The sequence below is a fragment of the Pseudomonas sp. LjRoot277 genome, assembly GCF_964253845.1.
Classification (GTDB): domain Bacteria; phylum Pseudomonadota; class Gammaproteobacteria; order Pseudomonadales; family Pseudomonadaceae; genus Aquipseudomonas.
Genome location: NZ_CAXURI020000001.1, coordinates 5,208,295 through 5,265,965, shown reverse-complemented (window position 1 = coordinate 5,265,965; position 57,671 = coordinate 5,208,295). Strand labels below are relative to the sequence as shown.

At 57.7% G+C, this 57,671-nt stretch carries 38 protein-coding genes, 1 tRNA gene and 1 pseudogene (2 of these 40 only partly in view); 16 read left to right on the top strand and 24 right to left on the bottom strand.

Features of this window, described 5'->3' with window-relative positions; translation table 11 throughout:
- Positions 1 to 139 carry the start of an Arc family DNA-binding protein gene (locus ACSQ87_RS24675; RefSeq protein WP_003178899.1) on the bottom strand. 188 nt of this gene lie to the left of the window's left edge, so only the first 139 of its 327 coding nucleotides appear in the window; it begins with the start codon at positions 137 to 139; its stop codon lies off the left edge, out of view.
- Positions 140 to 525: 386 nt separating this feature from the next.
- Here ACSQ87_RS24675 and phnN point away from each other — a divergent pair, with 386 nt between their 5' ends.
- A complete protein-coding gene (gene phnN / locus ACSQ87_RS24670) occupies positions 526 to 1,098 on the top strand; it encodes a phosphonate metabolism protein/1,5-bisphosphokinase (PRPP-forming) PhnN (protein WP_223432469.1) in 573 nt (190 codons plus the stop codon).
- Here the strand turns inward: phnN and ACSQ87_RS24665 are convergent.
- Together ACSQ87_RS24665 and ACSQ87_RS24660 are read right to left on the bottom strand one after the other, a co-directional pair.
- On the bottom strand, positions 1,073 to 1,252 hold the full coding sequence (locus ACSQ87_RS24665) for a PA3371 family protein (RefSeq protein ID WP_223432468.1): 180 nt from the start codon (positions 1,250 to 1,252) through the stop codon (positions 1,073 to 1,075). The genes phnN and ACSQ87_RS24665 overlap by 26 nt on opposite strands.
- Before the next feature lie 22 nt (positions 1,253 to 1,274).
- Positions 1,275 to 1,508 (bottom strand): hypothetical protein, encoded by a 234-nt coding sequence (locus ACSQ87_RS24660; RefSeq protein WP_436274574.1) that lies wholly within the window; start codon positions 1,506 to 1,508, stop codon positions 1,275 to 1,277.
- A 292-nt stretch (positions 1,509 to 1,800) separates the two neighbouring features.
- On the opposite strand from ACSQ87_RS24660, the gene ACSQ87_RS24655 reads away from it, so the two are divergent.
- Positions 1,801 to 1,877, top strand: a tRNA-Arg gene (locus tag ACSQ87_RS24655).
- Positions 1,878 to 2,490: 613 nt separating this feature from the next.
- Here ACSQ87_RS24655 and ACSQ87_RS24650 read toward each other — a convergent pair.
- The 4 genes from ACSQ87_RS24650 to ACSQ87_RS24635 form a co-directional block, all read right to left on the bottom strand.
- Positions 2,491 to 3,564, bottom strand: coding sequence for a hypothetical protein (locus ACSQ87_RS24650; RefSeq protein WP_436274573.1), 1,074 nt, complete (start codon positions 3,562 to 3,564; stop codon positions 2,491 to 2,493).
- 1,233 nt (positions 3,565 to 4,797) lie between these two features.
- Positions 4,798 to 6,678 (bottom strand): potassium transporter Kup, encoded by a 1,881-nt coding sequence (locus ACSQ87_RS24645; RefSeq protein ID WP_436274572.1) that lies wholly within the window; start codon positions 6,676 to 6,678, stop codon positions 4,798 to 4,800.
- A gap of 10 nt (positions 6,679 to 6,688) precedes the next feature.
- Entirely contained in the window at positions 6,689 to 7,381 is a 693-nt protein-coding gene (gene kdpE, locus ACSQ87_RS24640; protein ID WP_436274571.1) for a two-component system response regulator KdpE, read from the bottom strand.
- On the bottom strand, positions 7,378 to 8,913 hold the full coding sequence (locus tag ACSQ87_RS24635) for a DUF4118 domain-containing protein (protein ID WP_436274570.1): 1,536 nt from the start codon (positions 8,911 to 8,913) through the stop codon (positions 7,378 to 7,380). The genes kdpE and ACSQ87_RS24635 overlap by 4 nt, the downstream gene beginning before the upstream one ends.
- Before the next feature lie 865 nt (positions 8,914 to 9,778).
- Here ACSQ87_RS24635 and ACSQ87_RS24630 point away from each other — a divergent pair.
- Entirely contained in the window at positions 9,779 to 10,930 is a 1,152-nt protein-coding gene (locus ACSQ87_RS24630; protein ID WP_436274569.1) for a polymorphic toxin type 44 domain-containing protein, read from the top strand.
- Positions 10,931 to 11,549: 619 nt separating this feature from the next.
- Here the strand turns inward: ACSQ87_RS24630 and ACSQ87_RS24625 are convergent.
- The 6 genes from ACSQ87_RS24625 to ACSQ87_RS24600 all read right to left on the bottom strand — a co-directional run bounded on the left by ACSQ87_RS24625 (position 11,550) and on the right by ACSQ87_RS24600 (position 16,761).
- Positions 11,550 to 11,735: a hypothetical protein gene (locus ACSQ87_RS24625; protein WP_436274568.1), complete on the bottom strand. Its 186-nt coding sequence runs from the start codon at positions 11,733 to 11,735 to the stop codon at positions 11,550 to 11,552.
- Between the two features lie 65 nt (positions 11,736 to 11,800).
- The gene (locus ACSQ87_RS24620; protein ID WP_436274567.1) at positions 11,801 to 12,643 is read right to left on the bottom strand and encodes a chromosome segregation protein SMC; all 843 of its coding nucleotides are present in this window, start codon (positions 12,641 to 12,643) and stop codon (positions 11,801 to 11,803) included.
- A 93-nt stretch (positions 12,644 to 12,736) separates the two neighbouring features.
- Positions 12,737 to 15,643 carry a DUF927 domain-containing protein gene (locus ACSQ87_RS24615; RefSeq protein WP_436274566.1) on the bottom strand — a complete coding sequence of 969 codons (2,907 nt, stop codon included), beginning with the start codon at positions 15,641 to 15,643 and terminating at the stop codon, positions 12,737 to 12,739.
- Entirely contained in the window at positions 15,640 to 15,912 is a 273-nt protein-coding gene (locus ACSQ87_RS24610) for a DUF3077 domain-containing protein (protein ID WP_414913948.1), read from the bottom strand. The genes ACSQ87_RS24615 and ACSQ87_RS24610 overlap by 4 nt, the downstream gene beginning before the upstream one ends.
- A complete protein-coding gene (locus tag ACSQ87_RS24605; RefSeq protein WP_436274565.1) occupies positions 15,909 to 16,193 on the bottom strand; it encodes a hypothetical protein in 285 nt (94 codons plus the stop codon). The genes ACSQ87_RS24610 and ACSQ87_RS24605 overlap by 4 nt, the downstream gene beginning before the upstream one ends.
- 367 nt (positions 16,194 to 16,560) lie before the next feature.
- Entirely contained in the window at positions 16,561 to 16,761 is a 201-nt protein-coding gene (locus ACSQ87_RS24600) for a helix-turn-helix domain-containing protein (protein WP_095191750.1), read from the bottom strand.
- Between the two features lie 149 nt (positions 16,762 to 16,910).
- Here ACSQ87_RS24600 and ACSQ87_RS24595 point away from each other — a divergent pair, with 149 nt between their 5' ends.
- Complete coding sequence (locus ACSQ87_RS24595) at positions 16,911 to 17,600, top strand: hypothetical protein (RefSeq protein WP_436274564.1); 690 nt, start codon at positions 16,911 to 16,913, stop codon at positions 17,598 to 17,600.
- On the opposite strand, the gene ACSQ87_RS24590 is transcribed toward ACSQ87_RS24595, so the two are convergent.
- The 4 genes and pseudogenes from ACSQ87_RS24590 to ACSQ87_RS24575 form a co-directional block, all read right to left on the bottom strand.
- The gene (locus ACSQ87_RS24590; RefSeq protein WP_436274563.1) at positions 17,592 to 18,803 is read right to left on the bottom strand and encodes a phage integrase; all 1,212 of its coding nucleotides are present in this window, start codon (positions 18,801 to 18,803) and stop codon (positions 17,592 to 17,594) included. The two genes, ACSQ87_RS24595 and ACSQ87_RS24590, sit on opposite strands and share 9 nt — an antisense overlap.
- Before the next feature lie 256 nt (positions 18,804 to 19,059).
- Entirely contained in the window at positions 19,060 to 27,816 is an 8,757-nt protein-coding gene (locus ACSQ87_RS24585; protein ID WP_436274562.1) for a VCBS domain-containing protein, read from the bottom strand.
- A 598-nt stretch (positions 27,817 to 28,414) separates the two neighbouring features.
- A pseudogene (locus ACSQ87_RS24580) lies at positions 28,415 to 28,583 on the bottom strand (chemotaxis protein CheB); the annotation flags it as partial.
- A 300-nt stretch (positions 28,584 to 28,883) separates the two neighbouring features.
- Positions 28,884 to 30,248 carry a lysozyme inhibitor LprI family protein gene (locus ACSQ87_RS24575; protein ID WP_436274561.1) on the bottom strand — a complete coding sequence of 455 codons (1,365 nt, stop codon included), beginning with the start codon at positions 30,246 to 30,248 and terminating at the stop codon, positions 28,884 to 28,886.
- A 215-nt stretch (positions 30,249 to 30,463) separates the two neighbouring features.
- Here ACSQ87_RS24575 and ACSQ87_RS24570 point away from each other — a divergent pair, with 215 nt between their 5' ends.
- The gene (locus tag ACSQ87_RS24570) at positions 30,464 to 31,003 is read left to right on the top strand and encodes a hypothetical protein (RefSeq protein ID WP_150657154.1); all 540 of its coding nucleotides are present in this window, start codon (positions 30,464 to 30,466) and stop codon (positions 31,001 to 31,003) included.
- Positions 31,004 to 31,010: 7 nt separating this feature from the next.
- Here ACSQ87_RS24570 and ACSQ87_RS24565 read toward each other — a convergent pair whose 3' ends face one another.
- On the bottom strand, positions 31,011 to 35,147 hold the full coding sequence (locus ACSQ87_RS24565) for a CheR family methyltransferase (protein ID WP_436274560.1): 4,137 nt from the start codon (positions 35,145 to 35,147) through the stop codon (positions 31,011 to 31,013).
- Positions 35,148 to 35,406: 259 nt separating this feature from the next.
- Complete coding sequence (locus ACSQ87_RS24560) at positions 35,407 to 40,428, bottom strand: beta strand repeat-containing protein (protein ID WP_436274559.1); 5,022 nt, start codon at positions 40,426 to 40,428, stop codon at positions 35,407 to 35,409.
- A 381-nt stretch (positions 40,429 to 40,809) separates the two neighbouring features.
- Between ACSQ87_RS24560 and ACSQ87_RS24555 the strand changes: the two genes are divergently transcribed.
- The 4 genes from ACSQ87_RS24555 (at position 40,810) to ACSQ87_RS24540 (ending at position 45,989) form a co-directional block, all read left to right on the top strand.
- Entirely contained in the window at positions 40,810 to 42,414 is a 1,605-nt protein-coding gene (locus ACSQ87_RS24555) for a response regulator (protein ID WP_436274558.1), read from the top strand.
- Positions 42,411 to 43,103: a sensor histidine kinase gene (locus ACSQ87_RS24550; protein ID WP_223432461.1), complete on the top strand. Its 693-nt coding sequence runs from the start codon at positions 42,411 to 42,413 to the stop codon at positions 43,101 to 43,103. Before ACSQ87_RS24555 ends, ACSQ87_RS24550 begins: the two co-directional genes overlap by 4 nt.
- Before the next feature lie 202 nt (positions 43,104 to 43,305).
- Positions 43,306 to 44,547, top strand: coding sequence for a glutamine synthetase family protein (locus ACSQ87_RS24545; protein ID WP_191623582.1), 1,242 nt, complete (start codon positions 43,306 to 43,308; stop codon positions 44,545 to 44,547).
- A gap of 71 nt (positions 44,548 to 44,618) precedes the next feature.
- Entirely contained in the window at positions 44,619 to 45,989 is a 1,371-nt protein-coding gene (locus ACSQ87_RS24540; protein ID WP_436274557.1) for an MFS transporter, read from the top strand.
- Between the two features lie 71 nt (positions 45,990 to 46,060).
- Here the strand turns inward: ACSQ87_RS24540 and ACSQ87_RS24535 are convergent, their stop codons facing one another.
- The 4 genes from ACSQ87_RS24535 to flgA all read right to left on the bottom strand — a co-directional run bounded on the left by ACSQ87_RS24535 (position 46,061) and on the right by flgA (position 48,654).
- Positions 46,061 to 46,807 carry a flagellar brake protein gene (locus ACSQ87_RS24535; protein WP_223432459.1) on the bottom strand — a complete coding sequence of 249 codons (747 nt, stop codon included), beginning with the start codon at positions 46,805 to 46,807 and terminating at the stop codon, positions 46,061 to 46,063.
- A 92-nt stretch (positions 46,808 to 46,899) separates the two neighbouring features.
- The gene (locus tag ACSQ87_RS24530) at positions 46,900 to 47,367 is read right to left on the bottom strand and encodes a flagella synthesis protein FlgN (protein ID WP_111451683.1); all 468 of its coding nucleotides are present in this window, start codon (positions 47,365 to 47,367) and stop codon (positions 46,900 to 46,902) included.
- A gap of 48 nt (positions 47,368 to 47,415) precedes the next feature.
- A complete protein-coding gene (flgM, locus tag ACSQ87_RS24525) occupies positions 47,416 to 47,742 on the bottom strand; it encodes a flagellar biosynthesis anti-sigma factor FlgM (protein ID WP_008147951.1) in 327 nt (108 codons plus the stop codon).
- A gap of 150 nt (positions 47,743 to 47,892) precedes the next feature.
- Positions 47,893 to 48,654, bottom strand: a complete 762-nt coding sequence (flgA, locus tag ACSQ87_RS24520; protein ID WP_223432458.1) for a flagellar basal body P-ring formation chaperone FlgA — start codon at positions 48,652 to 48,654, stop codon at positions 47,893 to 47,895.
- Positions 48,655 to 48,736: 82 nt separating this feature from the next.
- Here flgA and ACSQ87_RS24515 point away from each other — a divergent pair, with 82 nt between their 5' ends.
- The 6 genes from ACSQ87_RS24515 to flgE all read left to right on the top strand — a co-directional run bounded on the left by ACSQ87_RS24515 (position 48,737) and on the right by flgE (position 53,740).
- Complete coding sequence (locus tag ACSQ87_RS24515; protein ID WP_008147956.1) at positions 48,737 to 49,669, top strand: chemotaxis protein CheV; 933 nt, start codon at positions 48,737 to 48,739, stop codon at positions 49,667 to 49,669.
- A gap of 46 nt (positions 49,670 to 49,715) precedes the next feature.
- Positions 49,716 to 50,543: a protein-glutamate O-methyltransferase CheR gene (gene cheR, locus ACSQ87_RS24510; protein WP_008147958.1), complete on the top strand. Its 828-nt coding sequence runs from the start codon at positions 49,716 to 49,718 to the stop codon at positions 50,541 to 50,543.
- Positions 50,544 to 50,799: 256 nt separating this feature from the next.
- On the top strand, positions 50,800 to 51,207 hold the full coding sequence (flgB, locus tag ACSQ87_RS24505) for a flagellar basal body rod protein FlgB (protein ID WP_007980125.1): 408 nt from the start codon (positions 50,800 to 50,802) through the stop codon (positions 51,205 to 51,207).
- Between the two features lie 3 nt (positions 51,208 to 51,210).
- Positions 51,211 to 51,654, top strand: a complete 444-nt coding sequence (flgC, locus tag ACSQ87_RS24500; RefSeq protein ID WP_007937507.1) for a flagellar basal body rod protein FlgC — start codon at positions 51,211 to 51,213, stop codon at positions 51,652 to 51,654.
- A 15-nt stretch (positions 51,655 to 51,669) separates the two neighbouring features.
- Positions 51,670 to 52,392, top strand: coding sequence for a flagellar hook assembly protein FlgD (gene flgD / locus ACSQ87_RS24495; protein WP_436274556.1), 723 nt, complete (start codon positions 51,670 to 51,672; stop codon positions 52,390 to 52,392).
- Between the two features lie 31 nt (positions 52,393 to 52,423).
- On the top strand, positions 52,424 to 53,740 hold the full coding sequence (gene flgE, locus ACSQ87_RS24490) for a flagellar hook protein FlgE (RefSeq protein WP_150657144.1): 1,317 nt from the start codon (positions 52,424 to 52,426) through the stop codon (positions 53,738 to 53,740).
- 244 nt (positions 53,741 to 53,984) lie between these two features.
- Here the strand turns inward: flgE and ACSQ87_RS24485 are convergent, their stop codons facing one another.
- Positions 53,985 to 56,879 carry a ribonucleoside-diphosphate reductase subunit alpha gene (locus ACSQ87_RS24485; protein ID WP_134103925.1) on the bottom strand — a complete coding sequence of 965 codons (2,895 nt, stop codon included), beginning with the start codon at positions 56,877 to 56,879 and terminating at the stop codon, positions 53,985 to 53,987.
- Positions 56,880 to 57,618: 739 nt separating this feature from the next.
- Here ACSQ87_RS24485 and ACSQ87_RS24480 point away from each other — a divergent pair.
- On the top strand, positions 57,619 to 57,671 hold the 5' end (the start) of the coding sequence (locus tag ACSQ87_RS24480) for a response regulator (RefSeq protein ID WP_436274555.1). 661 nt of this gene lie beyond the right edge of the window; the window shows 53 of its 714 coding nt (coding positions 1-53); the start codon lies at positions 57,619 to 57,621; the stop codon falls past the right edge of the window.

Here is a 57,671-nt window from a genome sequence, read left to right as displayed (position 1 = left end):
GCGCGATGATTTCGGAGTTCATGCTGCGATGATGATTGCGAGCCACCTCGGCAATGCGTTCACGCATTCCGTCTGGCAGACGTACGACGAACTTGTCAGCCGTACGGCTGGAATAAATTGCCTGTTTCAATGGGCGCATATATTTAACCGGTTAGTTCAGGGGAGCGGTTCTCGGGATTGGCCGCAGGATGTCTGATAGGACAAGCGGTCTGGCCAAATGTTCAACCTGAATTGATAGAGGCTCGCATCATGCCTCAAAGTAGCCAGTTCATTGGCGTCAATTCTGTGACAAATATTGAACTGGATAAAGGCGTTATGCCAGCACCAATTATCAGAAATGCGGACTGGTTTGAAAAGCTTGCCCTAGTCCGTATTACTGACCGCATCCTCTTGCCCGGCAGGTGATGTCCCGGGACGCCTGAAGGCGCATGCTGTGCAGATTCGATCAGTGTTCCTTACTTGTACAGGATAGTGGCAATTGGCCGATTTACTAGGGGGAGACGTGCAGTGGGAGGTGATTTCAGGATGGATGGCAGGCTGATTTACTTGATGGGGCCTTCTGGGTCCGGCAAGGACAGCCTCATCGAAGCCGCGCGCGAGCCGTTGCAGACGCTCAATTGTGAAGTGGTGCGTCGGGTCATCACGCGTTCTGCCGAATCAGTGGGCGAGGACGCAATTGGCGTTTCCCGGGAAGAATTCGAGCAACACAGGGTCGAGGGCGATTTCGCGCTGTGCTGGAACGCCAATGGCCTGGATTACGGTATTCCGATCGAAATAGATCAATGGCTCAATGACGGTCGGCATGTCTTGGTCAATGGCTCTCGCGGCCATCTGGCTGAGGCGCTGCGCCGGTATCCAACGCTATTGCCGGTTCTGTTGACGGTCAAGGATGAAGTCCTGCGAGAGCGTCTGCTGCGCCGTGGTCGCGAGAGTTTTGCGGAGATTGAAGCAAGGCTGTATCGCAATGGGTTATTCACGGCAGAGGGGTCAAACGGACACGCGCAGATCCATCGACTCGACAATTCAGGTGAATTGTCCACCACAGTTGCCAATCTGCTGTACCTGTTGAGGATTAACGCAGTACCGGATCGAACTTGATCTTGCGCCCGGCAATCAGCGCCAGCACAAACAGCGCACCGAACACGCCGCTGGCGATCAAAGGCAGGGTGACGATCGTATCCTGGACCACTGACAGATGAAGAATGCCGCTCAGTAAGGCGAGGATGAAAAACCCTGCGGCTGATTTGGACATGCGGTGCTCCTGATGGGGTGATTCAAAATACCAAACGTTCTGAAGACTGAGCCGGCAGCAGAATGCCTTCCTGGCTCACCTCTTGGCTGACAAAGCTGCGCTTATCGCTCATTACCGCCAGTTGAGGCGCTCTTTGCACCTGAAGGTAATGAGGCATGCGTTGAGCAACCGGCTCAACACCGCGCTCGGGGACAAAATGAAAGCCCAACAGAATCGCCATAGCGCTCGCGATCGAGAGTAAAAGGGCGCTGTTCATGAGGCTTGCCTCCGTTGTTCTTCGAGAACAGCTGAAGCAGCCCGCATGCCAAGAGTCTAGCGGTAATTAAATCCTTTAAAAACAATGAATTAAGATATTTTGCCGAAGGGCCTGCATTGCATTTTGCAATGATGGCTTTTTGCGGTGATGCAATTTGCACGGTAAACAAAGCCACGCTCCTGCGAGGCGTCTGCCTACACTTAAAAAGCCCAACGGACGACATGACAAAAGCAGGCCTGCCCGTTAACATGCACGCCGTCGATCGCACCGTGTTTCTTTGTGGTCGATCTGTGTCTCAGTAGCTCAATTGGATAGAGCATCCCCCTCCTAAGGGGAAGGTTGGCAGTTCGAACCTGCCCTGGGACACCATATAATTCAATGCTTACAGCCTGATTCGTCTTTATCGAAAGAAGGCTGTGACAGCAGGGTGACAGCAACGGGCTTTGTAAATTGGCCGTTTGAAGTTCTCATCTGGCCGTTTTTACTGCTCTCAGTCATCGAGCCTTTGAGCGGGTCGCGCTCTGGGATGTTCGAACACTCATTCCCGTTCTTACAAATTCACTTCGTTGACACGACGCTTTGCCGTCACCTTGCCGTCTCAATTGCCTATCTAGGCTCACCCCCAGGAGTAATTCACTGCTCCCCATGCCCCTTCCGAGCTGCTAAGCCCGCGACTAAGCTGCGTCGCAGTGGACTTGTGCGGAGCCTGCCACCAGTGGAGTAAGGGCTTATCTTTGTAACACCTATCGGAAGCGTAACATCCTACCTATAGGGATTGATTAACACTTGTTACATCAATAAAACCTATAGATATCAATGTGATGCGATGCTTTGTAACGTGTGTAACACTCGTAACGTCGATTTCAGGCCTAGCGGATGGGCCGGTTGAACCTGCCAATAGAAGCCCAGGGTTTTTGTTGGGGATACAGACGGGGATACAGGCTTGTGATCCCTGGCCTTTCCGATAGACGTTTTACGGAAATTACCTGGATAGCTTTAGTTTGAGGTTTCTGATGCTGTTCTGATGTTTCTTAGCGAGCCGAATAGGCTGTATGTCGATGCCACGAGTTTTGGGTGAAAACACTAGGGCGGTCATGTTGCCATCACCCTGCAGGCTGGAAATCACAGCACCTGCAAACGCATCGCCAGTCGAGATATTGTCAATCACGTAGTACAGGGGCTCGACGGTGATGTTTTGCCATTGAAGATGCCCTGTAATGGTAACGAAGTCGATTCGACAAATGCCGCATTCTGTATCGACATACACTGCGTCATTGGTTACATCGAGTGTGTGGCTGTGCGGCCACTCCTGACTTGCCTCCAGCGACGGGAGGCTGCCCATTACTGAGGCTGCGGACATCAAAGAAAACAGCAATTGTGTCGACCGGAGGAGTAGCTCGTTTCGGTACTCATCAAAGGTTGCATGCGTTCGGTGGGCGCTACCGGATGAATCAAATAGCTTGTCCCCAGGTTCAACCGTAAAGTCCACTGTTGCTTGGGGCGCCACGAGTGCCAACTGATACTGCGACCAGCAGAGCAGGGTGGAGGCCATTTTGAAGCATTCTTGCGCGGTGCCCTGCATGGTGAGCTTAGGGAATTGCTCTTGAAGAGGCCTAGTCCAAGCTCTGAACTCGTAAAGACTGATTCCATATTTTTCAGCTTTCTTCCGTGCTGTTGCTGTGTAGCCTGATGCGGAAACTATAGAGCGGTGAGTCACAGAAGGCATGTCTATGAATTTCATACACAGCTGCTCAACTTTGGCCACGTCTAGTGGTGATCCTTCTCGCTTTACTTCATACGCTTTGAATGCATGAGTTACTCCACCGGCCTCCGTGATAGTGACAGTTACGTCAACGTCACGCTCTTCTTCGGCTGTGGCGTCGTAGACCATGTCGCCGATAGTCACATCGACTGCATCGGGATCTGATTTGAGGCAGCACAATCCTACTAAATATTGAACCATCATCGGTGTAAGTGGGTGTTTTGGCATTGACAGACCTATGGTTGTCGGGGGGAGATGGCTAAGGGTGGGGATGACCCCAAGGGTATAGCCCATATCACACTCTTTTGAGGACCGCGTAACGGATTGATGCCTGCGTCATTCTCCAGCCGGAGCAGAACTCTTGTTTTTGGAGATGGACCGATTGCTAGTCTCGCTACGAGTTCGTTGAATCATAGGCAGACTCAAGCGAATGTCTGGGCTGAAGCGAGAAGTCGCTGGGGACCCTGACGTGAAGGAGATGATACGGGGTCGGAAACCCGCGACATCTTGTTAGCGACAGGCATTCCATCTTACTGAAATTTCAACGTTGAAATTGAAAGGATCCTGACGAAAAAGGGGCATCGTTACCGTGTTGGTAAAGATGCCCCTTTGTGTTGCAGATATCGCACGCATGGAGTTCGTCAACCAAGTCAACTCGGTCAACCTGTCAACCAACTTCAAAAATCCAGCCGCTAACACGAACGCGCGGGTTCTTAGCCCCGTGTCTATCTGAAATGCCCAGGGTCCCCAGCGACAGTCCGATTCATAGTGCAAATGCACTGGTGAACTGGAGTTCACCTGGTTCACCTGTTCACTAAGCTGGGCATTTTTCCGCTAATACGATCACGCGGGTTTCCGACCCCGTACCCACCGAACATCCCCAGGGTCCCAGGCGAGTCGGTTCCCCGGTCGATGCATCTCCCCTGTTCGTTGTTGGCAGACGGCACCCCTAGCGTCCGGGTGTTCGGCGACCCAGCGCTCGAATTCTGCATTAGTCGATACCAAGGCAGTATCGCTTTCGCTGGCGGCGCTTATCACTGATGGGGTGTGGGGGCTCGAAAAGACGTGTTACAGGTGTTGCGGGTGTTACGGTAGATATTAACTAGTTGAATTTGTTGGGTTTTATCGGCGTTACACACCCCTCATCTTTCGCGTACATCAGGTGTTACAAGCCAAATAGGTGTTACAGCAGCGTTTACAAATTTGGGTAAACCGTAGGCCGCAATCGGCCGAGGGTGTGTAAAAACGTTTTTGAGCGCGACAGGTACTCAAAACTGGACTGAAAATCGCGCTTCTACGCGAAATCCACATCTGCTGACGTGTCGATAAATTTCAGATTTAACGTAGATGCGCCCAGTTCAATTTTGGCGAATCGTTTTTACACACTCTGGGCCAAAAGCGGTCGGTCGATGCACCTGCTTTAGTACTACATAAGCGTAGGCAACAGGAAGGTAGGTTTGGCAGACGCTTACGCCATGACCCCGGGTACCCACTCTATTCGTTAGAGTCAGACCGTGAAGAATAGCGCTATAGCACCACCTGAGTGCCCAATTCGACCACCCGATTAGAGGGGATTTTGAAGAAGGCAGTAACGCTGCCGGCATTGCGGAACATCGCCACAAAAATCAGGGCCCGCCAATAAGCCATGCTTGAACCTAACTTCGGAATCAGCGTTTCGCGCCCGAGAAAGAACGACGTATCCATCATGTTGATCTCCAGACCTGCCTCACTTGCCAGGGCCAATGCTGCAGGAATATCTGGTTCGTCCTTGAAACCATATTGCACGACCACTTGTGCGAAGTTGCTCGCCAGGCGACGAATTATTAGGCGGTCGTCAATAGGAACATAAGGAACATCAAGAACCTTCACGCTCAGGATAATGATCTGCTCATGCAGTGTTTTGTAATGTTTCAGGCTGTGAATCATGGCATGCGGCACGGACTCTGGCTCTGCGGTCAGGAATACGGCCGTCCCAAGTACACGCTGAACGCCGCCTTCGACAATATTGGCGATGAAGGGCTGCAGCTGCATCGCTTCGGCCGCCAACCGTTCACCCAGTAGTTCGCGGCCACGTTTCCAGGTGGTCAGCAAGATGAAAATAGCCATGCCGAATACCAGTGGGAACCAACCACCGTCTGGAATTTTCACTGAGTTGGCCAGGAAAAATCCGAGGTCAATGCAAATGAAGGGTAATGCCCCCAGAACGGCGCGCAACGGACTCCAATGCCACAATCGAATCGCTACAGCTATGGCCAGAAAATTGGTGATAAGCATGGTTCCGGTAACGGCAATGCCGTAGGCGGCAGCCAGGTTTGAGGACGAGCCGAACCCGACAACCAGAGCAATGATCGATGCGAGCAGCAGCCAATTTATTGCCGGTAAATAGATTTGGCCTATTTGCCGATCCGAGGTGTGCTGAATTTCCAGGCGGGGGGTGTAGCCGAGTTGCATCGCCTGCTGGGTGATGGAAAAGGCGCCGGAGATCACAGCCTGTGAAGCGATGATGGTTGCCACTGTCGCCAGAATCACCAGCGCATAGCGTCCCCATTCCGGAGCTAGCAGATAAAACGGGTTCTGTATTGTCGTCGGATCCGCAAGCAACAGTGCGCCCTGGCCAAAGTAATTGATCAGTAGTGCTGGCAGAACATACCCAATCCAGGCGTATTGAATAGGTTTGGCACCGAAGTGCCCCATGTCGGCATACAACGCCTCGGCACCGGTAATGCATAGAACCACTGCACCCAAGGCGAGAAAGCCAAGGATGGAGTTCCCGAGTAGAAAGTGCATGGCATGCAGCGGGTTGATGGCTGCGAGTACTGAGGGATTGCCAATAATGGCGGCAGCGCCCAACACCGCCAGAACGGCAAACCAGAGCAGCATCACCGGCCCAAACAGGGCCCCTACGCCGGCGCTGCCCTTGCGCTGAAAGGCGAACAGGCCAATCAAAATGGCCACGGTAATGGGGATGATGTAAGGCTTGAACGTGGGCGTGATGATTTCCAATCCCTCGACAGCCGAGAGTACTGAAATCGCTGGGGTAATGACCCCATCCCCGTAAAACAGCGCCGCACCGAAAAGCCCGAGAGTAACCAGCAGTTTTTGCTGCCAGGAACGCTCCACACCTTTCTGCAAGGCTAGGGTCATTAGCGCGATGATGCCACCTTCGCCCTTGTTGTTGGCCCGCATGATGAAGACCACATATTTCAGCGTGACCACAATGATCAGCGACCAAAAGAACAGGGACAAAACTCCCAGTACATTTTCCGGGGTAATGGCAACCGGATGGTGAGCGCTACCGAATACTTCCTTGAGGGAGTACAGCGGGCTGGTACCAATGTCGCCATAGACAATGCCTAGTGCAGCCAGCGTCAATGTAGCCAGACGCTTTTTGCCTTGTTCGTCGTGCATGCAAGTCCCCTCAAGGCTGGAAGCGGTAACCCACGCCTGTTTCTGTCAGAAAATATCTGGGTTGAGTCGGATCGTCTTCGAGCTTCTGGCGCAAGTGCCCGACATAAACGCGTAGGTAGTGACTGCTCTCGACATAGGCCGGCCCCCAGATTTCCCGCAGCAAACTGCGTTGGGTCAGGACCTTGCCGGGTTGTCCCAGCAGGCATGAGAGCAGTCGATATTCAATCGGAGTGAGGTGAATCGTCTCGCCGTCACGGACCACCAGTCGGCGCGATAAATCCACGCTGATGGTGCCGAACTCGATAATCGGGGAAGCCGCTTCCGCACTCCGACTACGGCGTCGCAGAAGCGCGCGAACCCTTGCACGCAGCTCGCCAACACTGAAGGGCTTGGTCAGGTAGTCGTCGGCCCCGGCATCCAAGGCATCGATCTTGTCGTTTTCCTGCGATCGTGCAGACAGAATCAGTACCGGAACATCGGACCAACTACGTAGGTCCCGTATCAGGTCGATGCCGTCTCCATCCGGTAGACCTAGGTCGAGAATCAGCAGATCGGGCTTTCTCGTTCCCGCTTCGATCAGGCCGTGGCTCATCGTTTCAGCTTCAGCCACCTGGCAGCCTTCTGCTTCCAGTGCCAGCCGAACGAAACGACGGATTTGCTTCTCGTCTTCAATAACCAGAACTTTGGCTGAGGTCGAGATCATGGCTGCTCTTCCTCAACAATCGGTGGTGTCCCTTTGGGCAGGGTAAAGCTGACGCTGGCTCCACCGCCTGGTCGATTGTCGGCGCTGATCCGTCCGCTATGCGCTTCCACAATGGCTTTGCAAATGGCCAACCCAAGCCCTGTCCCCGGTTTGTCAGATGCGCCTTCCCCTCGGACGAATATCTTGAATAGATCGTCGCTTCGTTTGCTCGAAAACCCTGGACCAAGGTCTTCGACACGGACCTCTACGTTGTCGTCATTCTGTATGGCCACCAATTCAATGGCACTACCTTGAGGCGAATACTTCGCAGCATTTTCAAGCAGGTTGCAGAGGACCCGTTCGATCAGGACTGCGTCATAGTTGAGCAACGGCAACCCCTTTGGGAGGGTCACTTTGATGGGATGTTCAGTCAATGCGCTGCCAAGCAACTTGATGCTGGCACCAATTACCTCTTCAAGCAGCTGCCACTCACGCCGCAAGGTGACTTCACCAGCATTCAGCCGGGCCATATCCAGAAGGTTGCTGACTAGACCCGCCAGGCGCGCGGCCTGCTCGTGCAAGGCCTGAGCAGTTTCCAAGGCCATCGCAGGCAACGCCGGCTGGATAAGCGATAACGAGTCAGCCAAGCCAACCATTGCGGTTAACGGCGTACGAAGATCGTGCGATAGCGCCGCGAGAATAGAGCCGCGTAGGCGCTCTGTCAGCATATTAACTTCAGTGGTTTGCGCGACTTTGACGTAATGCAGGCGTTCGACCGCGACTGCAATCAGGGACGCGAGGGTCTCTAATAGTGATAGGGCATTGCTTGAGAGTTTTGGCGAGCCTTCTGCGAATTTGACTGCAAGTACACCTCGAGTGCGCATCGACGACCGCAAGGGCAGATACAGCGGCGCATAGCCCATGCTGTTGAGTTCGTCGTTACGCACCAGTTGTCCACTCTCCAGCGCGACTTGGGCAAGGCGCATTTCAACCAGCGGAGATCCGGGCTTAGGCGAGTTGCTCAGCACTTCTTGTTCATTGGGCAGCAAGATGACTGACTGTGCATCGAATTGCGTCTTGATGAAGGACTGGCCAATGTCCACTACCTGTTCAACGGTGAGGGTTCCGGCCAGTTGGCGGGCCAGTTGATACAGCGCCTGCGTTTGTTGTTCGCGGAAGTGAGATTGTTGTGCCCTTTGTTTCAGTCCGGCGGCAAGCTGCGCGGTCGTCAATGCGGTCACCAGCATGACGCCAAACGTGACCAGATACTGGATGTTGCTGACTGCCAGAGAAAAACGTGGCGGTACGAAAAAGAAGTCAAAGAGTAAAACGCTGAGAACTGAGGCCAAAATGGCTTGATTGCGCCCTAGCTTTGCCGCCACCAGTTGCACGGTCAGCAGGAACAGCATCACGATATTGGCCAAGTCGAGATAAGAGAGCAGCGGTGTGGCTACAAACGTCATTGCGCTGCAGGCGAGGACGGTCAGTAAATACCCCCGTAGCGAGGTGAATTTTTCCGACTTACTTCTCCACAACGACACCTCGTTGGTCATATTGAGCATCCTCTTACGATAAGCAACAGACTAGCCACCACCGTGTAAAAACGCTGACTATTCTGGTGAGCTTGGCGTAGAAATGTCGTAAAGATTTCGGCAGGTATTGTGAACGGTGAACCAGTTCTTCGAGCCAGGTATATTCGCCCCGAGGTTCTCGTTAATGGGTATCCCATGCCCCTGTGGCCAAGCGTGCTCGCCTTCTTATTGCTCGCGGTTTTGAGCGTCTGGATGTGGTCGCTCACACTGTCGCGAGCAGGGTGAGGCTGATTCATCCTGGCCGAACCACCACACCCGAAGGCTGGTTCGTCTGGATGGACATCTGGAGCGTCGGCTTTCGCGGCTATACAGAAGCCAACGTTCATAACTCAACCGGTCGTGGAAAGCAGAAATCGGCTGAAAGCAGTCCTCCACGAATGACTGTTTTTTGGCCGCTTTCTGCCTCTCGCGACGGGCAGAAAATGGCCGAGAGGCGCCCGTCGTATGGATAAAGGTTGACCGCCAGCTTTTTAAGCCGCGCCATTGCAACTGTACCGAGCGTCTGCCGTTGCAACGTTTTTTCAAGTTGGAATTCTGCCTCGCATCACCCAGCAGTCCTCTTCATCAGCGTCCGTTCAATCGCCCAATGTTTGCAGACTCCTCCTCTGTACTGGCTCGTTACCCAACCCAGTATCAGTGAACTACTGACGCCTACGGCGACTAAAGCAGTGAAGGGTGGGCAGGCTTAAGCCTCGGACTAGCGGGTGACACAAGTTCAGATCTGTCCTACAGACCGCTCACCATCACATGGGGTAACCTCGCGGCGCCTGCAAAATGCTCTTCGCCTCCACCGACGGGGGCTTTTTATGCACGACAAGGACGACGAATGATTTCCTCTGCTCGATTGGGTGACAAACATGTCTGCCCTATGCCCGGTCATGGCACCACCCCGATTACCTCTGCCTCCGCTGACACAAACATCAACTTCATGGGTTCTGCTCGTGTGGGCGATACCTGTGGGTGTGGCGCTGTTATCACGACAGGGTTTCCGTCCATCCAAGTGAACGGGCGTCCTATGGCTCACTTGGGCAGCCCTACCAGTCACGGCGGAACCATCATCACTGGGTCAGGCGATGTCGGTGGCGGCTTTTTCATGGGGGATGCTGGTGGTGCAACAATCATCAACTTCATGGCGCTCGGAGCATTCCGGCCAGATGGCACTGTGGACGATGAGAAAATGGCCACACTGCTGGCTGATCCAAAGCTGACAGAGAAGGCAACCGCTGCAAATGCTCTTGTAGATCCTAAGGCCGCTGCTAAACGGCCGGACGCGAAGCCTGAACCAGGAGCGGACCCCGCCGTTTGCAATCACCCCGACGAAATGGAAGGGCTGGCCAACTACATCGCTGATGAGATGAACCGAAACATACAGAGCCCGGAAGTTTTAAGGATGCAAAGGCTTAACAACTATGATCCCACTGCGGCAGACAGGGAGCCTCCACAACTCTCAGGCTTGGGCGGACCAGCGGCCCGCGCCCTGAGCAAGTACAGGGACACGGCTACATCGTGGGTAATCTGGGCAAGTAAAGTGGGCCCAAGGATGGACTGGGATCACAAACCGAAGCTTCGTAAGTTGTTTGTTGGCCTGCACCATAAACAGGGGGCTTACGAGTACTTTTACGACATCTGGTCGAACATCCACTATGGATACGTAGGAATCATAGGTGGCTTGTCAGAGAGCGAGCTACTGGATGGCGCTGGCGCTGCACAATTTTTGTCGGACGCCGCTACCAAAACTGGCGAGATGAGCAAACCTGAAGCGGAGAGAGTGCATCCCGGTCCACATACTACGGCGAGTCCATGGACTGAACCGCGATCATGGGACGACGTTGCCGATAGGGTATCCATTGAAATTGGGATCAAGCTCGCCAAACAGCATCCCACAGGGGGAGTAACCGCGAAGATGATCATGGATGAAGTATTAGCAGTACCACCAGCGAATTGGGGGGATGGAATCCGTGCCCACAAATGCCAATAAGCGTCGGACATGGTACATACGGATACTGTGGATACCTGTGTTGTATTTAGTGGTCACTCACTGGGACATAGCTTTGCCGACCGTGAATGTTCACTACTCTAAAACTGGGCGAGATGAGTTCCGGTACATCTGGAACGTCCAAGACCGGATTTACAAAGGTGGAATGCTTCCTGGAGGCGGTGCAATTGATAATGGGGTGCTTTTCCCAGACGACGAATTCTTCATGGAGTTTTCGTGGTGGAGCAAAAAAGAGGGGCGTAATCATTGCATCAGCATCTCGCCGAAGTGGCCCAACACCGACATCTACCTAGACGCAGATGGCAACATCGACATGCGAAAAGACAGCGGAACTGACGCAGACAGGTTGAAAGACTGTCAATGGGACCGAGCTAAGCCTTAGGTATATGCCAGCGTTGCGGGCGGTAGATGATAGCGGCTCGCTCACACCAAAGGACTGTCATCCTGCACTGCGATAAAACGGAGAATGTGAGCGAGCGAGTGAATTCTACACTATGAGTCGTCCTTGATTTAGTAGGCACCTCCGACCGGCAGCTATGGTCGGAAGTTGCTGCCGAATTTGAATGCAACGGAAGCTTTCGCGAGCTTCCGCTTATCCTGATCACCGTTTTTTCAGCTTATGCTCGATTAGCCCCATTTCTGCTTTGATCGCGGTGATGGTGAGCTTCTGCGTTGCTGTGCTTTTTCCGATGTTGGTATCCACGATCTTGAGTAGTGCGGTTAAGTAGGCTTTTCTCGCTTTGAGCGTATCGGAAATGGTTGAGCTGTTTTGTGTCGCTGCATTCATGACTTCGATCCTTGGAGTGATTTAAACAGCCCACGTACGCGGGCTGTTTCAGGTGATTTAGGTCATTACATCGCTAGCACGTCTTGCACGGTGTGTTGGCGTGCACGCTCTGACAGTTCATTCCATTTCCAGCTACCGAAGTTTTCCCCTTCTTCCGGAATGACCAGTTTGAAAAGCATGACCTGATCGCGGTCAATTAGGTGGTAGGCTGCCCATAGCTTGCCCCCAGCGTCCAGCAACGCTTGAGCCGCTTCATTCCAGTTCTCTTCCAGTGCCATGTGCGCGAGCAGTAGGGCAGTCCTTTCGATTTTCTTGTGCTCCTCCTGCGCTTCGGTGATGTGTCGGTCGACAGTCACCAATTCCTGCTCCAGTGCCGTGATGATCAGATGTTGACGACGGTGATGCTCGGTCGCCGTGTTGAGGTTTTTCGCGGCCTTTTGCGCATCGGCGTTTGCAGTCTTCTCGCCTTCCGTATCACCCCAGGCAACAGCCTGTGCATAGGCCGTTGCCGCCTCTGTCTCGGCCTGTCGTGCCTTTGTGATGTCCTCCTGTGCCTGCTGCCGGATCTGATCCAAACGGGTGCTGAGGCTCTGTCGCTTTTCGTTAAGCTCCTGCTCGTCTACTTTCCAATTTGCCATGGCCTCGACGTAGCCCTCCATCAAGGTTTTACGATTGGCAAGGTTCTCACGACGATGAATCTTCCGATTCAACGTGTGGATCTCCAGGTCCAGCGAGTCAAACTTCCGCTTCCGCTCGTTGTACTGATCTCGCACTTCGCGTTCCCGACCCTGTTCGATGACTTCGGGACTTTCCAGTGCTGTCTCGAGGGGGAGCAGTTCGGTTCGGACACTTTCCATCTCGATGGTCAGTCGTTCGCGGCGTTCTTTCAGTTCTTGGATTTCGTTCATCTGTATTGTCTCTGTGCAATTCGATTGTGGGTTGGTTGAGTGGCTGGCGAGGCCGGGAGTGAGCCGGCGCTACCTCGATCAATAGGGATGCCGTCAGGCAGCCCGAGCCTCGCTTTCATCCGTTCCCGGAATCGTCTTCACGATGTAGCAGCGTTGCGGGCCGAGGCCGGGCAGACGGACCAAGCTATATGCCTTGCCATCGCTCCCAGGCTCTAAAGCGCCGCGCTGTAGCAGCTCCTTGTTCACTGCATTGATGTTCATGCCCCGGAAGATCTCCGAGCGCCATGACTCGGGCAGCACGTAGTAGGTATTGGTGGTGTGAAGGGAGTCGCCCAGTCCGTGCTCCAGCGTCTTGCGAAAGCCGAGGCGATCGACGGTGCGCGGGCCGTGTTCGTCGATCTTTGCCGCGGCCGATTCCCAGCGTGTGAAACGACTTTCGCCGAAGCGCTCAATGACTTGGCGCAGCCGCGCCAAGATGGCATCCCCCTCGAAGTTACCGGCGCCGCCCCGTTCGTTCATCCATGCGTTGAGGCACACGCGAGCGGCGGTGGTGGCAGTCCCATCGGGCCAGCCGGTAATCCCCATCGCGGTGGCCAGCTCACCCGCTGCGGCCGCGAGGCCAAAGCGAGCGGCTGCACGTTGTGCTTGCCCGCTGGCCGAGGCCGGTAGCGACTGGGCGATAAAGCCTTCAAGCGTGTGTCGCAGGATGGCGGACCAACCGTGGCGTTTGCCCGGTTCGCACAGCGCCGTCAGGAAGGCTGTAAGCGGTGTGCCGTAGTACTTCGCTACCCGTGCCTTGAGCGCGTCGGCCAGTGACGCCGCATCCTCAAAGCCGTTGAGTGCGTCGAACATGCCGAGGCCTTTGCTCGCATCGGCCGGGACCGCGAGCATGCGTACCTCCATGCCCGCTTTCAGTTCCTTGTTAGCTTCGGCCATGTGCTGGGCCAACGTCTTCTCGCCGGTCGAGAGAAACAGCAGACGCCACTCCTGTACCTGGCGGCCTGCTTGGCCCCGGTCATTGGCGCGCGCCTTGCCGGTGCCGTTGCCAAGCATGTACACGGTCTCGCCGATGATGCGCGGATCGCACATGCCTATCTCATCCAGCACCAGAAGGCCGTCGGAATGCGCGGCTGCGATGGATTCCAGCGCGTTATCGGTGGAGCGCCACGAACGCACCAAGCGCGGCCCGCCGTAGATCGAGGCAGCAACTTGCAAGTGCGTGGTCTTACCGCCCGAGCTGTCGCCGTACAGGTGGAACCCGCCCGACTCATGGCCAAGCATGTGGAGCAGCGGGCCAGCAAAGGCCACGCCGACGACGAACGCTAAGCGATGGTTGCCCGCGCACAACGCGCCGATCTGCTCCTGCCACTGCTCAAGCGTGCCCGCTTCGCTGATGGGTGGAAGCTGCGCACCGACCTCATAGAAGTGCAGGTGTTCGCTGTGCGCGCCGACCTGTTGCTCGGGCAGTAGGAAGGCGCTGTTGTGCCAACCCAAACGAGTGACCAGCCGCGCTCGTTGCGCGCTGTCGAATCCGCCGAGGTAACTCTGCAGGTCATTACGTGCATTGCGTCCCGAACGGTTTCCAGCGAGGCGAAGTCCCATGTCCACCAACGGGCCGAGCACGTCCTTGCCGAAGTCGCCGGTCATGGTGCGCGCCGGGATGTTCCAGCGTTTTTTTGCGCCGTCGGGATCGTCGAACTCGACCAGCAGGCCCCAGTTCTGGCCTTTGTCGTCGCGGGTGCGGGCAAGGATTTCCAATGGCGAACACACCGGGCGCGCTTCGCCGTCATCGCCCGCATAAAACACGCCTTCGGACGTGAGGCGAAAGCCACCGGGCATGAGGTCATTTTTCGATTTCGTGGGTCGCTTCGCTGCTGCTTTCGCCTTCGGTTCTGGTTTGGTCTCGGCCTGCTCAGGCGCCGGCTTTTCGACAGCCAAGCCGAACGGTTCACCGCTGCTTTCCAATTCGGCGAGATGGGCCGCTGTCCAGCCTTTGGCGAGTGCATCGGCTGCATCGTCGCCGTCGTCCCATTGACCACCTTTGGCGAAGACTGCGCCGCCGTTCTTCAGCGTAGGCTTACGTTTGAACACGTCCAGCGCGACGACCCGCACCGACGCGGCACCGATTTCACGCAGTTTGTTGGCGACGGCTTCCATGCAGGCTTTGCCGCTGACATCGTTGTCCGGCCACAACAGCACGTCGCGTCCTTTGAGCGGTGTTAGGTCGGCTTTGTGCCAGGAGTTGGAGCCGTTCGGCCAGCAGGTGGCCACGTAGTTGGGCAGCAGTTCGGCGGCGGCATCAGCGGCTTTCTCGCCTTCGCACAGGATAATCGGAGCGGCAGCGCGCTGGACCAGTTCATCAAGGCGCAATAAAGGGCGTGGATCCGGCAGCCCTTGCCAGCGCCATTGCGTGGTCTGGCCATCGGCGCGCTGACACCACGTCAGTGGCGCAAAGACCTTCTTCGGCGTGCCGTCTTCATCGGGTCCGAGATCGAAGCGGTAGAGCGCCATGAGTGGCTGGCCCTGCGCATCACGGTATATCCACACCTTGGACGGCGCGCCGTGCTGTCGATGCTTGGCCGGGCACTGGTTCATGGCCTCGGTCGGGATCGGCTGGATGGCAATCCACTCGGGTGTTTTGGTCTTGCCGGGGGCAGCCTTCGACTGGGCGGCGCCGGGCGAGACGTTCAGATGGCCTGCCAGTTTGTTGCAGGCCTCGACGTCGGTGCCGCCATCCAGATAACGCACCAGATCAATCAGGTCGCCGCCCTTGTCACCGGTGGCGAAGTCGGCCCAGGTGCCCTTGCTCAAATTGACCTTGAGCGAACCGGCTCGCTTATCGCTGCGGGTCGGGTTCGGGGCGGTGTATTCCTTGCCACCGTCTACGCGCTTGCCGTTGGGCAGCCAGTGCGAAAGGACATGATTAATGTCTTTCAGCGCGGCTACCTTCACGTCGGCAAAGCTCGGACGTTTTGCGGTGCTGTTTGGGCGTTGGCTCATGTATCAGCCCTCTGCAGAAACAGCGCGTCGTTGATGTCATCGATCAGCGCTTTGGCCATCTCGCCCAGGTACAGAGCAGGCCAGCTGAAACGGTCGCCCTGATCGCTCATGGCGGCGTCGAAAGTGAGCTGGTTGGCGTGATGCTGCAGCAGCGACACCATCTCCAGCGCGTCTTCGACCGGGATACCGGCATTGACCCGAAACAGCTTCAAATCAGTAGCGTTGACACGGGAAAAGGTGGCATGGCCAAGGGTGGTGGACATGGTCATAGCGCACCGCCTTTCTGCATTGCAGGAGTCGAGGTGGTGTCGCCGTGCAAGGCGAGGGTCTTGATCAGGCCGAGGGTGCCGCGCACGTCCCAAAGAACGGCAGCTATGACGTGGTTAGCGAGGCGCGAGGATTCGTTTTCGAAGTGATCTTCTAGCAGCGTCAGTACCGAATCAGCGCGTTCGATGGCGCAGGTGATGGCGTCGATGGGCACACCGGCTTCGACGGTTTTGCTGACGCACAGCAGGTCTTCGGGCAGGGCACAACTCAGGGTGTTGTTCATTGGGCATGCCCTGCGGTTCCGAAATTCTCGCATTCGCTGTTATGAGTGCAGCAGCAGGTCCATTCAGGGGAGTGCCTATAAAACTTGGCATGAGGGGGGCATAACACTTCTACTCGGCAGACTCCATAGGAACGGAATGACTCAAGTGCAATCACAGATGTAGTGTTTGACAAGCAGCAGCGTCCAAGGATGCAGCCCGTGTGGTCTAGCAAGTAGATGATGATATGCTTAGCTGGTTGCATTGCGGTCTGCTCAGATTTGCTTTGTGACAGTCGGGTCAGTGGTGCAAACACTGACTCGACACTTTCTGGCTTCAGATCCCCCTCGCTTAAAAATCCTTCTTGTGCCGTTGGTGATGTAGTTGTGCTCATCGGGCACCTTCCTTCGCTGCGCGCTCGATCCAGCTCTTGAGTTCGGTCATCAGAATCAAGCGTCGCTTCCCGAGCTTGAATGCCTTCAGTTCACCCAGTGCAATGACTTCGTAAATCCCTGATCTAGTGTGGCCAACCAAGCGGGCAGCTTCTTCGACGCTTACCGAAAGTGGAGGGCAGCTTGCTATTTGCGACATGGTTTTCTCCTGCGGCGATGGTCTGTGTGTATCCACGGCAGAAGGTTATGACTACAAAAGATTTTTGTAAAGCAAAATGCTTTACGGTTGTGTCCGGTTGTTGCCGATTGCGTTTTGCATTACGCTGAAGGTCTACAGGAGATTAAGACATGGCAAAGCTCAACCCGAAGCAATCCAAGCTCACACCGGTTTCATTTAGGCTTGATCCAAAGGTTAAATTCGCAGCTGAAATTCTGGCGCGTTATCAAAGGCGATCCCTCGCCAGCACGGTGGAGTGGGCTTTGCTAAGATCCTTAGAAGGTAGTGTTCAAGTCGGTGTCGAGGAGGGGGCTGCTGTAACACTTAACGAGCTCGTTAATCTTTCTTGGAGTGAAGACGATTTTATACGAGCTGTAAATATTGCATTTTTAGTTCCTCATATGGCCACACATGAGGAGTCTTGTATCAAGGCAGTCATTCTTGCATCGAAGTCGCTTTGTTTTACTGATAGTAATAAGCGGCATTATCATGGGGTTGATAAAGTTAATTTTGATGCTTTATTGCTAATGCGGGAATTGGTAAAAGAGCGTGCGAATATACTTTCGGTTTCAGGAGAGCTGAAACCGATAACTGAAAGGGAGTGGGCAAAAGTTTTCGTGGAGTCGGGTTCTGTCAGCGCTAGTTTAGAAGAGTCTGAATCTACAGGGGAAAGTCTAGAACAGAAATTAGAAAATCTTTCACTAAAGATCTTGGAGCGCGACCAGTACCTCATCAGTCTCCAAGCAGAGTGCAGAGGCTTGAGGTCGAGGTGTGAATCGCTTGAAACTGAGAGCACGTGGAATCGAGTAAAGCTAAATTAATTCGACCGCCGCAGCCTTTGTAGCCGGTGCTAGGTGAGCGTAGCGAAGTGTCATTTTGATGTCGGCATGCCCCAGCAGGTCTCGCACAGTGTTGAGCGGTACGCCAGCCATCACTAACCGCGAGGCAAAGTCGTGGCGCATATCATGCCACCGGAAGCGCTCAATTCTTGATCGTTCAAGTAATTTAGACCAAGCACTCTTTACGTCTTCTAGGCGCTCTCCGGTCTGACTAGGAAATACATATTGAGATTCGTTAGATTGTTTTTTCCAGTCGGTAAGTGTGCTCAAGGCCTCTCTGTTCATCGGTATGTGACGTGTATCATTAGTTTTGGTCGTCTCGCCCCGTACGGTTATCGTTTTTGTGTCAATGTTCACGGCTGACCATTTAAGATTAAATATCTCCCCGCGTCGCATGCCAGTATTAAGTGATACAAGAACTAGCGGTTTAAGATGGTCGGTAAATGGCAATATTGCTAGGCTTGGCATCAACTCTTTTTTTCTCTCAGAGCGCCATCTATTTGCGCTTTCACGTTCCGCCCGCATTTCGTCCTGCCTGATATCTAAGGCGGCGCGCAAGCGTTTCGTCTCATCGGCACTCAAGTATCGAGCCTGTCCCAGTGTATCGACCTTGAGCTGTTTCACTCTGGCGAGAGGGTTGGCACTGATGTACTCCCATTCGACGGCTCGACTGAATACACCACTGACTGACCCCATTTTTCGATTCACCGTCGATGCCTTGTTGCCAGCCTGCATCCAAGAGGTACGAATTTGTTCCAGGTCGCGCCCGGTGATCGCATCCAGCCGCTGAGCCATGATCGCGTCAAAGTTGTTGTCGAGTGTATGGCGGGTTTTTTCGTGGCCTTTGTGGTGCATTACAAACCACGGCATATAGGTGTCGTCGATAAACTCCCGTAAAGAGGGTAGGGCGGCGCCTTTGCGACCTTGCATGATGGCTAGTGGTTCGCCGTGTGTATGCGCGTCTGAAAGGTACTGTGCGGCTTCGGCTCGTGCTTGTTCGAGCGTTAGCACGCCAACTCGACCGAGAGTGGCATTCTTGTTGCGACCCCAAGTGACCATAAATGACTTATGGCCGCTGGGCAGCACACGGATAAAGAGACCTGGCTGCGCAGTGTCGTGTACGCGGTATGTCTTGGCTTCAGCCGCTAGGCTATTTATTAGCTTCTGTGTGATTTTACTTTTCAAGCGATGCGGCTCCATGACAGCAGGGTGACAGCAGAAATGACTATACGGAGCTGTTTTAATGGACGCAACCGGACAGACTGCCCAGTAAAATAGGGTTTTGATCAATGGTTACTGGACTTGTGATGTCCCTCCTAAGGGGAAGGTTGGCAGTTCGAACCTGCCCTGGGACACCATAAATTTGAAAGCCCCACGCAGAGTGATCTGGTGGGGCTTTTTTGTGGCTGTCTACAGCGGTGGATTCAACTCCAGCCCAACATCAAGCCGTCAGCGTATGGTCAGCCTCCCCAAACCAGGTGCGCACCAGATCGGTACCGCTCGTGCCCGTGTTGGCAAGAACCGCCACATCGGAGAAGTTCGTACCATTGGCTGCGCCATCGGTATCCACCTTCACGGTGATGTCGCTGCCGGACTGCGCCAGTTGGACAAAATCGGACACCTGACTGGTGCCGTTGACGAAGTTGGCGTTGAGCAGCGCGGAGAGGTCGACTGTGTCACCTTCGGCGAAGCTGTAGTCGAGAATATGGTCGCCGCCTTCATTCACGTTGAAGTAGGCGAACACATCGGCTCCCGCGCCACCGCTGAGAGTGTCCTCCCCGCCACGACCCACGATGATGTCGTTGCCGTCGCCGCCACTGAGTACGTCCGCCGCCATGCTGCCCACCAGTGTGCCGCTGGATTCGCCGTGGTAACTGACTTGGGTACCGGCTTCGCCGCCGTCGGTGGCCTGGAAGTCATTCACCGAGTAGTGCCCCAGCAGGTTCACTTCGGCCCGGTGCACACCGTCGTCCACCGTCAGCAGGCCTCCGGCGCCAGAGGCGTTGGCGCTGTAGCTGAGTTGGGTGTTGGCGCCGAAGGCGAGATCGCCGAAGGTCAGCATGTCATCGCTTTCCAGGCCGAGGATACCGACCAGCGAGCTCGCCGCTTCGGCCTGTGCGATCACCAGTGTGCCCGCACCTTCGCCGTGGAAGGCGACGGACCCGTGTGCGGCGCCGGAAAAGGTCAGTGTCGCGTCGCCGTCGATGGTGGCGCTGCCGTTACCCATCACGTCGGCCAGCAGGCGCATGTCGCCACCGTTGGCCCACAAGTGGCCGGAGTTGTCGACCGCACTGGCCACCGTCATGCCGCCTTCACTCGTAGACTCAAGCACCCCGCTGTTGGTGATGGTGTGGCTACCGGTGTCGAGCACCAGGCTGTTCAGCCCGCTAGCCAGGATCAACCCCGCATTGACCAGCACCATCTGCCCGGCGCCCAACTGGCCAGCGCCGGAAATGCGGTTGTCGACGTTGGTCAGGACTGTGTCGGCGCTGCCGCCGAAAATCACGTTTTGTGCGCTGTCGGATAGCTGCACCTGACCGCCACCGGTCAAGGTCGCCCCACGGAACAGAATCTCAAGATTGGTCTCGCTGCCGGTGGAGCCGAGTTCAATGGTGCCGCTGTTATGGATGCTGCCACCGAACGGCATGATCGCGCCGTCGGCAATGGTGAGGGTACCGGTATTGGTCATGACCGGATCCACATCGAACTGGAAGTTCGCTTCGCTCAAGTCTGCCGCATCGACACCTTTAAGGGTGACCGACTGGCCGGAGCTGATGCTGACCAGCGCATTGCCGTTGGTGTCGTTAGCGATACTCAAATCAGCAAAGCCGGTGATGCCCGCGAAGCCGATCAAGTCGATCTTGTCCGCCGTGACATCGAAACTGTAGATCTGGTTGTTGCCGATCGGCTGGGCGAAGACGAAAGTGTCGGCACCGGACGAGCCAGTCAGGTTGTCGTCAGCGGACAAGGCGAAGATCGGCGCGTCGGGGGCATAGACTTCGATGTTGTTGAACACATAGGCGCTGGCGGTGCTGCCATCGCTGTTGCTCCAGTACATGTTGACATCAAGTACCAACGCTCCCGCGAAGTCACTTGGGGTTGTCACCGTCAATGCGCCAGGATCGCTGGTCTGCACGGTCCAGGTGCCGTCGCCGTTGTCAGTTCCCGCATTGAATATCCATCCCGAGGGAACACCGCTGATTGACACCGTTATCGGGCCGCTAATATCGGCCGACGGAGTATCGAGGGCTAGATTGATGGGTTCGCCGGCAACACCTGCCGGAAGGTTTGCACTGCTCCCGGCAGCACCAGCATTACCCGCCAGGTCGGTGTAGCTGTTCGCGGTAACGTCGACTTTCACGCTACCGCCCTGCGTTCTGGTCAGCGTTGCCGTGTAGGTATCGCCGTCTACCTGCGTAAAGTTACTCCAGGTTCCGCGGGGCGTTCCGCTTGTTGTAGTCACCGTGACGTCCGAAAGGTTGAAGCCGCTCACAACCTCACTGAACTGGAATGTGACCGTCGACGTCGAACCGTTCGAACTCCCTAAGGTGGTCCCCGTCACGCTCACTGTCGGTGCCACGGTATCAACTGGAGTCTCAACTACGTTCTGCACGTTCACCGTAATCGTCTGGGTGTCGGTTCTGCCATTGCCGTCCGCCACCAGAACGTCCACAACATAGGCATTGTCACCGTCAGCACCACCGACATCCTGGGCATTCTCGTAATCCGGCGCCGAATTGAACGTCAGCACCCCGCTTGAACTGATCGAGAACTTGCTGAAGTCCGTCCCGGCCGTATTCAGGATCGAGTAGCTCAGGGTTTGCGCCGGCAGATCAGCGTCTGTCGCCGTCACTGTCGTGACCGCCGTGGTGTTCTCCGCCACGTTGACCGAAGCCGTCGCACCACCACCGTTGGAGGTGATCACCGGGTTGTTGTCATTGACCCCCGTCACGTTCACCGCGATCGCCTGGTCGTCAAACAACGTGCCGTCCGATGCCCGCACGATCACGTCATAGACGTTGTTCGTTCCTGAATCAGTCGGCGCCTCAAAGTTGGGCGCAGAAACAAAGCTCAGCGCGCCCGTGCCTGAAACGATCGAGAACTTCGCGGCGTCCGCTCCGCCAACGATGCTGTAGCTCAGGGTTTGCGTCGGAAGATCGGCATCGCTCGCCGCCACTGTCGTGACTGTCGTGGTGTTCTCCGCCACGCTGACCGAAGCCGTCGCACCACCGCCGTTGGAGGTGATCGTCGGCGAGTCGTTGCTGCCGTTGATGGTCACCGTCACCGCAGTCGCGGTGCCGTCGGCGCTAAGTACCGTGAAGGTGTCGGTCAGGCTGTCGCCGACATTGAGTGCGTCGAAGGCCGAGTTGGCGGTATAACTCCAGTTGCCCGCGGTATTGATGGCGAAGGTTCCGTTGGCGCCGGCGGTACCGGATTGGGCCTGGAAGGTTTCCGGGTTGTCGACGTCGCTGATGGTGAGGGTGCCAGCTGTGGTCAGCGGGGCATTGGTTTCGGTCAGCGTGACGCTGGCCGAGGACAGCACGGCGGCGTCGTTGCTGCCGTTGATGGTGACCGTCACCGCGGTCGCGGTGCCGTCGGCACTGAGTACCGTGAAAGTGTCGGTCAGGCTGTCGCCGACATTGAGTGCATCGAAGGCCGAGTTGGCGGTATAGCTCCAGTTGCCCGCGGTATTGATGGCGAAGGTTCCGTTGGCGCCGGCGGTACCGGATTGGGCCTGGAAGGTTTCCGGGCTGTCGACGTCACTGATGGTGAGTGTGCCGCTGGTGGTCAGCGGGGCATTGGTCTCGGTAAGCGTGACGCTGGCTGAGGACAGTACAGCCGCATCGTTACTGCCGGTGATGTGGACGGTGACCGAAGTGAGGGTGCCATCGGCGCTGCTCACTGCGAAGGTGTCGGTGTAGGTGGTGCCAGCGACGAACTCGTTGTGGGCGGAGTCGGCGACGTAGGTCCAGGCACCGCCAGTGCCGATGGAGAACTTGCCATAGCTGCCGGCGGTGTTGGACTGCGCGACGAAGGTTGCGGCGCTGTCGACATCGCTGATGGTCAGGCTGCCGTTGGTGGTCAGCGGGGCATTGGTTTCGGTCAGGTTGGCGATGCCGGCGGACAGTACGGCGGCATCGTTGGTCCCGAGGATATGCACGGTGACCGAAGTGAGGGTGCCATCGGCGCTGCTCACTGAGAAATTGTCGGTGTAAGTGGTGCCGGCGACGAACTCGTTGTGAGCGGAGTCGGCGACATAGCTCCAGGCACCGTCAGTGCCGATGGAGAACTTGCCGTAACTGCCGGCGGTGTTGGTCTGGGCAACGAAGGTCGCGGCGCTGTCGACATCGCTGATGGTCAGGCTGCCGTTGGTGGTCAGCGGGGCATCGGTTTCGGTCAGGTTGGCAATGTCGGCGGACAGCACCGCGGCATCGTTAGTGCCGAGTATATGCACGGTGACCGAAGTGAGGGTGCCGTCGGCGCTGCTCACGGCGAAAGTGTCGCTGTAGGTGGTGCCGACGGCGAATTCGTTGTGGGCGGAGTCGGCGACATAGCTCCAGGCACCGTCAGTGCCGATGGAGAACTGGCCATAGCTGCCGGCGGTGTTGGTCTGCGCGACGAAGGTCGCGGCGCTGTCGACATCGCTGATGGTCAGGCTGCCGTTGGTGGTCAGCGGGGCATTGGTTTCGGTCAGGTTGGCGATGTCGGCGGACAGTACGGCGGCATCGTTGGTCCCGAGGATATGCACGGTGACCGAAGTGAGGGTGCCATCGGCGCTGCTCACTGAGAAATTGTCGGTGTAAGTGGTGCCGGCGACGAACTCGTTGTGAGCGGAGTCGGCGACATAGCTCCAGGCACCGTCAGTGCCGATGGAGAACTTGCCGTAACTGCCGGCGGTGTTGGTCTGGGCAACGAAGGTCGCGGCGCTGTCGACATCGCTGATGGTCAGGCTGCCGTTGGTGGTCAGCGGGGCATTGGTCTCGGTAAGCGTGACGCTGGCTGAGGACAGTACAGCCGCATCGTTACTGCCGGTGATGTGGACGGTGACCGAAGTGAGGGTGCCATCGGCGCTGCTCACTGCGAAGGTGTCGGTGTAGGTGGTGCCAGCGACGAACTCGTTGTGGGCGGAGTCGGCGACGTAGGTCCAGGCACCGCCAGTGCCGATGGAGAACTGGCCATAGCTGCCGGCGGTGTTGGTCTGCGCGACGAAGGTCGCGGCGCTGTCGACATCGCTGATGGTCAGGCTGCCGTTGGTGGTCAGCGGGGCATTGGTTTCGGTCAGGTTGGCGATGTCGGCGGACAGTACGGCGGCATCGTTGGTGCCGGTGATATGCACGGTGACCGAGGTAAGGGTGCCATCGGCGCTGCTCACTGAGAAATTGTCGGTGTAAGTGGTGCCGGCGACGAACTCGTTGTGAGCGGAGTCGGCGACATAGCTCCAGGCACCGTCAGTGCCGATGGAGAACTGGCCGTAGCTGCCGGCGGTGTTGGTCTGCGTGACGAAGGTTGCGGCGCTGTCGACATCGCTGATGGTCAGGGTGCCGCTGGTGGTCAGCGGGGCATTGGTTTCGGTCAGGTTGGCGATGTCGGCGGACAGCACCGCGGCATCGTTAGTGCCGGTGATGTGCACGGTGACCGAGGTAAGGGTGCCATCGGCGCTGCTCACCGCGAAGGTGTCGGTGTAGGTGGTGCCGGCGACGAACTCGTTGTGGGCGGAGTCGGCGACATAGCTCCAGGCACCATTGGTGCCGATGGAGAACTGGCCGTAGCTGCCGGCGGTGTTGGTTTGGACGACGAAGGTTGCGGCGCTGTCGACATCGCTGATGGTCAGGCTGCCGTTGGTGGTCAGCGGGGCATTGGTTTCGGTCAGCGTGACGTTGGCCGAGGACAACACGGCCGCATCGTTAGTGCCGGTGACGGTGACGGTCACCAACTGAGTGTCGACGCCGCCGAGGCCATCGCTGACCTGCACGCTGAACACTTCATCGTGACTTTCGCCAGCCCCCAGCGACTGCACCGCACTGGCAACACCATCGGTGCCATTGGCGAGGGTGTAAGTCCATTTTCCAGTGCTATCCACCGCGATCGAGCCGTAGATGCCGGTATTCGTACCGGCAATGCTCCAGCTGGCCGTAGCAGCATGATCGATGTCGGCGGAGCTGAACTGGCCACTCACGCTGAGCGTGGTGTCTTCCTTCACCGCGCCGGCATCGTTGCCCGTTGCGAAGCTGAGCACGGGCGCATCGTTAGTGCCGCTGACGGTAACGGTCACCAGCTGAGTGTCCACGCCGCCGAGGCCATCGCTGACCTGCACGCTGAACACTTCATCGTGACTCTCGCCCGCCTTCAACGACTGCACTGCACTGGCAATGCCATCGGTGCCATTGGCCAAGGTGTAAGTCCATTGGCCGGTGCTATCCACCGCGATCGAACCGTAGGTGCCGGTATTCGTACCGGCAATGCTCCAGCTGGCCGTCGCAGCGTGATCGATGTCGGCCGAACTGAACTGGCCACTGACGCTGAGCGTGGTGTCTTCCTGCACCACACCGGCATCGTTGCCCGTCACGAAGCTGAGCACGGGTGCGTCGTTAGCGCCGCTGACGGTGACGGTCACCAGCTGAGTGTCCACGCCGCCGAGGCCATCGTTGACCTGCACGGTGAACACTTCGTCATGACTCTCGCCAGCCTTCAGCGACTGCACCGCGCTGGCAATGCCATCGGTGCCATTGGCTAGGGTGTAAGTCCATTTTCCGGTGCTATCCACCGCGATTGAGCCGTAGGTGCCCGAAGCCGAGCCATTGATTGTCCAGGTGGCTGTGGCAGCGTGATCGATGTCGGCCGAACTGAACTGGCCACTCACGCTGAGCGTGGTGTCTTCCTTCACCGCGCCGGCATCGTTGCCCGTTGCGAAGCTGAGCACGGGCGCATCGTTAGTGCCGCTGACGGTAACGGTCACCAGCTGAGTGTCCACGCCGCCGAGGCCATCGCTGACCTGCACGCTGAACACTTCATCGTGACTCTCGCCCGCCTTCAACGACTGCACTGCACTGGCAATGCCATCGGTGCCATTGGCCAAGGTGTAAGTCCATTGGCCGGTGCTATCCACCGCGATCGAACCATAGGTGCCTGTATTCGTACCGGCAATGCTCCAGCTGGCCGTAGCAGCGTGATCGATGTCAACCGAGCTGAACTGACCGCTCATGCTGAGCGCGGTGTCTTCCTGCACTGCGCCGGCATCGTTGCCCGTCATGAAGCTGAGCACCGGCGCATCGTTAGTGCCGGTGATAGTGATGGTCACCGTCTGCGTCGCCGAGGCAGCGTTAGCCGCGCCGCTGTCGTCGGTCGCGACCACCGTGTAGGAGAAGGTGATGGTTTCACCCGCGCCGAGGAAGTCGAGGTTCTGGTTGCTGCTGTAGTCCCAGCTGTTCTGATCGACCGAGAAGCCGGCGACCAATGCCGAGGCCATGCCCGCATTGAGCGTGCCGCCGCTCCAGGCGATGTCGCCGTTGGAGGTCTGCGATACGGTCACCGTGTCGTTGCTGTCCAGATCGCTAAAACTCAGTGCGCCGCTGTCGCTCAGGGTGACCGTGCCGTTGCCTTCGTTCATCGCACCGTTGGTGTCGGTTATCGTCAGTGTTGGCTGGTCATTGGTGCCGGTAATCGTGATGGTCACGGTCTGCACCGCGCCGTCGCCAATCGCCACGTTATAGGTTTGGGTGACGCTCTGGCCTGCGCCGAGGAATTGCAACGCGGTGTTGTTCACCGCGAAGTTCCAACCCAGCGAACCGCTGCCCGTACCGGTGCTGTCGCTCAGGGGATTGGTGGTGAAGCTGCCCAGATAGCCGGAAGCGCCCGGTGTAACAGTGACGCTGTGGGTGTCGATCAGGTCGGCGTCGGTGAAGGTGATGCTGCCGCTGGCCGCATAGTCGCCGCTGTCTTCCTTGGCATCGCCGGCCTGCACGCCGCTGGTGATCTGCACCTGGTCGTTGGTGCCGGTAATCGTGAGGGTCACGGTCTGCACCGCGCCGTCGCCAATCGCCACGTTATAGGTTTGGGTGACGCTCTGGCCTGCGCCGAGGAATTGCAACGCGGTGTTGTTCACCGCGAAGTTCCAGCCCAGCGAACCACTGCCCGTACCGGTGCTGTCGCTCAGGGGATTGATGGTGAAGCTGCCCAGATAGCCGGAAGCGCCCGGCGTGACAGTGACGCTGTGGGTGTCGATCAGGTCGGCGTCGGTGAAGGTGATGCTGCCGCTGGCCGCATAGTCGCCGCTGTCTTCCTTGGCATCGCCGGCCTGCACGCCGCTGGTGATCTGCACCTGGTCGTTGGTGCCGGCGATGGTGATAGTCACATTCTGCGTTGTCGACGAACCATGCCCATCATTGATGGTGACCACATAGGTTTCAGTAACCGTCTGCCCCTGGGCCAGGTATTGGGCTGCCGCATTGTTCAGGGTGTAAGTCCAGTTAACGGTGCCGTTGGCTGAGTTGGCCGCTTCAGTCACAGAGGCAAGGGCAAAGTTGCCCAGCGCTGTGGTATTGCCGCCCGCAGCCACGAATGAGGCAGTATGCGTGTCACTCAGATCCACATCGCTAAAGGCAATAGTGCCCGACGTGCTCAGCGAGTCGGGCAAGTTCGGCGTTGTGGTCGCATCTTCGGTTACCGTGCCGGCCTGCACGGCGATGTTCATCGTCACACTGTCATTCATGCCAGCGAATTGCACCTGCGCAGTGGCCCAACTGAGCGTGCCGTTGCCCAGACGGATCGCATAGGTAAAGCTGTCTGTCAGGGAGCCTCCGGCAGCAAGCGACTGGAGTTGTGCCTTGAAAGCAGTCGACAACGTAGCGGCGTCGTAGCCGACCTTGCCATCCGACGAAATCCAGATCTTCGCCCCGTTGAAACTGGTGTCAGTACTCGTCGTCTCAATTCTGCCCGTGTCCTGGATCAGGAGGTCGGCCGGCGCATAAATCTTGGTGGCAGTAGAAAGACTGGTCGCGTCATCGAGTGACCAAAGTGTCTTTGCGTTGCCGCCAAGGTCATTGGACATGACGTCCAGGTACATGACCCCTAGCAGGTCTTCAGTGATGGCCGCGGTGCTCGCGCCAATAACACCGGTAGTGAAAATGTCGTCCTGCGCCTGTGGAGTGTTGGAAAGCGAAGTAACGGTGCCGCCGCTGGTCGTTGTGGTGGTAGCCATGTCTTTCTCCCGAAAATGCCATTTTTTTATTTTTAAAATCGCTAGGGACTGCTAACAGGACGATGTCCCGTTCTTGCGCCGCTCAGGTTGTTCTGGGGCGGTGCGAGGCGGCCGTCGGACATCGTCGGCCAGCTGACGGGACAAGCGCTGCCGGTAGAGGCGCGCGGGTATTGCGGGGGTGGAAATGTTCGCCGCGCTTGAGCCGCGGATCGCAGGACAAGTCGGGCATACGTGGACGCCAGCCTGGGGCTGCGCTGCGCATGGCACGCAATAGACTGAGAGTACCCATGTGGAAGGGTCTCCTGGAGAAAGGCTGGGTGAGGCCGTGTTTTGGGGTAGCACCGACTCAGGGATACGGCCTTTCCTGATATCAGTTTGATGTCTGTTTAGTTGTGGGGTCAGGCTTTGTAAAGGTGTTAAGCGCGGTTAACAGTGCGGCGTGCCAATATTCCGACGGATGGGTATTTAGGTGTCAATATTATGTCGATTTGTTTTTGGCGAATGGACCGTGGGCACTCAACAATGGCGTGTCTCGAATGAGCTGAAACCCCAATGGGACGTGGGCTGGCTGAGTCATAAAACGTTGGGATCATCAAATGCCGGTCTCGATGGCTGCTCGTGGCATACCGTCGAACGGCGTCTTCCGGCGCCTGGGCCAGGGTGATACCGCTCTGTTCCTTAATGCGCGACAAGCCGACCGCGCCATCGGAACCGCTGCCCGAGAGCACCAGGCAGAAGGCGCGCTCGAGGTGCACTTGTGCCAGATCGGGCCTCGAACCACGGTAGATAGGTGTCATGTATGAAGGCGCGCAGGGTAGGGGAGGTCGCACCTTTACGGCCTTGGGGGACTGCCAGTGTTTCGCCGTGCTCGTGGGCATCGGCCAAATAGCGGGCGGTTTCCTGGCGGAAGGTTGGCAGTTCGAACCTGCCTTGGGACACCATTAATTCGTACCTCTTCGGTCACCTTCTGACAGGGCATGTTCCCCTCGTCAGCAAATAGCACCAAGAGGCAAAAAAGCCCCGCAGGGTAGTTCTCCGGCGGGGCTTTTTTGATTCTGTTGTCGCGGCTAGTCGAGATTGTCCCCTTCGACTTTGCCAATCGAAATACTCGCCTCGGTCATACGCCGTCGTCCATTGACCTGATAACTACGTTCGACACCTTCGAAATCCGGTTTGCGCAGCACAAATTGCGCAGATAGCCCACGCTTGGCGCTGTAGCCTCCAAACCAATCCACCATTCTCCCGATAAAGCACTCGTTATCGATCACGACACCTGTATCACCGACGATTTCGAACGTGTAGTGTCCCGGGCCGAAACCGTAATAAGCACCTTCGCCTTCTCCGGTCGGGGGGATGGGGCAAAGGGGTTGGCGTTGGTCGCCAATGTCTTTGGCTTCGGTTTTGCTCACGTTGCTCAATGCTTGAGTGAGCGTTTTGTGCAGGGCAGGGCTCAAGGTATTGGTAGCGCCACTGCCTTCATCTTTTTGAGTCTTGGGGATAGACAGCTGATAGCGGTAGTTAACGATCACTGTGGGGACTACGTCGTTAAGCTTCAGCGGATTGAGGAGGTAGAGGTGGTCCACACCGTAGTAGCTATTTCGGTAGGCGGCGTAGACGTTGCCACGTACTTTTATCCAGTCGACTGATTGGTTCGCGCCGCGACCATTGATGGAGAAAAGAGCGCTACCAGAGCTTGTTTCAGGGTTGAAAACAGCTGTCCTTCTGACGAAAATCTCCCCAGCGCGACGATATGTTTCTACATAAGAAAACAACCCCGTGCCACCGGTGTAGGTATCGACGACAAGATCCCGCAGTCCATCGCCGTCAAGGTCCATCAAGGTGTACGAGCTGTTTCCGGACTCGCCAGCTCCCTCAATTTTAGAAGCGCTCAGCGCCTGCCACTCGTCCTGTGTGACGCCCTTCGGAGTGGTCTTTGGAAAGTGAGTTTCATCGGAGGAGCTGTCGTCATCCGCGACGTCTGAAAAGGTGCTGGTGCCCGTTTTGATCGCGAGGGCGTCGAGTACCTTCTCTAACGGAAACTCTGCATCGCCATGACTGGCTGCTTGAATGGATTGTCGCAGGTCTTCCAGCACGGGTTTATAGGCGGCTGCCACACTGCGTTGCGCTTGTAATGACTGCAGGTGCTCGCGGTAGCTCTGGTCGAGGCACTCTATGTTTTCTGCGCACTGATCGCGGTTTTTCAGCCAGATGCGCTGTGCTTTGCGCAATTCAGGTTGTGCCTGGGGGATGCTGTCGATCAACTCGCGGTAAGTCGATCCCATTTGGGTATCCAGCCCGTACAGATCTGTATTCGCACAAAGGGTCTTTTCAACGGGACTTGCTGCTTTTGTACAGTCCATTCCAGTCGCCAGTGCCTGCTGGGTCAATAGCAGGGCACAAGCGGACAACATGTAGCGTCCTTTGATGTACACAGTAGAAGAGCCTTGAGTTTATGGGATTAGTGCAATCGTAATGGTAGCCGCCGCAGCTTCAGGAGTGCGACATCGAAAATCGTTTGAGGCATGAAATAGCCCGCCAGACATTGTCTGTCCTGCGGGGCTTTTTTACGTGTCATCACCCGACGATCTACATGGAAAGTCTGGCATCGCTGTGCCTTACTCCAGACACAACTCACGGAGCGACTTCGATGCGGCGAAGAGGCGCCAAATTCTGGTTGTGGACCAACACGCAGTTACCCCTCCATACGCATGAAGAGGTACTCAGCAATGGCCTGCACATCGAGGTGCAGGCACGGGTCAGTCATGAGGGGGTTACCCAGGTGTTTATAGGCGTCTACGACACCGATGGCTGGGCGATTTGCGAGGAGTTTCATGACCGCTACGCCGGTGAGCATTACTGCGCGGCGTTGAAGTGGGGCGCTCAGCGGGCGAAGGAGATTATCGCGGACACCCAGGAATTCGTCGCGCCGCACCGGGTGCAGGTGACCTTGAGTCCGGTGATTACCGATGAGTCGGAACTGGCCCTGCGGCGGATGGAAATGACCGAGCGCGAGTCTTTGAAACTCAGATCCGACGATGCCTGGTCGGAGTACCTGGCCGCCAAGACAGCCATGCTGGCGCTGATGCGCTCAACCAAAGTCGACCCCAAGGTCTGGGCGGATCACAAGGCGCGGCTCTGGCAGGCCATCGATCGACGAGCCTGCGTACAACGCGCCTATCTGCGCTGAACCTGTCTCAGGCCTGGGGGCGTCGCAGATTCTCAATGGTTTCGATCAGATCATCGTAGGACACCGGTTTTCCAATGTGCTGGTCAAAGCCCGATTGCCGTGACTTTTGGATATCGCTGTGGGCGCCATAGCCGGTCAGCGCAATGGCCGGTACATCCTTGACCAGTGGCAACTGACGCAAGGCGCTCATCAGCTCGTGGCCGTTCATGACCGGCATGCCCAGATCAGAAATGATCAGGTCGAAACGGGTGCTTTTTGCGGCATCCAAAGCCGCCACCGGACGGTCGAACGCAATCACTTGCGCATCTTCCATTTCCAGCAGCATTTTCAAGGTTTCCAGTACATCGGCGGAGTCGTCGACCAGAAGGATCGTCAAACCGCTCAGCCTGCCAGAGGAATCCTCGACCTGAGTCGGGGATTGCGGCTCATCTTTGGTGTGGGCCAAGGGTAGATAAACCGTGAAGGTACACCCTGTTCCCACCCCGGCAGAGTTCACCTCAACCGTTCCCCGTTGGGCCTCGGTCAACTGGCGGACCAGTGACAAGCCGATCCCCAGCCCTTCACGGTTGTGGCTGACGTGCTGCTTTTCCGCCTGGCCGAACAGGTCGAACACGTGATCGAGGTTCTCGGGTGCGATACCTGCACCGTTGTCTTTGACGTCCAGTCGCGCCATGTTTCCAGCCTGGCTGGCGATCAATTGCACGTGGCCGTTGGAGGGTGTGAACTTCAGCGCGTTGTTCACCAGGTTCCAGATAATTTGCTCCAGGCGCGTCGGGTCGGCATGGACCATCAATGCGCCTGAAGGCACGTTCAGTTCTACGGTGGCGTCGTGTCGGTCGTTGAGCACGACGGCATGAATATCGCGCAACACACTGGCCAGATCCACAGCGACTGGTTTCAGTTTGAGTTTGCCGGTGCGCACCCGGGCGACATCCAGTAAATCATCGATGATCCTTGCCTGGCTGTTGACGGCGTCGCAGATGGTGTTGACGGCCTTGGCGGCCGGCGCCACCGACTTGGTCACCGGCAAGCGACGCAGCAGTTCTGCATTGAGCTGAATCAGGTTCAGCGGATGCTTGAGTTCGTGGGACATGACCGCGAAGAACTCATCCTTGAGGTAATTGGTGTTGCGCGTTTCGGCCAGTTGTTGGCTCTGTTCTTCATGCTGGCGCTTATGGCCGGTCAGGTCGCGGGCGATTTTGACGTAGCCTTGAAGATTGTCGCCGCTGAGCAAGGTCACCTCGCCGCTGCAAAAGAAGCGGTTGCCGTCCTTGCGCACGTGCCAGCGCTCATCTTCGCTGCGGCCGAGGGTGCGCACCGACAGCAGTTCGTTTTCAGGCACGCCGGACGCACGATCTTCAGGCGAGAAAATGAAGTCGTAATAGGCGCCCTCGGCCTCAGCCTTGCTGTAGCCGAAGATCAATTCGGCGCCTTTGTTCCAGGTGGTGATCAGGCCCTGCTCATCGAGGGTGATGATGGCGTAGTCGCGGGTACTTTCAGCGACCAGGCGCATGCGTTCTTCGCCCAGTCGCAGCTCTTCTTCAGCAGCTCGACGTTTGGTGATGTCGATGAACGTCAGCACGGTGCCGTCGATGTGGTCTTCGCTGGAGCGATAAGGCAGCAGGCGGGCGATGTACCAGCGGTTGTCGGTGCTACTGACTTCGCGTTCGATCATGTTCAGCGATTCGAACACCTGCGCCGCGTCCCCCACCAGGTCCTCGTAATGCAGGCGATGGGTAATGTCGAGCAAGGAGCGTCCGGTATCCACCGGTAACATGTTGAAGATGTCAGTGGCGCGCGGGGTGAACCACTTGATGCGCATGCTGCGGTCGACAAACACCGTGGCGATGTCGGTGGAGGCAATCAGGTTGGTCAGGTAGTCGTTGATCTTGTCGGTTTCTTCGACTTTGGTTTTCAGCTCGTAGTTGACCGTCAGCAGCTCTTCGTTGATCGACTGCAGCTCTTCCTTGCTAGTCTCCAGTTCTTCGGTGGCCGAGCGCAGCTCTTCGTTGATGGCCTGCATTTCTTCGTTGGAAGCCTTGAGCTCTTCGCTGGAGACTTCCGATTGTTCGATGGTGTCCTGCAAGTGCAACTTGGTGCGTTGCAGTTCGCGCTCAAGGTTGGAAAGCACCTGATTTTCGGTCTGTAGCACGGTGGTGGCCGCTCGTTCGGCGGGGTCGACCTCGACTTCCTCGAAAATCACCAGGACGTATTCGCCGTCCGATTCTTCATCCTTATAAGGATGTGCGACCAGATCAATCAGGTAACTGCGCTTATCACGCTTGATCGGCACTTCGCGGGACTTGACCGGCAGGCCACTCTGCTGGACCTGGAACAGCGTGGTGCGGATTTCCAGGCGCAGTTCCGGAAGAATCAGCGTTAGCAAGTTACGCGACAATTCGCCGCCAACATGACGCAGGAAGCGCCCGGCACTCTCGCTCATGTGCAGGATGTCGGCGTTGGCATCGACGATCACGCTCGGTGGTGCGGACTGTTCGAGGGCGCGTTGGTGGATTTCGGCGAATGACAGTTTGCGCGGCGCGCTGCTTTGCGGGACCTGTTGGGAAGTGTTGGTCCGCACATAACCCCCCCGCGGCATGGTCGGTGTGCGCCGACTGTTGGCCGTGCCGGTCTTGGCGCGGAAGATCCGGTTGCGTTTATCCACTGGGGCGAACAGTTCGTGGCACGCGTCCGCGCTCTCGGAAGAGCCGAGGAACAGGAAGCCGCCGGGACGCAGGGCAAAGTGGAACATCTGGAGGATTTCGCGTTGCACTTCGCGATCCAGATAGATCAGCAGGTTGCGGCAAACAATCAGGTCGATCTGCGAGAAGGGCGGGTCGGACAACAGGCTGTGTTTGGCGAACAAGACCTTTTCGCGGATTTCCTTGCGGATTCGATAGTGATCGTCTTCCTTGATGAAGTAGTGGCGCAACCGCGAGGGTGGCACATCGGTGATGATCGCTTGTGGATACAGACCGGCCCGGCCGACGCTGATGGCGCGCTCGTCGATGTCAGTTGCGAACACCTGCATCGACGCCGCGCTGGCGTCCAGTTGCAATTGATCGTTGAGCAGCATGGCCAGACTGTAGGCTTCTTCGCCCGTGGAACAACCCGCGGACCAGACGCGGATTTCTTCTTTCTCGGGTTGCGCGGACACGGCCGCGCTGACCAGTTGCGGCACGACATCCCGTTCGAGGGCTTCGAAAGCCTCCCTGTCACGGAAGAAATTGGTCACGCCGATCAGCATGTCGCCCAGCAGCGCCTTGGTTTCTTCGGGATTGTTCTGCAAATATTGGTAATAGGCACTCAGGTCCGGCTGGCCGGTGACCTGCATCCGGCGTTCGATCCGGCGCAACACGGTGGCGCGTTTGTAGTGCTTGAAGTCATGGCCGGTGCCGGTGCGCAACTGAATCAGGACGTCGCGCAGTACCTGTTCGGCAAGCGCCGCGTCACGTTCGGACACCGCCGCAATGGTTTTCAGTTCCGGATCGTTGGCGGTGGGCAAACAGATTTCCCTGGAGTTTCGCCAAAGCTCCAGAAGCTTTTGCGGCATTTCCACTACGGGCAGCACCAGGTCAACCATGTGCGTTTCGATGGCGGCGCAAGGCATGCCATCGAATTCGGCGTCTTCCGGCGCCTGGGCCAGTGTGATGCCACCTTGTTCCTTGATCCGTGACAAGCCAACCGCGCCGTCCGAGCCGGTGCCCGACAATACCAGGCAGAAGGCGCGCTCGCGGTGTACATCGGCCAGGTCGCGGAAGAACAGATCAATGGACGCGTGGCGACCTTCGCTCGGGTCTGTGGCGCTGACCTCCAGAAAGCCATCGTTCATTGTCAGCCGTTGCGCCGGTGAAATGACGTACACCCGGTTTTTCTCGATGGCCACCGTTTCGGTCACCTGCAGCACCGGCATCTTGGTCGATTCCTGGATGATCTTGTCAGCGATGCTTTGGTGATCGGGGGACAGATGGAGAATGATCACGAACGCCATGCCATTGTCTTGAGGCATGTTTTCAAAGAACAGTTTGATCGCTTGCAACCCGCCCGCCGACGCACCAATGCCCACCACCGGAAAGTCCAGGGTGCTCGGGCGCAAGGCCTGTCGCTCAGGAGCAGGAGGTGAATGAGTGGAGGTTTTGGTCATGACGTTTGCCTTTGGGGGCGAGGGTAAACGCCTCAAATTCAAGTGAGGGTCAAGGCGCGCTTCAATAAGTCAGAATAATCCCGTTTTTCGATAAGCCCTTCAATTATTTACCCGGACCGACAGCAGAATGACCCGAATGCAGCCTCGGTCAAACGTGCAGTCCCGGAGAAGGCAATCGCGCCACCGTCTATGGGACGGTGGCGGGATCAAAGGGTCATGAGCGTTGCACTCTTACCCGACCTCTGGAGGGGGAGAACCCTTAGTCCCCTAGGGCTACGCCGATGAAATCACCACCATGCACCGCTGAAATACCGACCAGCTTGATCGAGAAGTCCGCAATGTTATCGGCGTTTTTGTTGCCGTAGAGCGTTACGTAGTCGCCACCCTCATCCGAACCAGCTACATAACGAAGCTCGTTGGCAGCGCCACTGAAATCTTCGTCATTCACAAACGTGTAGCCCTTGAGAGCGGAGAAATCCAGCTTGTCGGAGCCGCTGGTAAAGTCATAAATGACGTCCTGTTTTTCTCCCAGGCCCAACTCGGTCAACACGTTGAATTTGAAGGTGTCGTTGCCGCTGCCACCCCGCAGAGTGTCCGCGCCCGCGCCACCGATCAGCACGTTGTTGCCGCCATTGCCGGCATGCAAGACGTCGTTGCCGACCCCGCCGTTAATCGTGTTGTTACCCGCGCTCCCCCAGATTTCATTGTTTGCGGCATTGCCGTTGAGGTTGATGTTCAACGCACCGGTATTACGGGCGTCGAGGTTTTCCAGGTTGGCGCCGAGGGTCATGGTGGCGGTGCCCTGGAAGGCGCTGACCGCTGGCGTGTCCATGCGCAGCAGCACGGTGTCGGTGCCTTCGTTGAGGTTTTCGATGACGCTGTCTTGCAGGGCAACGATGGCTTTGCTGCCGAGGCCCTGGGTGATCAGGTCGACGAGGTAAGTGTCGTTGCCTTTGCCGCCGATCAGGCGGTCCACGCCGGCCGCGCCGTCGAGGGTGTTGTCGGCCAGGTTACCGGTGATGAGGTTGTTCAGCGCGTTACCGGCGCCGACGGTGGCGCCGTCGAGCAGGGTCAGGTTCTCGACGTTGTCGGCCAAGTTGTAGTCGATGGACGCGCGGACGGTGTCGAGGCCTTCGTTAAACAGTTCGTTCACTGCGTCGTCGGCATTGTCGACGACATAGACGTCGTTGCCTTTGCCGCCGATCAGGTCGTCGGCACCCAGACCTCCGTCCAGCAAGTTGGCGGCCACGTTGCCGGTGAGGGTGTTGCCCAGCGTGTTGCCGGTCAGGTTGAACGCCAGCAGGTTATCGACCACGGCTTTTTCGACATGGTCGGCCAGGGTGTAGCTGTTCTTGGCGTAGGACACCACACGCACGGTGTCGTTGCCGCTGTCAGCCGTTTCGACGACCGCGTCCTTGTCGCTGTAGACGTAGTAGATGTCATCGCCCGCGCCGCCGGTCAGCAGGTCGCCGCCGCCCTTGCCGTTGAGGATGTCATTACCGGTACCGCCGGTGATGACGTTGCGCGAGGCGTTACCGATCAGGGTGTTGCCCAGGTCGTTGCCCACCAGGTCGAACAGGCCGGTACCGGTGACGGTGATGTTCTCGATGTTTTGCAGCGAAGCATCGGTCAGGTTGAGGGTCTGCGCGACGGTGGTGACGTTGCGGTAGGTGATCTGCAGCGTGTCGTTGCCTTCGCTGGCCAGTTCCTCGACCAGCGCCTGCTCCGCCACGTTGTCGAGCACGTAGGTGTCGTTGCCTTTGCCACCGATCAGGGTGTCGATGCCGGCACCGCCATTGAGGGTGTTGTTGCCGTCATTGCCGGTCAGCACGTTGGCCGCGGCATTGCCGTTGAGGCTGATGTTCAGCGCGCCGGTATCGCGAGCGTCGAGGTTTTCCAGGTTGGCGCCGAGGGTCACGGTGGCGGTGCCCTGGAAGGCGCTGACCGCTGGCGTGCCCATGCGCAGCAGCACGGTGTCGGTGCCTTCGTTGAGGTTTTCGATGACGCTGTCTTGCAGGGCAACGATGGCTTTGCTGCCGAGGCCCTGGGTGATCAGGTCGACGAGGTAAGTGTCGTTATCCTTGCCGCCGATCAGCGTGTCGCCCCCGGCCGCGCCGTCCAGCGTGTCGTCACCGGCACCACCGCTCAGGATGTTTTTGCCGCTGTTGCCGCTCAGAATGTTGGCTTGTTCGTTACCGGCGCCATTGATCGCGGCGCTGCCGGTGAGGGTCAGGTTTTCCAGGTTATTGCCCAAGGTCCAGCTGATCGACGACTCGACCGTATCGGTCCCGGCGCTGGCATTTTCGCTGATCTGGTCTTTGAGGTTGTCGACCACATAGGTGTCATCACCCGTGCCACCGACCAGTGTGTCGGCGCCAATGCCGCCATTGAGGCGGTCATTGCCCGCGCCACCTTGCAGGATGTCGTTGCCGGCACCGCCCTGAAGGCTGTCATTACCCTCTTCGCCATTGAGCAGGACGGCTTTCGTGCCTTTCCAGATCAGGGTGTTGTCGCTGGCATCACCGGTGACTGTGCTGGAGTTGCCGTTGGCGTCGAAGCGTTGGCTGTGGATGTCGCCCTGGAAGTTGTCGCTATTGTTGGGCGACAGCTCTTCCCACGTCACGAGGAAACCGCCGTCGTCGGTCGCATTGACTATCGGGAACAGGTCACGATCATCATCGCTGGTGATCAGCATCTGGCTGCCGATTTTGACGCCATTCTTGTCGTAGATCTGCGCGTAGAGGTTGGCGTCAGCCGTATGCAGCGTTTCATCTGAGGTGGCCCAAGTGATGACAAATCCGCCGCCCTTGAGGGCTGTGATCGCGGGCTCGCCCTGAATTTCCTTGGTCGCCGTGTTGACCAGCGTTTCGCCGCCCACTTTCACGCCATTGGCGTTGAATTTTTGCAGGTAAACGTTGCCGCTGGTGGGGTTCTCGTTCTTGTCGTACTGGACGCTGACCCAAGTCACGACGTAGCTGCCATCGTTGAGGGTAGCCACGTCGGCGCCGTATTGCCCGCCCGCCACCGCGGTGTTGACCCGTACGGCGACGCCATCCTTGCTGCCATCGGCCTTGAAACGTTGCAAATAGACATCCACGTTGTCGGCAGCGTCGTACTCGCGCTCCCAGGCAATGACGAAACCGCCATTGGCCAGGGTCGACACGCTCGGCTCGGACGCATAGATGGCCCGGTCCTGAACAGCTGTATCAACTTTGACCGGGTTACCTGCCGGCGCATGAGTGGTGCCATCGAAGAGCTGAACGAACAGCTCCGAGCCAATCTCGTTGGTCCCGTTGCCGAGTTGTTCGAGCATTTCCTCCGACCAGCTCACGACGTAATTACCGTTCCCCAGAACGGTCAGCCCGGCACCGTCAATATGCACGTCAGGGTTGCTGTCGGTGGAGGTGATCGTCAGCGGCTCGCCGATCGCCACACTGGCGTTGTCAAACGGCTGTACAACCAAGGTGTTGCCCGGCGTCGTCCAGCCCAACACGAAACCGCCGTCACCGGTGGCGGCAATGATCGGGTTGTTACCGGCGACATCTGCGAGCAGGCGGTCGTTGAGCAGGTTGTGGTTTTTGTCGTATTGCTGCAGGTGAATTTGCCCGGCCTGTTCCCAGGCGATGACGTAACCGCCATCACTCAATGCCGTCGAAGCCGGTTCCATGGAAACCGCATCGCCGTCTTCGTTGGCAACCTTGCCGTCGCTGAGGGTCACAGTGCTGCCGTCGGCGAAGGTAACCTTTTCCACACTGACCAGTGTGGTGGATTGATCCGCGTCGACCACCATTTTGCCCGTCGCGTCCAGAGTAAAGGTGTGGTCTGCCAGCGTGCCGGACAGGACCGCGGTGTCAGATCCGCCACGGCCGTCCAGGGTGACGTCGTCGGTGCCGCTCCAGTTCAGGGTGTTGTCGCCTTCATCGCCACTGATCACGGTGTCGCTGGCGCCTACCAGATGCCCGGCGTCGTTGACTTTCTGCACGTGAATGTCAGTGATGGGGATATTGTTTGTGCCCAGGTGACTGGTTTCCCACGTCACGACGGCCGTGCCATTTTCGCGAACGGTCACCGCGGGGCTGTCCCACAGTGTTTCGTTTGCACCGGCGCTGCCCACCAGAATTGGCGATATATCCTTGGCTGTGCCGTCGGCGGCAAAACGCTGAACGAACACCTGGGCGCCGCCCATCGCAAATTCGTTCCAGGCCACCAGGTAACCACCGTCCGGGAGAGCGGTGATTGTGGAGCCGTTAACCGAGTTGTTGCTGGCGATCTGTACTTCATCACCCACTGGATTGAACTGATTGTCGTAATGCTGGGTGTAGGTGACGCGGTTAAAACCGATGGTGCCCTGGTCTACCCAGCTCACGACATACCCGCCCGTCACCGCTGTCACGCCAAAGTACGAGGCGTTGTTGGAGAGGCTTGTGACGGAGTCCAGGGTGTGGGCGGAGTCAGCGACCACTTTGCCATCCGCACCGATCTGGCTGATCTGGAATTTGGAGGTGTATTCGGTTGGGCCCTGATCACTTGTCTGAGCGTGCTCGACCGTGTAGGTCATCCAGTAGCCGCCATTGTCTGTTGGCAGGATGCTGATGTCGTCGGCCTGGCCGTCGGCGGCACTACCCTTGACCAGGGTTTGCACCACGCCTGCCTTGCCGTTGGTGTACACCACGGCCTTGATGTCGGTTACGGCGCTGACGAAATCGCTTTCAGGGGCCTCATTCCAGGTCACGATGTACTTGGTGTCGCTGAGCAGGGTGACCTTGGCGTCTTCGAGTTCCAGTGTGCCGGAGGACGCTACCTTGACCGGGATGCCGCTCTGCATGCCGCTGGCGGTGAACAGTTGAGTGAATATCGTGGACACGTGCGTCGTGTCGTTTTCCGTCGCCCACGCGAGGATGAACTGACCGTTGGCCAAGGCCGTTACCGAGGGGTCATCGACTTCGAGCGAGGCAATGTTGGTGCGTTGCATCAGTTCGCCGTCGGCACTGTAGCGCTTGACCACGATGCCTTCGAAATCGTCTCCGGCCGCCGACCAGACACTCACATAACCGCCGTCGCTCATCGCGGTGACATAAGCGTCACCCACCTCGCCGCTGGCGACCATCGTATCGACTTCACGGATGGCAGTGATTGTGCCGTCGGCGAACGTCAGGATTTGTTCGTCACTGCCGCTGGCAATGGGTGTGCCGTCACTGATTTGGCTGACGACGAGGTTTTCACCGTCGTTGCTGAAGGTGTAATCCTTTTGATTTCCATTGACCGGGGTCGAAGTGCTCATAGTCCTTTTCCTTGCAATACCAGGCACGACATGTGCGCGCGACTGTCGAATTCTTTGGGGGGCCCCGTCTCGGCATGAAAAGGGCAGTGGAGAATCACGTAAAAGCTTGGCTTTTTACCAAGGTGGCCAATTAATGGCAATGAGCCATTTTTTTTGCATCAGCGCCTGTGCTAAAGCTCCTGCAGACAATTGCTCGCTGCACCTTCAGGGAATGGCGCTGCGGCCGATAACTGTGCGAGAGATGGCATAAGAGGCTGTCTCGACGCTTGGTAGCGTGCTGTCCTGTGGCTATCATCTGCGCGGCCAAAAGGGGCCGCGAAGCTGATCTCGTTCGTGTATTTGCCTTTGGGTTCTTCTTCTTAAATTGCCTGGAAATCTTCGATGCTGTCGTATCACCAAAAGCGTTTTTTGATCGTCGATGATTTCTCGGATTTCCGCAGTTCCGTCAGGTCCATGCTGCGTGAGCTGGGCGTCAAGGATGTCGACACCGCCGACTCCGGCGAACAGGCGCTGCGTATGTGTTCGCAGAAGGCCTACGATTTCATCCTGCAGGACTTTCACCTGGGCGACGGCAAGAAGAACGGTCAGCAGGTGCTTGAAGACCTGATGATCGAGAAGCTGATCAGCCATGAGGCCGTGTTCGTCATGGTCACCGCCGAGACCAGTCAGGCGATGGTGCTCAGTGCGTTGGAACACGAACCCGATGCGTACCTGACCAAACCCTTCAACCGTTCCGGTCTGGCTCAACGGCTGGAGCGGCTGGAGCAACGCAAGACCCTGCTCAAGCCGATTCTGCAGGCCCTTGACCGGGGCAAACCGGTTGAAGTGCTCAATGCCTGCATCGCCCTGTGCAAGCAAGACATCCGCTACTCGCCGTTGTGCCTGCGCTACCGCGCCGATGCCTTGCGCGACCTGAATCAGAACGAGGCGCTGGAGCGTCTCTACGACGGCATCATTGCTGATCGGCCTTTGCCGTGGGCGTTCGCCGGGTTGGGCAAGTTGCTGTTCAAGCGTGGTCAGGTCGCTCAGGCCAAAGGCGTGTATGAAAAAGCCCTGAAAGTGTTCCCGATGATGCCGTCGCTCTACGACGGCATGGCCGATGTACTGGTCGCTGAAGGCGACACCAAGGCGGCCCAGAATGTGCTGGAAGAGGCGATCCGCTTGTCGCCGCTGGCGGTGCGTCGGCAAGCGCAGCTGGGCAAGTTGGCGATGGCCAACGAAGATTTCGACACCGCCTCCAAAGCCTATCGCCAGGCGGTGGCGCAGGGCGCGCAGTCACGTTTCAAGGATGCGGAGAGCAACCTTGGCCTGGCCCATGCCTTGATCAGTAAAGGCAGCGAAAAAGGCCTGGATACCCGGACTCGACTGGAAATCAACACGACGCTGAGTGCGGTGGCCAAGGAAAACCCTTCCGACCCGGGTCTGCAGATTCGTGCGCGATTGATGAAAGCCACCAGCCTGCTGCTCAACGATGCCGAAACTGCCGAGAAGCTCACCGAGCAGGCGATGATGCGCCTCGATGGCATGGAACAGTTCATGAGCGCCGAAGCGGCGCTGCTGGTGGCCAAGCAACTGCAAATGCTCGGGCAGGCCAACGCCGGTGCCTCGATGTTGAAAAACTGCGCGGAAATCTACGGCGACGACCCGACGGTGATGAAGGGCATCGCCAAGTTGACCGACGATCCGACCATTCTCAACTCCGGCAACGCCGCTGCGGACCTCAACCGTCAGGGCGTGCGGGTGTACAAGACCGGCAACCTGGTGGAGGCGCGGCAGGTGTTCCGCAAAGCCCTGGCGCTGCAACCCAAGAACATCAGCATCGCGCTGAACATGGCCCAGTCGCTGCTGCACGGCACCGACACCAGTGTCCCTTCGGCGGAGCTGGAGGAATGTCGGACGTGCCTGAAAATGGTCGGCCTGATGCCCGACTCCGATGCGCGTTTTCCCCGTTATCAGAAGTTGCGAAGCAAGGCGTTTGGCGAATGAACGACAGCGAACAGGCACTCGATTTTTCCACGGTGATTGCCTCCACCGTGCACGACATGAAGAACTCCCTGGCCATGCTGATGCAGGCCCACAGCCAATGGCTGGCGCGCTTGCCGGATCCGCAGCAGCACACTCCGGAGCAGGGCGTGATCGAATTCGAATTCGCTCACCTTAATGGCATGCTGGTGCAGTTGCTGGGGCTGTACAAACTCGGGGTCAACCAGATGCCGTTGCAACCGGCCTACCATGAACTGGATGATTTCATCGAAGCGCAATTGGCCTGCCACCAGGACGTGTTTGCCAGTCGCGGCATCATGGCGACCTATGAAGTGGATCCGTTGAGCCCTCTGGGTTTCTTCGACCGGGAGCTGATTGCTTCGGTGCTGGGCAACAGCATCAACAACGCCATTCGTTATGCCCGCCACGCGGTGTTGATCAGCGTCAGCGATGAAGCGGGGCAACTGGTGCTGACCGTCAACGACGATGGCGAAGGTTATCCTCCGGAGATGATCGAGCGTCAGGCCGATTACGTGCAGGGCATCAACCACAGCAGCGGAAGTACTGGCCTGGGTCTGTATTTTGCCGGGCGGATTGCAGCACTTCATCAACGCAATGGCGTGGGCGGACGCACCGAAATCAGCAATGGCGGCCCGCTGGGTGGCGGGGTGTTCAGCCTCTATCTGCCCTGACCGGTTCTTTTTGTTGGCCGTTGCTTGATATTCCGAACAGGCGGAGCCTATTTTGTACGGGTCGCCGTTCGCGGCTCGCACAACAACAAAGGATTGCGTCATGACAACCGATGGCCATCGCTCACTCGCACAGCGATTGACGGGCATTGATGAGATTGAATGTGTCACGCCGGATCTGAATGGCGTACCCCGTGGCAAGGTAATGACTGCCGAAGGCTTTCTCGAGGGGCGGCGTTTGCAGATGGCGCGGGGGGTGCTGCTGCAATGCATCATGGGCGGATATCCGCCAGCGCGCTTTTACGGCAGTGATGATGGCGACCTGGCGCTGGTGCCCGACCCTGCACAGATCCATCGCTTGCCATGGAGCACGCAGCCGCGAGCCTTGGCCATTTGCGATGCGGACGAGCTGACTGGCGAAAGCTCGTCTCTGTCGACCCGCGGCCAACTCAAAGCCGTGATCGCGCGTTACGCGGCCCTCGGCCTTGCGCCGGTGGTGGCCACCGAGCTGGAATTTTTTGTCTTTGCACCCAACACCGACCCGACTCAACCGTTCCAGCCGCCGCTGGGCCTGGACGGTCGTCGCGAGGACGGTCAATCGGCGTTCAGTATCAGTTCCAATAATGGTTTGCGGCCGTTCTTCAGTGAGGTCTACGCCTGCATGGCGGCCCTGGGCTTGCCGCGCGATACCTTCATGCACGAGATGGGCGTCAGCCAGTTCGAGATCAACCTGCTGCACGGCGACCCACTGCTGCTGGCCGACCAGACACTCCTGTTCAAACATCTGCTCAAAGAAGTCGCGCTCAAGCATGGCCTGACCGTGGTTTGCATGGCCAAGCCGCTGGCGCACACGCCGGGCAGTTCGATGCATATTCACCAGAGCATCATCGAGATCGGCAGCGGGCGTAACGTGTTCAGCGACAAGGCTGGTGAGCCGACCGCGACCTTCCGTCATTTCATCGCGGGTCAGCAGGCCGGCATGGCGGATTTCACCGCGTTGTTCGCACCGAACGTGAACTCGTATCAGCGCTTGTGCCATCCCTACGCATCGCCGAATAATGCCTGCTGGTCCCACGACAACCGGGCGGCCGGATTGCGTATTCCGGCCAGTCCGCCCGCCGCTCGTCGGGTCGAGAACCGTTTGCCGGGGGCTGATGCAAATCCTTATCTGGCGATCGCCGCCAGCCTTGCCGCAGGGTTGTATGGCATTGAACACAAACTGGAGCCGAGTGAGCCGATCCAGGGTGAATTCGAAGTGCCGGACAATCTTTCGTTGCCGTGTACCTTGCATGCGGCTCTTGAGCGTCTGAAACGTAGCCAATTGGCGAAGGAACTGTTCGGCAAGGAGTTCATCGAAGGCTACATCGCCTCGAAGACCATGGAGTTGACCAGCTTCATTGATGAAATTACTCCCTGGGAGCGGCGTGTTTTAGCGGCCCAGGCCTGACGATCCGTCGACATCAGGCTATCGTTTGTCGGTAGCCTGAAACTCACTGCAAGGAGCCGCTCGGAACGCCGATGCGCCAAATCTGGAAACCCTTTCGAGCGCTTTATTTTGCCTCGCTGATGATGTTGATCGGCTCTGGCCTGTTGAGTACTTACCTGGCCTTGCGCCTGGCCGCCGATCACGTCGACAGCCTGTGGGTCGGTGCGTTGATGGCGGCCAACTATTGCGGCCTGGTGCTGGGTGGCAAGATCGGCCACCGGCTGATTGCCCGGGTCGGGCACATTCGCGCCTATTCGGCCTGCGCCGGGATTGTCGGCGCGGCGGTGCTGGGCCATGGCCTGGTGGACTGGTTGCCTGCCTGGATCTTCCTGCGGGTGATCGTCGGCCTCGGCATGATGTGCCAATACATGGTCATCGAAAGCTGGCTCAATGAGCAGGCCGAAGCCTCGCAGCGCGGAACGGTGTTCAGCGGCTACATGATCGCCTCGTACCTGGGGTTGGTGCTGGGTCAGTTGATTCTGGTCATGCACCCGGGCCTGGGCCTTGAACTGCTGATGCTGGTCGCCTTGTGCTTCGCGCTGTGCCTGGTGCCGGTGGCCCTGACCCGGCGGATTCACCCGGCGCCATTGCACCCGGCCCCGATGGAGCCGCGGTTCTTCATCAAGCGTGTGCCGCAGTCGTTGAGCACGGTGCTGGGGGCGGGGCTGATCATTGGTTCGTTCTACGGTCTGGCACCGCTGTATGCCTCACAGCAGGGGTTGTCCACGGAGCAGGTCGGTCTGTTCATGGGTAGCTGCATTTTTGCGGGGTTGCTGGTGCAATGGCCGTTGGGCTGGCTGTCCGACCGTTATGACCGGGCGCTGTTGATCCGCTGTATTGCGCTGGTCCTGGCGCTTACCGCGTTGCCGCTGGCAATTATGCAGCAGGTACCGCTGGAGATTTTGTTTATCACCGGGTTCTGCTGTTCGCTGGTGATGTTCTGCCTGTATCCGCTGGCGGTGGCATTCTCCAACGACCACGTCGAGGGTGATCGCCGGGTGTCCCTGACAGCGATGCTGTTGGTGACCTACGGTGTCGGCGCCAGTATCGGACCGTTGGTGGCCGGGGTGCTGATGAAGCTGTTCGGCAGCCACATGCTCTATGCCTTCTTCAGTTTCTTCGCGTTGGTACTGGTGTGGCGGATTCGTCCGAAAGCGGTGACTAACCTGCATGTGGTGGACGATGCGCCGCTGCATCACGTCGCCATGCCGGACAGTATGTCGAGTTCGCCGTTGGTGGCTTGCCTTGACCCGCGTGTCGATGAGCAGGTGGTTCAGGAACAGATGCAGAACCCGATCAACCCTGAGCCGGACGTGGAACCCGAATCAGAGCCCGAAACCGATCCGCCGCCCGAAGACCCTGATGCACCTCGCGAGCAAAGTTTTACCGAGGCCAGGCCTTAAGCATAAAAACAACGCATAAAAAAACGGGCAGTCACCGCAAGGGACTGCCCGTTTTCTATTGAAGCGTCTTATTACATGTCGTCTTTGTCGAAGCGCCGCGCTTCGCGCTGAAGCTGATAGACGAACCGCTCGACCTGCCGCTGCACCAGCCCGCTCATGTTGTGAAAGCGTACGCCGGCGAAGGTGGTGGAGATCCTTTCTTCGAAGTGCAGGTAACGCAGCTCGACGGGTGCCGTCATGTTGCCAAAGGGCAGGGCGGCGATGAAGCGGTCATAGACCTGGCCCAGTTGCAGGCTGCCCGTGATGTCGCCTTCGAAGCGCAACTTGCAGCCGGTGGCGGAGATGTCCAGTAGTTTGCCGCTGATCGGCGACTTGAGCTTTTCACCACCCAGATCGACGTTGACCAGTTGTGCCAGCTTCAATGCTGCGCGGAATGCATTACGACGCTGGTGGTAAACCACCTCGGCGGGCAGGGCGCCACGGTAGCAGCGACCACCTCCGGATTCGTCGATGGTCAACGGGCCGTTGCTTTCCCAGGCAATACGTACGCCGTCGTGGAAGCCTTCGACCTTGAATGGTTCGCCGGCGAGCAGGAAGCGTTCACCGTCGCGGGGAATCATTTCGTCCAGGGCAATCATGTTGCTGTCACGGTCAATGTCCACCAGATAACTCTGGAAGCGCTGGCTGCGCTCATGGAACGTGATGATCAGCGGATCATGGCTGTCTTGCAGCTGGCGCAGGTTGCCGGAGATCTCCAACGGCGTGGTGAGCACCTTGGGTGGCTGCGGAGCATCTTCCGCGCTTAAGGCATTGAACACGGTTCATCAATCTCCAGACAAAATATGACTACGGCTGGCCAGCATATTGCCAGCATGTTGCGCGTCTTGATAGTGCGCGCTTTTCAGCAGGCTCAAGCCTGACTGAGCGGGCGTGGCTTCGCAAGCATGGAGGTTGATCCGCGTGCATCATAGAGCGCTGGCGGCTCGCCGCCGTTGAGGATTTTCAGCTGATTGGCCGTCGCGGCCTGTTGCACCAGGATCGACTGGCCATTCTTGACGTTGGTCGCCTGGCACTGAGCCAGAAGATCGGTCAATACATCGCTCTGTTCCAACAGCTGATCGCCAATGCTCGAATGGCTGGCAAGTTGCTCCAGGCCGTTGCGATTGGTTGGCAGGTTGAGGCTGGCGAGGATTTCACTGCGCTTGCGGCCATGCTGATCGAGCAAAATGATCAATGCCTGTTTCTGCGCCAGAATCTCTTCGAGCAGTGGCATGTCGCGACCGTGCAAGGCGAGGGACTCGGTTTGCAGTAACTCCAGCAAGTGCTGTGCTGGAGCGAAATCGTCGGTGATCAGTTGCAGTAAATTAGTGTCGTGCATGGCTGGCCTTGGGTTTTAAGCGTCCAAAAGCCTGGCGCAGGCCTTGGCCTAGCGCTGGGCTTCGAAGTTGAGCAGTTTGCTGGCTACACGGTTGCTGTCGACTTTGTAGCTGCCATCGGCAATCGCTGCTTTCAACTCGGCCACGCGGGCGTTGTCGACGGCAGGCTGATCGCGCAGCTTGTCAGTGACCTTCTGCAACTGTTGAGCCTCATTGCTGAGATGTACCGATTCCCCGCTTTTGACGGTACTGGCCTGTTCGGCCGGGGTATTCAGCGGTGCGGGTTTGCCGGCTTCGGCGGTTTCCTTCGCGGTGCTGGTACGTGTACTACCGGTAAGTGACGAGGAACTGTTTAAACGGCTGAAATCGATGACCATGACAAAAAACCTCTGGGTATTTGGACGCTTGCCATGTTTTCGGCCATACCCGGAAAAACTTTAGGCTCAATTATCAATGAGCTTGCGCGCGTCAGCGCTTGCCCTGCATAGGGCACAGTCTAGGGAACAGTCGGGTGGCGCGCCAGTGTTCTACATGGCCACTTCCACCTGACCGGGCGCGGTGACTAACGCCTTGATGACCCGCTGGGAGTTGAGGTTTTTCACCCGAATCTGTTCGCGTAAGCCGCCGTTTGACAGCGCTTCACCCGGCATGCGCACGCTGAGCGTTCCACTGCGGGCGGTAATCACCACCTGGTCGCCCTTGGTGATGACTTCTGCCTGTTCCATGTGCACCAGGGTCATGACCTGGTCGGCGACCATTGGTCGGGTAAGTTTCTGCCCGATCGCCTGGTCGACGGAAGTCAGGTAACCCTGGCTGATCAGACTGATGTCACGCTCGCGCAAGGTCACATCCTGAGGCTCGACGATACCGGTGCGTCGCAGCGGGCGGGTGGTGGTCACAATGTCGCGAAACAGGCGCACTTGAGCGGGTACGAAGACGGTCCAGGGGGACGTGCCTTCGCAAGCAACCTTGACGGTAACCCGCCCCAGCGGCCTTGCCGGACTCTCAAGCGTGGCTGTCAATTCCTTGTCGCACATGGGCATGCGCAGCCGCGGATCGAGCTGCTTGACCTCGATCTCGTAGCGGCCTTCCGTTTGACTGGTCGCCAGATAGTCTTCTACGGTGAATTCAAGAAAGCCCTGAGTGACGCCGATAAGCATGTCAGGCAAGGTAACCGCGTCAGCAAGGGCAGGGCAGCCAGCGTTGAACAGGCAGACGGCCGACACCGCGCAAAGCAATCTGCGGGCGTTTGATGTCAGGCGTCGGAAAAATGTCGGTTCTGTGTTCATAAGAGTTAAAAAGCAAGCGCCGTGCCGTTTAGTGATGAATGCGCGTCGCAACACACTTAAGCGTTGGTGTAGGAGTCTGTGCATGGCTGGTGTAATGGATGCGGTAAACCAGCGCACGCAACTGGTAGGGCAGAATCGCCTTGAGCTGTTGTTGTTCCGTCTCGACGGCCAGCAGTTGTATGGGATCAACGTGTTCAAGGTTCGGGAGGTGCTGCAATGCCCCAAACTGACGCTGATGCCAAAATCCAGTCCTGTCGTGTGCGGTGTGGCAAATATTCGGGGGGCGACCATTCCGATTCTTGATCTGGCCATGGCGACCGGTTCCGGTGCGCTGAAGGATCAAAGCAATCCCTTCGTGATCATCACGGAGTACAACACCAAGACCCAGGGTTTCCTGGTGCGGTCAGTGGAACGCATCGTCAACATGAATTGGGAGGAGATTCATCCGCCACCCAAGGGCACGGGACGCGATCATTACCTGACGGCTGTGACTCGGGTCGACAATCAGTTAGTCGAAATCATCGACGTCGAGAAAGTGCTGGCGGAAGTAGCGCCGACACCGGAAGCGATTTCCGTTGGCGTGGTGGATGTCGAAACCCAGCACAAGGCGCTCTCTTTGCGAGTACTGACGGTCGATGACTCGTCGGTGGCGCGCAAGCAGGTGACCCGTTGCCTGCAGACGGTCGGTGTCGAAGTGGTGGCGTTGAACGACGGTCGGCAAGCGCTGGATTACCTGCGCAAGCTGGTCGACGAGGGCAAGAAGCCGGAAGAAGAGTTCCTGATGATGATTTCCGACATCGAGATGCCGGAGATGGACGGGTACACCCTCACGGCCGAGATCCGCAACGACCCTCGCATGCAAAAACTTCACATCATCCTGCATACTTCGTTGTCGGGTGTATTCAATCAGGCGATGGTCAAGAAGGTCGGTGCCGATGACTTCCTTGCCAAATTCCGTCCTGATGACCTGGCATCCCGGGTAGTCAACCGGATCAAAGCAGCAGACATCAGCTAGGGGCCTTTTGCCCCTAACGGTTAATACGATTTAAGAGGCGGCATCTTTGTCTACGGGTAATTTGGATTTCGAACAGTTCCGGGTCTTCCTGGAAAAAGCCTGTGGCATTTTGCTCGGTGAAAACAAGCAGTACCTGGTCTCGAGCCGTCTCAACAAACTGATGGAACAGCAAGGCATCAAGTCCCTGGGTGAGCTGGTCCAGCGCATCCAGACCCAGCCGCGCAGCGGTTTGCGCGAGATGGTGGTGGATGCCATGACCACCAACGAAACCCTGTGGTTTCGTGACACCTATCCGTTTGAAGTCTTGAAGAACAAGGTGCTGCCCGCAGCGATCAAGGCTGCCCCTGGCCAGCGTCTGCGGATCTGGTCGGCGGCCTGCTCGTCGGGTCAGGAACCGTATTCGCTGTCGATGTCGATCGATGAGTTCGAGCGCGTGAACATGGGCCAGTTGAAGATGGGCGTGCAGATCGTTGCCACTGACCTGTCCGGTACCATGCTGACCAACTGCAAGACCGGCGAGTACGACAGCCTGGCCATCGGCCGTGGCCTGTCGCCCGAGCGCCTTCAACGTTACTTCGACCCGAAAGGGCCGGGGCGCTGGGCAATCAAGGCACCGATCAAGAGCCGGGTGGAGTTTCGCTCGTTCAACCTGCTGGACAGCTACGCGAGCCTCGGCAAGTTCGACATCGTGTTTTGCCGCAACGTGCTGATCTACTTCTCCGCCGAGGTGAAGAAGGACATCCTGTTGCGCATTCACAGCACGTTGAAGCCAGGCGGTTATCTGTTCCTTGGTGCTTCCGAGGCGCTGAACGGTTTGCCGGATCATTACCAGATGGTCCAGTGCAGCCCGGGGATCATTTACCAGGCGAAGTGATGCAAAAGCGCCAGGCATAAAAACGGGAGCCCTTCGGGGCTCCTTTTTTATGCCTGGCGCTTTTGCATCACGTAGGAGCGGCGCGCGATTCAGGAAAGCGGCAGAAAAGCGGCAGGCGGCGGAAATCAGTTGCCGCTTTTCTGGCATTGCCACGTTGCCACTGCCCGCAAAGCCCCGTTTTACGGCCTTTTTTCAATTGGCACGACGCTTGCTATGTCCCTGTTACGAAAAATCAGGTCACCCGAAGGTTTCCGACATGAGCATCAGCTTCGATAAAGCGCTCGGTATCCACGAACAAGCCCTGGGCTTCCGCGCTCAGCGTGCCGAAGTCCTGGCCAACAACATCGCCAACGCCGACACCCCGAACTACAAGGCTCGGGATCTGGACTTCTCGAAAGTGCTCGCCGAGCAGAACGAGAAGACCAAGAGCGGCACTTTCGCCTTGAACATGACCAACAGCCGTCATATCGAAGCCGAAGGCCTGGGTAATGGCGACGAGTCGCTGCTGTATCGCACGCCGATGCAACCGTCGATCGACCAGAACACCGTGGACGCCCAGCTGGAACAGTCGAACTACGCGGAAAACGCGGTCAACTTCCAGGCCAGCTTCACCCTGCTCAACAGCAAATTCAAAGGGCTGGTATCAGCCTTGCGCGGAGAGTAAGTCATGTCTCTATCCAGTGTTTTCAACATTGCCGGTAGCGGCATGAGTGCCCAGACCACTCGCTTGAACACCGTCGCCAGTAACATCGCCAACGCCGAGACCGTCTCGTCGAGCATCGACCAGACCTACCGTGCACGGCATCCGGTATTCGCCACCATGTTCCAGGGCGGCCAGAGCGGCGGCAGCGATTCGCTGTTCCAGAACCAGGACGCGGCCGGTCAAGGCGTGCAAGTGCTGGGCGTGGTCGAAGACCAGAGCAACCTTGAGGCGCGCTACGAGCCGAACCATCCGGCGGCCGACGCCAAGGGCTACGTCTACTACCCGAACGTCAACGTGGTGGAAGAAATGGCTGACATGATTTCCGCGAGCCGTTCGTTCCAGACCAACGCCGAAATGATGAACACCGCCAAAACCATGATGCAGAAGGTCCTGACCCTCGGTCAGTGATAAGGGGCGACTCAGATGAGTGTTACCGATACCACCAGCAGTTTGAGCCTCAAGGACATCCTGGCCAACTCCTCGATCAAGACCAGCACCACGACGGATGGCCTGGCGTCGGCGACGAACAGCGCCACTGGCAACAAGGCCTTGGGCAAGGACGCATTCCTGCAGTTGCTGGTAACGCAACTGAAAAACCAGAACCCGCTGGAGCCACAGGACAATGGCGAGTTCGTCGCCCAGTTGGCGCAGTTCAGTAGCCTGGAAGGCATCACCACGCTCAACGATACCGTGTCGGGCATTGCCAGCAACTACAACTCGTCTCAGGCGTTGCAGGCCTCGTCGCTGGTGGGACGTTCGGTCATCGCGCCGGGCAGCAAAGCCGTGGTCGATACCTCGAAGAACATGACCGGTACGGTAGTGATTCCAGCTTCAGTGCCCGGTACCACCTTGAAGATCACCGACACGGACGGCAAAACCGTTCGCACCATCGACATGGGGGCTCAGTCCGCCGGCAATGCCAGCTTCATCTGGGATGGCAAGAACGATGCGGGCGAAACGGTTGCGTCGGGCACTTACAACTTCTCGGCTTCGAGCACCATCGATGGTCAGGCCGTAGCGCTGATCACCAATCTGCCGGCGACCGTCAACAGCGTGACCATCAGCCAGACCGGCGGTGAGTTGATGTTGAACCTGGCCGGGCTGGGCAGCATCGCCCTGTCCAAAGTACAAACCATTGGTATGTAGAGCCGACTAACACGGCACAAAGGAGTGGAATATGTCTTTCAATATCGGCCTTAGCGGTCTCTATGCAGCCAACAAACAACTGGACGTGACTGGCAACAACATCGCCAACGTCGCGACCACCGGTTTCAAATCGTCCCGTGCAGAATTCGAAGACGTGTACTCGGCAAGCAAGCTGGGGTCCGGTAACAAGACCACCGGTAACGGTGTACGTCTGGCCAACGTTTCTCAACAGTTCACCCAGGGCGACATCAACAACACCGGTAACGTGCTGGACATGGGCATCAACGGTTCCGGCTTCTTCGTACTGAGCAACAGCGGTTCGCTGTCCTACACCCGTGCCGGTACGTTCAAGGTCGACAAGGACGGTTACGTCACTAACACCGACGGCACTTCGCGTCTGCAGGGCTACGGTGTGGATGCCAATGGCAAGATTCAGAACGGTGTGTTGACCGACCTGCGCATTGACACCTCCAACCTGGCGCCGAAAACCACCACCACCGTGTCGTCGACGATCAACCTGAACTCTTCGGCTGACATAATCGACCAGGCGGTTCTGACCAACAAGTTCGATCCGACCAAGTCCGCCACCTTCACCAAGCAGTTCAGTACCCCGATTTTCGACACTCAGGGCAACCAGCACACCATGGATCAATACATGGTCAAAACTGGGGCCAACACGTGGGATACCTACACCCTGATCGATGGTCGCAACCCGGATGGCAGCGACCCTGCTGTTGCCGCTACGGCTCCGGTCCCTTCGACCATGACGTTCGACACGTCAGGCAAGTTGCTCCAGGTCAGCACTCCGCCCGGCCCGACCATCAGCAGCGATCTGAAGATTACCGGCTGGGTTCCGGGCACCGTGACCGCCGGCGTCTGGAAAGCCAACGGCGCCGCCGCCGACCCGGCGGGTGTAACCATCTCCATGGCCAACACCACCCAGTTCAACGCCGATACCGCGCGTTCGATTCCTTCCCAGAACGGTTACGCCACTGGCCAGATCACCAACCTCACCATCGACGGAAGCGGTGTGTTGCTGGCTAACTTCAGCAACAATCAGACCAAGCCTATCGGCCAGATCTCCCTTGCCAGCTTCACCAACGAGCAAGGTCTGCAGCCAGTCGGTGGCACCAGCTGGAAAGAAACCTACGCGTCGGGTATCCCGGGCTACGATGCGCCGGAAACCGGCACCCTGGGTTCGATCGCCTCCAACTCCCTGGAAGAGTCCAACGTCAACCTGACCAATGAACTGGTCGACCTGATCAAGGCGCAGAGCAACTACCAGGCGAACGCCAAGACCATCTCCACCCAAAGCACCATCATGCAGACCATCATTCAGATGACCTGATGCTGGATAGCGCTGCATAAAGAGCCCCTCGCAAGAGGGGCTTTTTTATGGCTGGCAAAAAGATCGCAGCCTCGTTTCACTCGACAGCTCCTACAGGAAATAGCGGTCCCCTGTAGGAGCTGTCGAGTGAAACGAGGCTGCGATCTTTTGATCTTGAAAGGCAGGCAAAAGAAAACCCCCGACAATCCAGAGGACCGATCGGGGGTTATCCAGGTAAGCGCCTTTTAGCGCCTACCGGCTCAGCTTATTGGCAAGCTTCGCAATCCGGCTCGTCGATGGCGCAAGCCTTCGGCACTGGAGCAGGGCCGGCAGGCGCTGCCAGGACCGAATCTTCACCGTGGTTGCCGCCGCTGGAAACAGCGTTCAGCTTGCCGGTGTTGATGGTCGACTTCTCGGTGCTGGTCGCAGCCAGGGCACGGAGGTAGTAAGTGGTTTTCAGACCACGGTACCAGGCCATGCGGTAGGTCACGTCCAGCTTCTTGCCCGATGCGCCAGCGATGTACAGGTTCAGCGACTGAGCCTGGTCGATCCACTTCTGACGACGGCTTGCCGCGTCAACGATCCACTTGGTGTCCACTTCGAAGGCAGTCGCGTAGAGCTCTTTGAGTTCTTGCGGGATGCGCTCGATCTGTTGCACCGAACCGTCGTAGTACTTCAGGTCGTTGATCATGACCGAGTCCCACAGACCGCGAGCTTTCAGGTCGCGAACCAGGTACGGGTTGATCACGGTGAATTCGCCCGACAGGTTCGATTTCACGTAGAGGTTCTGGTAGGTCGGTTCGATCGACTGCGATACGCCAGTGATGTTGGCGATGGTCGCGGTCGGTGCGATGGCCATGATGTTGGAGTTACGAATGCCTTTCTGAACGCGGGCACGAACCGGTGCCCAGTCCAGGGATTCGTTCAGGTCAACGTCGATGTACTTCTGGCCACGTTGCTCGATCAGGATCTGTTGCGAATCCAGCGGCAGGATGCCTTTGGACCACAGCGAACCCTGGAACGTCTCGTAGGCACCGCGCTCGTCGGCCAGGTCGCAGGAAGCCTGGATCGCGTAGTAGCTGACCGCTTCCATCGACTTGTCGGCGAACTCGACGGCAGCGTCGGAACCGTAAGGGATGTGCTGCAGGTACAGAGCGTCCTGGAAGCCCATGATGCCCAGACCGACCGGACGGTGCTTGAAGTTGGAGTTCTTCGCTTGCGGCACCGAGTAGTAGTTGATGTCGATAACGTTATCGAGCATGCGAACGGCGGTGTTCACGGTGCGTTCCAGCTTGGCGGTGTCCAGCTTGCCGTTGGTGATGTGGTTCGGCAGGTTGATCGAGCCCAGGTTGCAAACGGCGATCTCGTCCTTGTTGGTGTTCAAGGTGATCTCGGTGCACAGGTTCGAGCTGTGAACCACGCCGACGTGCTGCTGCGGGCTACGCAGGTTGCACGGGTCTTTGAAGGTCAGCCATGGGTGGCCGGTTTCAAACAGCATGGACAGCATTTTGCGCCACAGGTCTTTGGCCTGGATGGTCTTGAACAGCTTGATCTTGCCCGGGTACTCGGACAGGGCTTCGTAGTACTCGTAACGCTCTTCGAAAGCCTTGCCGGTCAGGTCGTGCAGGTCCGGCACTTCGGACGGCGAGAACAGGGTCCACTTGCCGTCATCGAAGACGCGCTTCATGAACAGGTCAGGGATCCAGTTGGCAGTGTTCATGTCGTGGGTACGACGACGATCATCACCGGTGTTCTTGCGCAGCTCGATGAACTCTTCGATGTCCATGTGCCAGGTTTCCAGGTAGGCACACACAGCGCCTTTGCGCTTGCCACCCTGGTTAACGGCAACGGCGGTGTCGTTCACTACTTTCAGGAACGGAACAACGCCCTGGGATTTGCCGTTGGTGCCCTTGATGTACGAACCGAGTGCACGAACCGGAGTCCAGTCGTTGCCCAGGCCGCCCGCGAATTTCGACAACATGGCGTTGTCGTGGATCGCGTGGTAGATGCCCGACAGGTCATCCGGCACGGTGGTCAGGTAGCAGCTCGACAGCTGTGGACGCAGAGTACCGGCGTTGAACAGGGTCGGGGTCGACGACATGTAGTCGAAGGACGACAGCAGGTTGTAGAACTCGATCGCACGGTCTTCTTTGTTCTTCTCTTCGATCGCCAGGCCCATGGCCACGCGCATGAAGAAGATTTGCGGCAGTTCGAAGCGGATACCGTCCTTGTGGATAAAGTAACGGTCGTACAGGGTTTGCAGGCCCAGGTACGTGAACTGCTGATCGCGCTCGTGGTTGATCGCCTTGCCGAGTTTTTCCAGGTCGAAGGTCGCCAGGATCGGGTTCAGCAATTCGAATTCGATACCTTTGGCGATGTACGCAGGCAAGGCCTTGGCGTACAGGTCGACCATTTCGTGGTGGGTCGCGCTTTCGGCGACTTCCAGGAAGCTCAGGCCTTCGGCACGCAGGGTGTCCATCAGCAGGCGAGCGGTCACGAACGAGTAGTTCGGCTCACGCTCAACCAAGGTACGGGCGGTCATCACCAACGCGGTGTTGACGTCGGTCAGGGCCACGCCGTCGTACAGGTTTTTCAGGGTTTCGCGCTGGATCAGGTCGCCGTCGACTTCTGCAAGGCCTTCGCACGCTTCAGTGACGATGGTGTTCAGGCGGCCCATGTCCAGAGGAGCAAAGGTGCCATCGGCGCGGGTGATGCGGATCGACGGGTGAGCGTTGACTGCTTCTTCGGCCGGTGCGTGGGCAGCGCGTTCTTTCGAACGACCGTCACGGTAGATCACGTAGTCGCGGGCCACTTTCTGCTCGCCGGCACGCATCAGGGCCAGTTCGACCTGGTCCTGGATTTCTTCGATGTGGATGGTGCCGCCCGAAGGCATGCGACGCTTGAAGGTCGCGGTGACTTGTTCGGTCAGACGGGCAACGGTGTCGTGGATTCGCGACGAAGCGGCAGCGGTGCCGCCCTCAACTGCGAGAAACGCTTTGGTGATAGCGACGGTGATTTTGTCATCGGTGTAAGGAACGACAGTGCCGTTACGCTTGATCACGCGCAGTTGGCCAGGCGCGGTGGCGGACAGATCCGAAGTCGAATCTGCGGCCTGCGGCAAGGTGCCCTGCGGGTTCTCGCGAGTTGTGTCGGTTTGCATGGGGGGTTGTCTCCACATTCTCTATGTTTGTTTGGGCACCATCACGGTGCCCACCGTTCCGTCCTGAAGCACTACAACCGGCGAGGGGCCGGGCATACCAACTTCGGGACAGATCAGGAAGGGGCAATTGGGGCGCCGCTTCCATGCCGAAGTCTTTGGTCCCAGGCCTTGAACCTGAAACCGGGATCCTTTTGGGTGACAGTAATCGACTGCAACACCCGTACCGTTAACGCCGTATTCGGCTCAAAAACAGTAGCCATCCGCACGCGCGGTTTGGTCTTTCAAAAATACGTTTGGTTCAACCGGAAAGAGGCAATAAAAGCGCTTGAAATCGGTGGCCGGTTTGTGTTTTGTTTTTGGCGTAAAACCCTACATGTAGGGTTTTTTTCGCGCCGAGGTACAAGATAATGCGTTTTGGAGGGTGTTGCAACGTACTACCTGTGGATAAACCTGTGCGTAAATTGTGTGTGAAACGTAGAACGAGCGTGTAGGCCGCGACCTAGCTGGAGCGGACCGTTTTTCACTGATTTTCAATGATTGAAAACGGTCATTTGGATTTTTAAGGGCGCGAACCCTATCACAAAAAACCGCGTTGTCCGAACGCATTTACCGGCTTGTGTTCTTGGCGAGCGGCGTTTATACAATCGGCCAATGCAGATGCATTCTTATCCTCCCCAATCATTACAAAAAGACGGGCGGATCCTTCCTTATTAAGTGTTGTTGGCAAGCAGAGGTCACCGTGGAGCAAGAAGCCTGGCAGGTATTGATTGTCGAGGACGACCAGCGTCTGGC

Coding starts and splice junctions, on each gene's coding strand:
- ACSQ87_RS24540 (WP_436274557.1), top strand. CDS start 44,619: ATGCGCCAAATCTGGAAACCCTTTCGAGCGCTTTATTTTGCCTCGCTG.
- ACSQ87_RS24585 (WP_436274562.1), bottom strand. CDS start 27,816: ATGGCTACCACCACAACGACCAGCGGCGGCACCGTTACTTCGCTTTCC.
- ACSQ87_RS24550 (WP_223432461.1), top strand. CDS start 42,411: ATGAACGACAGCGAACAGGCACTCGATTTTTCCACGGTGATTGCCTCC.
- ACSQ87_RS24660 (WP_436274574.1), bottom strand. CDS start 1,508: ATGAACAGCGCCCTTTTACTCTCGATCGCGAGCGCTATGGCGATTCTG.
- ACSQ87_RS24635 (WP_436274570.1), bottom strand. CDS start 8,913: ATGACCAACGAGGTGTCGTTGTGGAGAAGTAAGTCGGAAAAATTCACC.
- ACSQ87_RS24645 (WP_436274572.1), bottom strand. CDS start 6,678: ATGCACGACGAACAAGGCAAAAAGCGTCTGGCTACATTGACGCTGGCT.
- ACSQ87_RS24595 (WP_436274564.1), top strand. CDS start 16,911: ATGGCAAAGCTCAACCCGAAGCAATCCAAGCTCACACCGGTTTCATTT.
- phnN (WP_223432469.1), top strand. CDS start 526: ATGGATGGCAGGCTGATTTACTTGATGGGGCCTTCTGGGTCCGGCAAG.
- ACSQ87_RS24600 (WP_095191750.1), bottom strand. CDS start 16,761: ATGTCGCAAATAGCAAGCTGCCCTCCACTTTCGGTAAGCGTCGAAGAA.
- kdpE (WP_436274571.1), bottom strand. CDS start 7,381: ATGATCTCGACCTCAGCCAAAGTTCTGGTTATTGAAGACGAGAAGCAA.
- ACSQ87_RS24555 (WP_436274558.1), top strand. CDS start 40,810: ATGCTGTCGTATCACCAAAAGCGTTTTTTGATCGTCGATGATTTCTCG.
- ACSQ87_RS24515 (WP_008147956.1), top strand. CDS start 48,737: ATGGCTGGTGTAATGGATGCGGTAAACCAGCGCACGCAACTGGTAGGG.
- ACSQ87_RS24545 (WP_191623582.1), top strand. CDS start 43,306: ATGACTGCCGAAGGCTTTCTCGAGGGGCGGCGTTTGCAGATGGCGCGG.
- flgM (WP_008147951.1), bottom strand. CDS start 47,742: ATGGTCATCGATTTCAGCCGTTTAAACAGTTCCTCGTCACTTACCGGT.
- ACSQ87_RS24620 (WP_436274567.1), bottom strand. CDS start 12,643: ATGAACGAAATCCAAGAACTGAAAGAACGCCGCGAACGACTGACCATC.
- ACSQ87_RS24530 (WP_111451683.1), bottom strand. CDS start 47,367: ATGCACGACACTAATTTACTGCAACTGATCACCGACGATTTCGCTCCA.
- flgD (WP_436274556.1), top strand. CDS start 51,670: ATGAGTGTTACCGATACCACCAGCAGTTTGAGCCTCAAGGACATCCTG.
- ACSQ87_RS24565 (WP_436274560.1), bottom strand. CDS start 35,147: ATGACCAAAACCTCCACTCATTCACCTCCTGCTCCTGAGCGACAGGCC.
- flgE (WP_150657144.1), top strand. CDS start 52,424: ATGTCTTTCAATATCGGCCTTAGCGGTCTCTATGCAGCCAACAAACAA.
- ACSQ87_RS24630 (WP_436274569.1), top strand. CDS start 9,779: ATGATTTCCTCTGCTCGATTGGGTGACAAACATGTCTGCCCTATGCCC.
- ACSQ87_RS24610 (WP_414913948.1), bottom strand. CDS start 15,912: ATGACCATGTCCACCACCCTTGGCCATGCCACCTTTTCCCGTGTCAAC.
- ACSQ87_RS24625 (WP_436274568.1), bottom strand. CDS start 11,735: ATGAATGCAGCGACACAAAACAGCTCAACCATTTCCGATACGCTCAAA.
- ACSQ87_RS24485 (WP_134103925.1), bottom strand. CDS start 56,879: ATGCAAACCGACACAACTCGCGAGAACCCGCAGGGCACCTTGCCGCAG.
- ACSQ87_RS24665 (WP_223432468.1), bottom strand. CDS start 1,252: ATGTCCAAATCAGCCGCAGGGTTTTTCATCCTCGCCTTACTGAGCGGC.
- flgC (WP_007937507.1), top strand. CDS start 51,211: ATGTCTCTATCCAGTGTTTTCAACATTGCCGGTAGCGGCATGAGTGCC.
- flgA (WP_223432458.1), bottom strand. CDS start 48,654: ATGAACACAGAACCGACATTTTTCCGACGCCTGACATCAAACGCCCGC.
- ACSQ87_RS24615 (WP_436274566.1), bottom strand. CDS start 15,643: ATGAGCCAACGCCCAAACAGCACCGCAAAACGTCCGAGCTTTGCCGAC.
- ACSQ87_RS24650 (WP_436274573.1), bottom strand. CDS start 3,564: ATGGGCTATACCCTTGGGGTCATCCCCACCCTTAGCCATCTCCCCCCG.
- ACSQ87_RS24560 (WP_436274559.1), bottom strand. CDS start 40,428: ATGAGCACTTCGACCCCGGTCAATGGAAATCAAAAGGATTACACCTTC.
- ACSQ87_RS24570 (WP_150657154.1), top strand. CDS start 30,464: ATGCGGCGAAGAGGCGCCAAATTCTGGTTGTGGACCAACACGCAGTTA.
- ACSQ87_RS24605 (WP_436274565.1), bottom strand. CDS start 16,193: ATGAACAACACCCTGAGTTGTGCCCTGCCCGAAGACCTGCTGTGCGTC.
- flgB (WP_007980125.1), top strand. CDS start 50,800: ATGAGCATCAGCTTCGATAAAGCGCTCGGTATCCACGAACAAGCCCTG.